This window comes from Streptomyces jumonjinensis (assembly GCF_009600885.1).
Taxonomy (GTDB): Bacteria; Actinomycetota; Actinomycetes; order Streptomycetales; family Streptomycetaceae; genus Streptomyces; species Streptomyces jumonjinensis.
The window spans coordinates 10847-68018 of sequence record NZ_VCLA01000178.1 but is presented as its reverse complement, the minus strand read 5'-3'; the positions used below and the strand labels follow the sequence as shown (position 1 = coordinate 68018).

At 72.3% G+C, this 57172-nt stretch carries 49 protein-coding genes and 1 pseudogene (1 of these 50 only partly in view); 18 read left to right on the top strand and 32 right to left on the bottom strand.

Annotated elements, in window-relative coordinates; genetic code table 11:
• Positions 1–506, bottom strand: partial view of an MMPL family transporter gene (locus FF041_RS27370; RefSeq protein ID WP_323392863.1) — the 5' portion only. It extends 1723 nt beyond the left edge of the window; the window shows 506 of its 2229 coding nt (coding positions 1–506); its start codon is at positions 504–506; the stop codon falls past the left edge of the window.
• A gap of 315 nt (positions 507–821) precedes the next feature.
• Here FF041_RS27370 and FF041_RS27365 point away from each other — a divergent pair, with 315 nt between their 5' ends.
• Both FF041_RS27365 and FF041_RS27360 read left to right on the top strand, forming a co-directional pair.
• The gene (locus FF041_RS27365) at positions 822–2066 is read left to right on the top strand and encodes a sensor histidine kinase (protein WP_153525316.1); all 1245 of its coding nucleotides are present in this window, start codon (positions 822–824) and stop codon (positions 2064–2066) included.
• A complete protein-coding gene (locus FF041_RS27360) occupies positions 2063–2785 on the top strand; it encodes a response regulator (protein WP_153483191.1) in 723 nt (240 codons plus the stop codon). The genes FF041_RS27365 and FF041_RS27360 overlap by 4 nt, the downstream gene beginning before the upstream one ends.
• 173 nt (positions 2786–2958) lie before the next feature.
• Here FF041_RS27360 and FF041_RS27355 read toward each other — a convergent pair whose 3' ends face one another.
• From FF041_RS27355 to FF041_RS27335, 5 genes are all read right to left on the bottom strand, one after another.
• The gene (locus FF041_RS27355) at positions 2959–3384 is read right to left on the bottom strand and encodes an ester cyclase (protein ID WP_153525315.1); all 426 of its coding nucleotides are present in this window, start codon (positions 3382–3384) and stop codon (positions 2959–2961) included.
• A 23-nt stretch (positions 3385–3407) separates the two neighbouring features.
• Positions 3408–4259: a hypothetical protein gene (locus FF041_RS27350; RefSeq protein ID WP_153525314.1), complete on the bottom strand. Its 852-nt coding sequence runs from the start codon at positions 4257–4259 to the stop codon at positions 3408–3410.
• Positions 4256–4990 (bottom strand): MerR family transcriptional regulator, encoded by a 735-nt coding sequence (locus tag FF041_RS27345; protein ID WP_153525313.1) that lies wholly within the window; start codon positions 4988–4990, stop codon positions 4256–4258. The genes FF041_RS27350 and FF041_RS27345 overlap by 4 nt, the downstream gene beginning before the upstream one ends.
• Before the next feature lie 240 nt (positions 4991–5230).
• Complete coding sequence (locus FF041_RS27340; RefSeq protein ID WP_153525312.1) at positions 5231–6079, bottom strand: alpha/beta fold hydrolase; 849 nt, start codon at positions 6077–6079, stop codon at positions 5231–5233.
• A gap of 140 nt (positions 6080–6219) precedes the next feature.
• On the bottom strand, positions 6220–6651 hold the full coding sequence (locus tag FF041_RS27335; RefSeq protein WP_153525311.1) for a nuclear transport factor 2 family protein: 432 nt from the start codon (positions 6649–6651) through the stop codon (positions 6220–6222).
• Positions 6652–6747: 96 nt separating this feature from the next.
• Between FF041_RS27335 and FF041_RS27330 the strand changes: the two genes are divergently transcribed.
• The gene (locus tag FF041_RS27330; RefSeq protein ID WP_153483198.1) at positions 6748–7317 is read left to right on the top strand and encodes a PadR family transcriptional regulator; all 570 of its coding nucleotides are present in this window, start codon (positions 6748–6750) and stop codon (positions 7315–7317) included.
• Positions 7318–7511: 194 nt separating this feature from the next.
• On the opposite strand, the gene FF041_RS27325 is transcribed toward FF041_RS27330, so the two are convergent.
• Both FF041_RS27325 and FF041_RS27320 read right to left on the bottom strand, forming a co-directional pair.
• The gene (locus tag FF041_RS27325; protein WP_323392860.1) at positions 7512–8957 is read right to left on the bottom strand and encodes a glyceraldehyde-3-phosphate dehydrogenase; all 1446 of its coding nucleotides are present in this window, start codon (positions 8955–8957) and stop codon (positions 7512–7514) included.
• An 869-nt stretch (positions 8958–9826) separates the two neighbouring features.
• Positions 9827–10585, bottom strand: a complete 759-nt coding sequence (locus FF041_RS27320; RefSeq protein WP_323392858.1) for a TioE family transcriptional regulator — start codon at positions 10583–10585, stop codon at positions 9827–9829.
• A gap of 58 nt (positions 10586–10643) precedes the next feature.
• On the opposite strand from FF041_RS27320, the gene FF041_RS27315 reads away from it, so the two are divergent.
• A complete protein-coding gene (locus FF041_RS27315; protein ID WP_153525309.1) occupies positions 10644–11846 on the top strand; it encodes an erythromycin esterase family protein in 1203 nt (400 codons plus the stop codon).
• A 90-nt stretch (positions 11847–11936) separates the two neighbouring features.
• Here the strand turns inward: FF041_RS27315 and FF041_RS27310 are convergent, their stop codons facing one another.
• From FF041_RS27310 to FF041_RS27260, 11 genes are all read right to left on the bottom strand, one after another.
• Complete coding sequence (locus FF041_RS27310; RefSeq protein WP_153525308.1) at positions 11937–13382, bottom strand: aldehyde dehydrogenase; 1446 nt, start codon at positions 13380–13382, stop codon at positions 11937–11939.
• Positions 13382–14281: an alpha/beta fold hydrolase gene (locus FF041_RS27305; protein ID WP_153525307.1), complete on the bottom strand. Its 900-nt coding sequence runs from the start codon at positions 14279–14281 to the stop codon at positions 13382–13384. The genes FF041_RS27310 and FF041_RS27305 overlap by 1 nt, the downstream gene beginning before the upstream one ends.
• Positions 14282–14460: 179 nt before the next feature.
• Positions 14461–16188, bottom strand: coding sequence for a sigma-54-dependent Fis family transcriptional regulator (locus tag FF041_RS27300; protein WP_323392855.1), 1728 nt, complete (start codon positions 16186–16188; stop codon positions 14461–14463).
• A gap of 21 nt (positions 16189–16209) precedes the next feature.
• Positions 16210–17010 (bottom strand): alpha/beta fold hydrolase, encoded by an 801-nt coding sequence (locus FF041_RS27295; protein ID WP_323392853.1) that lies wholly within the window; start codon positions 17008–17010, stop codon positions 16210–16212.
• A 72-nt stretch (positions 17011–17082) separates the two neighbouring features.
• Positions 17083–18270 (bottom strand): thiolase family protein, encoded by a 1188-nt coding sequence (locus tag FF041_RS27290; RefSeq protein WP_323392851.1) that lies wholly within the window; start codon positions 18268–18270, stop codon positions 17083–17085.
• Complete coding sequence (locus FF041_RS27285; RefSeq protein WP_153525306.1) at positions 18267–18926, bottom strand: CoA transferase subunit B; 660 nt, start codon at positions 18924–18926, stop codon at positions 18267–18269. Before FF041_RS27285 ends, FF041_RS27290 begins: the two co-directional genes overlap by 4 nt.
• Positions 18923–19681 carry a CoA transferase subunit A gene (locus FF041_RS27280; protein WP_153525305.1) on the bottom strand — a complete coding sequence of 253 codons (759 nt, stop codon included), beginning with the start codon at positions 19679–19681 and terminating at the stop codon, positions 18923–18925. Before FF041_RS27280 ends, FF041_RS27285 begins: the two co-directional genes overlap by 4 nt.
• Before the next feature lie 5 nt (positions 19682–19686).
• Positions 19687–19971, bottom strand: a complete 285-nt coding sequence (gene catC, locus FF041_RS27275; protein ID WP_153525304.1) for a muconolactone Delta-isomerase — start codon at positions 19969–19971, stop codon at positions 19687–19689.
• A gap of 75 nt (positions 19972–20046) precedes the next feature.
• Positions 20047–20958, bottom strand: a complete 912-nt coding sequence (gene catA, locus FF041_RS27270) for a catechol 1,2-dioxygenase (protein ID WP_153525303.1) — start codon at positions 20956–20958, stop codon at positions 20047–20049.
• A 51-nt stretch (positions 20959–21009) separates the two neighbouring features.
• The gene (locus tag FF041_RS27265) at positions 21010–22113 is read right to left on the bottom strand and encodes a mandelate racemase/muconate lactonizing enzyme family protein (protein WP_153525302.1); all 1104 of its coding nucleotides are present in this window, start codon (positions 22111–22113) and stop codon (positions 21010–21012) included.
• Positions 22094–23077: a LysR substrate-binding domain-containing protein gene (locus FF041_RS27260; protein WP_153525301.1), complete on the bottom strand. Its 984-nt coding sequence runs from the start codon at positions 23075–23077 to the stop codon at positions 22094–22096. The genes FF041_RS27265 and FF041_RS27260 overlap by 20 nt, the downstream gene beginning before the upstream one ends.
• 192 nt (positions 23078–23269) lie before the next feature.
• Between FF041_RS27260 and benA the strand changes: the two genes are divergently transcribed.
• The 6 genes from benA (at position 23270) to FF041_RS27230 (ending at position 30935) form a co-directional block, all read left to right on the top strand.
• Positions 23270–24610: a benzoate 1,2-dioxygenase large subunit gene (gene benA, locus FF041_RS27255; protein WP_153525300.1), complete on the top strand. Its 1341-nt coding sequence runs from the start codon at positions 23270–23272 to the stop codon at positions 24608–24610.
• Positions 24611–24734: 124 nt separating this feature from the next.
• Positions 24735–25322, top strand: a complete 588-nt coding sequence (benB, locus tag FF041_RS27250; RefSeq protein WP_323392849.1) for a benzoate 1,2-dioxygenase small subunit — start codon at positions 24735–24737, stop codon at positions 25320–25322.
• A 97-nt stretch (positions 25323–25419) separates the two neighbouring features.
• A complete protein-coding gene (gene benC, locus FF041_RS27245) occupies positions 25420–26472 on the top strand; it encodes a benzoate 1,2-dioxygenase electron transfer component BenC (protein WP_153525299.1) in 1053 nt (350 codons plus the stop codon).
• Positions 26469–27278 carry a 1,6-dihydroxycyclohexa-2,4-diene-1-carboxylate dehydrogenase gene (locus FF041_RS27240; RefSeq protein ID WP_153525298.1) on the top strand — a complete coding sequence of 270 codons (810 nt, stop codon included), beginning with the start codon at positions 26469–26471 and terminating at the stop codon, positions 27276–27278. The genes benC and FF041_RS27240 overlap by 4 nt, the downstream gene beginning before the upstream one ends.
• A gap of 194 nt (positions 27279–27472) precedes the next feature.
• Positions 27473–30265: a helix-turn-helix transcriptional regulator gene (locus FF041_RS27235; protein ID WP_153525297.1), complete on the top strand. Its 2793-nt coding sequence runs from the start codon at positions 27473–27475 to the stop codon at positions 30263–30265.
• Between the two features lie 115 nt (positions 30266–30380).
• Positions 30381–30935 carry a GNAT family N-acetyltransferase gene (locus tag FF041_RS27230; RefSeq protein ID WP_153486213.1) on the top strand — a complete coding sequence of 185 codons (555 nt, stop codon included), beginning with the start codon at positions 30381–30383 and terminating at the stop codon, positions 30933–30935.
• A gap of 113 nt (positions 30936–31048) precedes the next feature.
• Here the strand turns inward: FF041_RS27230 and FF041_RS27225 are convergent, their stop codons facing one another.
• Complete coding sequence (locus FF041_RS27225) at positions 31049–31714, bottom strand: hypothetical protein (RefSeq protein ID WP_153525296.1); 666 nt, start codon at positions 31712–31714, stop codon at positions 31049–31051.
• Positions 31711–32799, bottom strand: a complete 1089-nt coding sequence (locus tag FF041_RS27220) for a MerR family transcriptional regulator (protein WP_153525295.1) — start codon at positions 32797–32799, stop codon at positions 31711–31713. Before FF041_RS27220 ends, FF041_RS27225 begins: the two co-directional genes overlap by 4 nt.
• A gap of 226 nt (positions 32800–33025) precedes the next feature.
• Between FF041_RS27220 and FF041_RS27215 the strand changes: the two genes are divergently transcribed.
• Complete coding sequence (locus tag FF041_RS27215; RefSeq protein ID WP_153525294.1) at positions 33026–33931, top strand: universal stress protein; 906 nt, start codon at positions 33026–33028, stop codon at positions 33929–33931.
• Positions 33932–33941: 10 nt separating this feature from the next.
• Here FF041_RS27215 and ppk2 read toward each other — a convergent pair whose 3' ends face one another.
• Both ppk2 and FF041_RS27205 read right to left on the bottom strand, forming a co-directional pair.
• Positions 33942–34760, bottom strand: coding sequence for a polyphosphate kinase 2 (ppk2, locus tag FF041_RS27210; RefSeq protein ID WP_153525293.1), 819 nt, complete (start codon positions 34758–34760; stop codon positions 33942–33944).
• A 106-nt stretch (positions 34761–34866) separates the two neighbouring features.
• Entirely contained in the window at positions 34867–35544 is a 678-nt protein-coding gene (locus FF041_RS27205; protein ID WP_323392845.1) for a response regulator transcription factor, read from the bottom strand.
• Positions 35545–35789: 245 nt separating this feature from the next.
• Between FF041_RS27205 and FF041_RS27200 the strand changes: the two genes are divergently transcribed.
• The gene (locus FF041_RS27200; protein WP_153525292.1) at positions 35790–37538 is read left to right on the top strand and encodes a sensor histidine kinase; all 1749 of its coding nucleotides are present in this window, start codon (positions 35790–35792) and stop codon (positions 37536–37538) included.
• Between the two features lie 273 nt (positions 37539–37811).
• Here FF041_RS27200 and FF041_RS27195 read toward each other — a convergent pair whose 3' ends face one another.
• Both FF041_RS27195 and FF041_RS27190 read right to left on the bottom strand, forming a co-directional pair.
• Positions 37812–39866: a phosphocholine-specific phospholipase C gene (locus FF041_RS27195; RefSeq protein ID WP_153525291.1), complete on the bottom strand. Its 2055-nt coding sequence runs from the start codon at positions 39864–39866 to the stop codon at positions 37812–37814.
• A gap of 297 nt (positions 39867–40163) precedes the next feature.
• On the bottom strand, positions 40164–41213 hold the full coding sequence (locus FF041_RS27190; RefSeq protein WP_153525290.1) for a PHP domain-containing protein: 1050 nt from the start codon (positions 41211–41213) through the stop codon (positions 40164–40166).
• A gap of 304 nt (positions 41214–41517) precedes the next feature.
• Here FF041_RS27190 and FF041_RS27185 point away from each other — a divergent pair, with 304 nt between their 5' ends.
• The gene (locus tag FF041_RS27185) at positions 41518–42753 is read left to right on the top strand and encodes an FUSC family protein (RefSeq protein ID WP_153525289.1); all 1236 of its coding nucleotides are present in this window, start codon (positions 41518–41520) and stop codon (positions 42751–42753) included.
• Between the two features lie 93 nt (positions 42754–42846).
• Here FF041_RS27185 and FF041_RS27180 read toward each other — a convergent pair whose 3' ends face one another.
• Positions 42847–43440 carry a hypothetical protein gene (locus FF041_RS27180; RefSeq protein WP_153525288.1) on the bottom strand — a complete coding sequence of 198 codons (594 nt, stop codon included), beginning with the start codon at positions 43438–43440 and terminating at the stop codon, positions 42847–42849.
• A 384-nt stretch (positions 43441–43824) separates the two neighbouring features.
• Positions 43825–44394: an NUDIX domain-containing protein gene (locus FF041_RS27175; protein ID WP_153525287.1), complete on the bottom strand. Its 570-nt coding sequence runs from the start codon at positions 44392–44394 to the stop codon at positions 43825–43827.
• Between the two features lie 210 nt (positions 44395–44604).
• Here FF041_RS27175 and FF041_RS27170 point away from each other — a divergent pair, with 210 nt between their 5' ends.
• Positions 44605–45318, top strand: a complete 714-nt coding sequence (locus FF041_RS27170) for a TylF/MycF/NovP-related O-methyltransferase (RefSeq protein WP_153525286.1) — start codon at positions 44605–44607, stop codon at positions 45316–45318.
• A gap of 73 nt (positions 45319–45391) precedes the next feature.
• On the opposite strand, the gene FF041_RS27165 is transcribed toward FF041_RS27170, so the two are convergent.
• From FF041_RS27165 to FF041_RS27155, 3 genes are all read right to left on the bottom strand, one after another.
• Entirely contained in the window at positions 45392–46189 is a 798-nt protein-coding gene (locus FF041_RS27165; RefSeq protein WP_153525285.1) for an SDR family NAD(P)-dependent oxidoreductase, read from the bottom strand.
• A 177-nt stretch (positions 46190–46366) separates the two neighbouring features.
• Entirely contained in the window at positions 46367–47281 is a 915-nt protein-coding gene (locus FF041_RS27160) for a SigB/SigF/SigG family RNA polymerase sigma factor (RefSeq protein ID WP_153525284.1), read from the bottom strand.
• A 347-nt stretch (positions 47282–47628) separates the two neighbouring features.
• Positions 47629–48435 carry a VOC family protein gene (locus tag FF041_RS27155; protein ID WP_153525337.1) on the bottom strand — a complete coding sequence of 269 codons (807 nt, stop codon included), beginning with the start codon at positions 48433–48435 and terminating at the stop codon, positions 47629–47631.
• Positions 48436–48780: 345 nt separating this feature from the next.
• Between FF041_RS27155 and FF041_RS27150 the strand changes: the two genes are divergently transcribed.
• Positions 48781–49044, top strand: a complete 264-nt coding sequence (locus tag FF041_RS27150) for a DUF6158 family protein (RefSeq protein ID WP_153486199.1) — start codon at positions 48781–48783, stop codon at positions 49042–49044.
• Positions 49045–49254: 210 nt separating this feature from the next.
• Here FF041_RS27150 and FF041_RS27145 read toward each other — a convergent pair whose 3' ends face one another.
• On the bottom strand, positions 49255–49773 hold the full coding sequence (locus FF041_RS27145) for a GNAT family N-acetyltransferase (RefSeq protein WP_153525283.1): 519 nt from the start codon (positions 49771–49773) through the stop codon (positions 49255–49257).
• Positions 49774–50096: 323 nt separating this feature from the next.
• Between FF041_RS27145 and FF041_RS27140 the strand changes: the two genes are divergently transcribed.
• Both FF041_RS27140 and FF041_RS27135 read left to right on the top strand, forming a co-directional pair.
• The gene (locus FF041_RS27140; RefSeq protein ID WP_407698201.1) at positions 50097–53684 is read left to right on the top strand and encodes a phosphodiester glycosidase family protein; all 3588 of its coding nucleotides are present in this window, start codon (positions 50097–50099) and stop codon (positions 53682–53684) included.
• 568 nt (positions 53685–54252) lie between these two features.
• Positions 54253–56397, top strand: a complete 2145-nt coding sequence (locus FF041_RS27135; protein WP_323392874.1) for a SpoIIE family protein phosphatase — start codon at positions 54253–54255, stop codon at positions 56395–56397.
• Positions 56398–56482: 85 nt separating this feature from the next.
• Here FF041_RS27135 and tnpA read toward each other — a convergent pair.
• Positions 56483–56834 (bottom strand): annotated as a pseudogene (gene tnpA / locus FF041_RS27130) (IS200/IS605 family transposase); the annotation flags it as partial.
• Between the two features lie 26 nt (positions 56835–56860).
• Between tnpA and FF041_RS39440 the strand changes: the two are divergent.
• The coding region (locus FF041_RS39440; RefSeq protein ID WP_323392872.1) for a transposase at positions 56861–57172 on the top strand (312 nt) is incomplete at its 3' end.

Sequence of the window (57172 nt, the reverse complement as noted above, 5' to 3'; positions counted from 1 at the left end):
AACTGCGTCCGGGCGGCGTCCCGGAAGGCCCGGTAGACGCCCTGGACCCCCTTGTCCGCGGGATTCCCGATCAGCTGGACGGAGAGCAGTTCGAAACTCCGGTCGGGCGCCGTCATCGACGGGGCGATCCGGGGCGTCTGGGAGCGGTCCGGGACCATGAACTCCGGGAGGTCGTCCTCCCTGGGCATGATCACCCGGCGCTTGGCCAGCTTCGCCGCCTCGGCCTCGACCCGCTTCCGGTCGGCGGCGCCGAGGGCCTTGCCGTCGGCGCGGGCGACCAGCACCGTCACCGTGGTGGCGTCGGGGTTCTCCCCGAAGTGCTCCTGGGCGATGTGCAGCGCGGCGGCCGAGTCGTAGCTGCGGGGCAGGAAGTCCCCGGTCTGGTGCTGGGTGACGCGGGCGATCAGCGTCGGGGCCAGGGCGCTCAGTGCGACACCCAGCAGTACCCAGAGGGCGATGACCTTCCACGGGTGTCTGGTGGAGTATCCGGTCAGGGCGCGGATCACGATGTCCTCCGGCGGACGGACTTGAATGCGGCGTCTTGCCGGGGGCTCCCGGCCGGTCTCCAGACCATCACTCCGAGGGGCCGGCGAGCGTCATGGCAGCGGATGATCCGGACCGGGGACCTGGGTCCTTCCCCCGGCCCGTGACCAGGACCCTGGTCCTGGTCCTGGTCACGGGCCCGGTCCCGACGCAGGACCCTGTCCCGGTCACGGTCCGCGCCCCGGACAGGGGCTGCGAACTGCCGCCGGTGCTGCCGCTGTAGCCGCTGTGCAACCCTGTCCCGGAGGGCCGGGAGGCCGGACACAGGGAGAACAGACATGCCCAGGAGCCGACACATCGGGCCCGGCGATGCCCAGGAGCCGCCGCACATCGACGGCGCCGAGCCGCCGTGGTCCCGTAACGACGCACTCGTGACCGGCGGGGCCTGCGCGCTGAACCTGCTCAGCTACGTGTTCTTCAACGACCCCGACGGCCGGCACGACGTGAGCGTGGCCGGATTCCTCCTTGTCGCACTGGCAGCCGTGCCGCTGCTCGCCCGGCGCAGCCACCCGGCAGCGGCGCTCGCCGCCGTACTGGCACTCGATGCGACGGCCGCCCTGACCGTACCGCTGCCCAGCCACTTCGGGGCCGTCCTGGTGGTCGCCCTGTACTCGGTCGCCAGGGCCTGCCCCGGCCGGGTGACGGCGGTCGCTGCCGTCGCGACGGTGTCGCTGACACTGCTGAGCCAGAGCAACGGCCGGATTCCGCCCTGGGAGCAAGCCGTCTCCTCGCCCCTCTCCACCCTCATCGTCGTCGGCGCCGCCATGGCAGTGAACCGCTGGCAGCAGGAGGTGACGGCCAACCGCAGACTCCTCGCCGACCGCGCGGTGGCTGACGAACGCCGCCGCATCGCACGGGAGTTGCACGACATCGTGGCCCACCACATCACCACCATGCAGCTGATGGCCGGTGGAGCCCGGGCCAACATCGCCGAGCCGGAGGTGGTCCGGGACGCCCTGGTCACCCTGGAGTCCTCCGGGAGGCTCGCGCTGCGCGAGATGCGCCAGCTCCTCGACGTGCTGCGGGCCGGCGACGAACCGGAGGCCGCGCCGTCGCTGCCCCAGCCCGGCGTCGACGACCTCGACCGCTTGGTGGCCGAGTCCCGCCGTGCCGGACTGCCGACCGAGTTCACCGTCCACGGGCCGCGGCGTCCGCTGCCGCCGACCGTCGGTCTCACGGTGTTCAGGATCGCCCAGGAGGCCCTCACCAACGCCCGTAAATACGCGGGGCCCGCCCGCGCGTCCGTACAGCTGACGTACCGCCAGGAGGGGGTCACCGTCGAGGTGCGGGACGACGGCGGGGGCACACCGCCGCAGGAGGGGGCGCCGGCGGTGGGTTCGGGCGGTTACGGCCTCATCGGCATGCGCGAGCGCGTCGCCCTGCACGGCGGCGCCCTCACCGTCGGCCCGCAGGCCGATGGGGGGTTCGCCGTGGTGGCCGACCTGCCGCATCCCGGAGACGACGCGGCCGACGCGGCCGACGCGACCGAGGCGGCCGTCCAGCACGCGGGGGCACGCCGATGACCGGGACCGGGACGACACCCGCGCCGAGGATCAGGGTGCTGATCGTGGACGACCAGCCGCTGGTCCGGCGCGGCCTGTCGCTGATCCTCTCCCCCGACCCGTCCTTCGAGGTGGTGGGCGAGGCCGAGAACGGCGCGCAGGCCGTCGCCCTCGCCCGCCGACTGCTCCCCGACGTCGTGGTGATGGACATCCGGATGCCTGTCCTCGACGGGGTCGGTGCGACCGGGGAACTCGCCGCCGCCGTGCCCGGCTGCCGGGTCCTGGCCCTCAGCACCTTCGACGTGGACGAGTACGTCGTGGGCGCCCTGCGCGCCGGAGCCTACGGGTTCCTGCCCAAGGACAGCTCCCCGGAGGACCTGAGCGCGGCGATCCGCACCGTCCACGCCGGCGAGGCCGTCGTCGCGCCCCGCCTGCTCACCCGGCTGATCTCCACCTATGTACGGGCGCCGGGCGGTGCGCGGCCGGCCCCCACCGGGCTGGGCGAACTCACCCCCCGCGAGGTCGAGGTGTGGCATCTGATGGCCACCGGCCTCGACAACACCGCGATCTCCCGCGCCCTGGACATCAGCCTCTCCACGGTCAAGAACTACATCACCAGCATCTTCGACAAGCTCGCCGTCCGCGACCGCGCCCAAGCGGTCATCGCGGCCTATGAATCGGGCCTGGTCACCGCCCGCACGACAGCCGGGGACCCGCCCGGCGACAGGCAGACCGGATAGCGGGGGCCGGTGCGCTCACCTCCCCGCCGCGAAGGCGGTGCTCCGCGGTCGGCCCGGGGCGGGCCGGTCGGTGACGAAGTAGGTCGCTCCGGCCGCGAAGGGCCTGCGGGAGGGTCTGCGGGAGGGCCTGCGGAAGGGCGGAAGGGACGGCGGAAGGGACGGCGGTCACCCGGTCAGGGGCCGGGCGGCGGCGAGATCTGCCGCATGAGGGTGATCATGTCCGGGGCCACCCATTCTTCCGCGATCTTTTCGCCTTCGAGGCGGTAGAGCTCGACGCTGCGGAAGCTGACCGGCCGGTGCGTCGCGGCCACGCCCTGGAAAGTGCCCTGGTGCGTACCGCGGAAGTGGACGCGTACCGCCACCTTGTCGCCGGCGCCGAACATGTCCTCGACGGTGATCTGGAGGTCGGGGAAGCCTTCGAGCATGGCCTGAGTGCCCAGCTTCCAGATCTCCCGCCCGTGCAGTGGGCCGGGCGCCCCGGGGAGGTTGGCGATGAAGTTCTCCGTCAGCAGCTCGACGCACGCGTCGAGGTCGCGGTTCCGCAGATTCTGGTAGGCGGTGCGCAGCAGGGCCATGCTCTTCTCGGCGGCGGTGTTCATCAGGTGTCCTTTCTTCGGGGGATTCAGGTGAGCGCGGGCGGGCGGAGGGCTCCGACCAGCGCGCGCGGGTCGTCGGCGTGGAAGCGGATGGTCTGGGCCTCTTCTGTGCGGCCGAGGGGGCGGGTGAAGACGAGGGGGCGGGTCAGTTCCAGGCGTACTGTGGTCTGACCGGCCACGATGAGATCGAGCACGCCCTCATCGGAGAGCGTCATGAGCCTGCCGTGCGGGTAGCGGCGGTCGACCCGGACGGAGGCGACCGCGTCCGCCGGGACGGCGAGGTCGAAGAGGGCTCCGTAGCGGATCCGCAGGGAGCCGTCGGGGCGCACCACATGCGGCCGGGTGACGCAGGCGGCGTGCGTGCCCAGCACCATCAGGACCCCGTACACATCGAGGACGAGCACGATCCAGTGGACGACGGGCCACGGGATCAGGAATGCCAGGGCGACCGTCTCGATCACCGAGACGAAGGTCAGTCCGTATATGAGCGCTGTCTGGGGACCGGTGTATCCGGCGGCGTGATCCCCCGGGCGCACGCCGTGCTTCCGACGCGCGGCCCACCGGCTGAGGGAGGCGGCGACACGCAGCTCGTGCGCCAAGAGCCGACGTACCCGTACCGGGACGACGGCACGGACAGCGGCCCGTAGGGCGGACAGCGCGCCAAGGCCCTCGGCACGCCGGCTCGCGTACAGCGAGCGCAGCACCCATGCCTCCAGCGCGAGGGCGGCGAGCGCCACGGCCGCGGCGGACGCGGTCGCCCACTCCGGCGGTCGTACCCCTGCCGTCAGGCACACCGCCCACGCCAGCTCCCCCGGGATGACGGCACCGGCCACGATCCGCGCCGCCCGCACCCCGCGAACGTCCCCGGCCCCGCTCATCCCCGGCTCCTCCGCATGAACGCCTCCATGACCCTGCGTACGACCTCCGCCTGCGCGGGGGCGTACTCCGCGAGCAGCGCCTCCTGGAATCCGGCGATGACCCGCCCCTCGGCCGGGACCGCCGCGAACACCTCGTCGGGGACGGCTGCCACCAGCTCGGCGGCCAGCGCCGGGATCCGCGGATCGTCTGTCGGGGCCTCGGCGAGCGCGTCGAGGCGTTCGTACAGTGCGAGCAGCGCCGGGTCCGCCGCCAGCGGTCCGAGCACGGCGTAGAGTTCCCGGCCGCCGGAGCCCGGGGCGTCGAGCAGCGTCAGATGCTCCCGGTCCTTCATGGCGGCGGGCGAGGCCGTGGGCGGCGCCTTCGCGAGGAGCGCGGCGAGTGCGGGGGACAGCTGTTCGGTCTCCCCCGGACCGGCGGCCCGCAGCACCGCGAGCCGCCGGCGGCGCTCCCCGATCCCGGCCTCCTGCCGCGCGAGGTCGGCGTCCAGCTCCTCCAGTACGTCAGCGAGGTCGCGCCCCGCGTCGTCCGCGAGGACGTCCCGCACCTCGTCGAGGCTGAGCCCCAGCTCGGTCAGCCGGCGCACGCGGGACAACAGGACAGCGTCGCGGACGCTGTAGGCCCGGTAGCCGTTGGGGCGCCGCTCCGGTTCCGGGAGCAGCCCGACCTGGTGGTAGTGCCGGATCGCCCGGGTCGTGACCCCGACGAGCGCGGCGATCTCTCCGATCCGCATGGCCTCAGTAGAAACCCTGCCGTCGCGGCAAGGTCAAGCGCCGGATGTGTGGTGGGCCGGCCAGGTAAGCGCAGCCTCACAAGCGCGGCGCGCGCTCACGATCAGCCCCCTGCCGGCGATGTTCCGGACGGCGGATGCGGACCAGTCGGCTCCGCATCCGCCGTACCGCCTTCACCAAGAAGACCGGGCCGAGGCCGACCGAACGCGGTGAGCTCCCGCGGCAACCCCTTGTGTCAGGTGTCAGGGCCTGTCGAGGAAGTCCAGCAGCGCCTTGTTGAGCGCGGCGGCCCGGGTGAACGGCAGGCCGTGGTGCGAGACGCCGGGGAGTACGGCGGTCTCGGCATGGGGCAGGCACCGCCGCGCCGCCGCTTCGACGCGCCGGACGTCATGCGCCCTGCTCTCCCCGGCGAGCAGCACCAGAGCCGGGGTGGCCGAGTCCCGCAGCCGCCGGGGCCCGGGTCGGCTGCCCGTGACGATCTTCGTACGGGGGAACTCGGCGGCGAGCCCGTAAAGGTCCAGCCACGCGGGGTCGGTCTCCGCGCCCCGGGTCTCCCAGGCGAGGAGCGCACGGGCCCGCCGGGCGGTGGGCCGGATGAGCACCGGAAGGGCGCGCAGCAGATATCCGGGGCTGAACCCGGCGAAGCACTGGGTGGGATCGAGGAGAGCGAGCCTGCGGACCCGCCGCGGCGTGCGCAGGGCGAAGGAGAGGGCGATCCATCCGCCGTAGGAGTGCCCGCACAGGTCGGCGCGGTCCAGGCCCAGTCCGTCGAGCACCCCGTCCAGCCAGTCGAGAAGGTCGTCGGCGGTGCGGATGGGGCGGTCCCCGCACCGGCTGCGGCCCGCCTCGCCGATCCGGTCGACGGCGTAGACGCGCCGGGTGCGGCTCAGCTCCGCCGCGTTGGCGAACCACACCGCCGAGGTGGCGCCGCCGCCGTGCAGCAGCACCAGCGGTTCCCCGTCCGAGGGGCCGCACGCAGTGACCCGGGTCGTGCCGTACGCCGAGGTCAGCTCCAGCCGGTCGACGGTGACGGGCCAGCGGTCCAGGACGGCGTCGTACGCCGCCAGAAAGCGAGTCAGGTCCTCTGCCATGGGTCGCCCCCGGGAGATGGGTTGCTGAGCGAGTATCTGATTCAATGAGCTGAACGTGCGCGAGGCCGTCCCCGCACAGCGCGATTCAGCGGCCCCCGGTGATCCGCCGGTGATCCGCCGGCGGCCCGGCAGGGCCCCGGCTACCGGTCGGCCGACGCGGGCAGCAGCCCGTCCGCGACCAAGCCGGAGCGTACGGCTTCGCCGAGGGCCTGGACGGCGGACTGGGGCCGGACCATCACCGTGAACTCCTTGATGCGCCCGTCGTCGTCGAAGTGCAGCAGATCGATGCCGTGGATGTCCCGCCCGCCGGCCCGGGCGCGGAACAGCAGCACCGCCGAAGGGGCGGACGCGCCGTCGCCGCTGGTCTGCGCGGCGCCGGTGTACTCCCCGATGTAGCGGAAGTCCTCGAACGTACGCAGGAGGACGCCGAAGAGGCCCAGCACCAGCGGCTTGCCCTCGAACGGGGCGAACTTCACCGGGCTGTAGAAGCGGATGTCGTCGGTGAACAGATCGTCCAGAGCCGCGAGGTCGCGGTTGTCGACGGCGGCGCGGAAGCGGTCTGCGGTGGCCATGGCCCACCCCTTCGCACAGTCAGGAATATGACTAATCATTTTCATGACTATCATGCGGGATGCGTACGGCGACAGAGGGCTGAAGGAGTCGATCCCATGGCACTACGGCATGCCGTGCTGGCGGCGCTGCTCGACGAAGAGCTCAGCGGCTACCAACTGGCCAAAGCGTTCGACCTCGGCGTGGCGAACTTCTGGCACGCCCAGCCGCAGCAGCTCTACGCCGAGCTGACCCGGCTGGAGAGGGAGAGCCTCATCGCGGGCCGGGAGGTCAGACAGGAGAACCGTCCCGCCAAACGCCTGTTCCGTGTCACCGATGCCGGACTCGCGGAGCTGGCGCGCTTCACATCCGCCTCCGCGAAGCCTTCCTTCATCCGCGACGACCTGCTCGTCAAGGTCCAGGCCGCCGACCATGTCGACACCGGGACCCTGATCGAGCAGCTCACCGAGCGAGCCGCCTTCGCCCACGCCAAGGTCGAACTCTTCGGCGAGCTGCTGCGCACCATGCGAGGCGACCGTACGGAGGAGGAGTTCCTGCGCCACAGCGACCGTATCGGCCCGTATCTGACCTGCGCCCGCGGCCTGGCCTTCGAGAAGGGCAACGGGGACTGGTGCGAGCGCGCGATCACGGTCCTGCGGGAGAGGGGCGAGACCCGTGCCCGGCGCTGACACGGGGTACGCGCGCTGTGTCGCCCTGGGTGAAACGCCCCCGCCTCCGGCCCGTGCCGTGCCGCGCCGCGACATCTGAGCGGGCGGGTCCCGGAGAAGCCGCGCCCGGGACGGCGGCCGGGAGCGGGAGAGCGGCCGGCAGCCGTTCGGCTGCCGGCCGCTCTCCCGTCATCTGCCCGCCCGCCGGGCCGCGGTCAGACCGCCGGGGCCGGGTACGTCGGGTACTCCACCCCGGAGACGTACTGGACCACGCGGACGACCTGGCAGGAGTAGCCGAACTCGTTGTCGTACCAGAGGTAGAGGATCGCGTTGTCGCCCTCGACCTTGGTGGCTCCGGCGTCCACGATCGCGGCGTGGCGCGAGCCGATGAAGTCGCTGGAGACCGCGTCGGGGGCGCTGATGAAGTCGATCTGGCGCTTGAGCGGCGAGGTCAGCGACACCTCGCGGAGGTGGTCGAGGACCTCCTCGCGGGTGGCCTCGCGTCCGAGCTGGAGGCTGAGGATCGCGATCGAGACATCCGGCACCGGGACGCGGATCGAGCTGCCGGTGATACGCGCGTTGAGATCCGGCAGCGCCTTGGCGACGGCGGAGGCGGCGCCGGTCTCGGTGATGACCATGTTGAGCGGCGCGGAGCGGCCACGGCGGTCGGAGCTGTGGTAGTTGTCCAGCAGATTCTGGTCGTTGGTGAACGAGTGGACGGTCTCCACATGCCCGCGCAGGACGCCGTACTCGTCCGCCATCGCCTTCAGCGGCGGGACGATCGCGTTGGTGGTGCAGGACGCGCAGGACAGGATCTGCTCGTCCGGCTTGATCGAGTCGTGGTTGACGCCATGGACGATGTTGGGGACGTCGCCCTTGCCCGGCGCGGTCAGGACGACCTTGTCGATGCCGGGGCGGAGGTGCTTCGACAGACCCTCGCGGTCGCGCCACTTGCCGGTGTTGTCGATGAGGATGGCGTCCTTGATGCCGTACGCCGTGTAGTCCACCGACGTCGGGTCGTCGGAGTAGATCACCGTGATCTCGTGGCCGTTGGCGATGATCCTGCTGTTCGCCTCGTCGACGGTGATCGTCCCGTTGAACTGGCCGTGGATGGAGTCCCGGCGCAGCAGCGAGGCGCGCTTGACGATGTCCTGGCCTGCGCCCTTGCGGACGACGATGGCGCGCAGCCGCAGCCCGTTGCCGGATCCGGCCTTCTCGATGAGCAGGCGGGCGAGGAGGCGGCCGATGCGGCCGAAGCCGTAGAGGACCACATCGCGCGGCTCGCGGCGCTCGATCTTGTTGGCGCCCGTGGCCCCGGCGACGGCCTCGGCGGTGAACTCGTGCACCGAGAGACCGCGGTCGTCGGTCCTGTACGTCGTGGCGAGCATGCCGATGTCGATCTGGGAGGGGCCGAGATCGAGCGTGGTGAGCGCCTGGAGGAAGGGCAGCGTCTCGGTGACCGAGAGCTCTCCGCCGGCGAACTGCCGGGCGAATCGGTGGGTCTTGAGGATGCTGACCACCGACTTGTTCACCAGGGAGCGGCTGTGCAGCAGGACGGTGACGTCCTGCTCCCGGTGCAGCTTCCCGATGATCGGGATCATCGATTCCGCGATCTCCTCGCGGTTCTTCCAGTTGGTGAACGAGTCCTCGTTGACAGTCACAGATTTCTCTTTCGAGCTAGACGGCGCTCATATGCTAACCCGCTACTTTGATCATGCAAGGGGCACACCTGAGCGGGATGCCGTGATTCGGACCTCATGGCCACGGCGAGAAGACGCGAGGCCGCCGCGTGTGCCGCGCCTGCTCGGCCGCTCCCGGACCCTGCTCGACTCCGCCCCGGTGGGGGTGGAAGGGGGTGAACCCAGAGGTACGAGCGCCGTGGGGCGAGCGTTCCGCTGGGGTCGGGTCACGACGGTGTGACCCGGCCGCCCGGCGGGCGGCTTCACCGTCGATCCTGCCGGATGCCGCTCTTCGCGGGGTCTCTTCCTTTGATCGGATCGCTGGTGTGAAGGGGGGGTTCTTGGTGCCCGATGGAGTTTTCATTCTCATCGGGACGGGTACTGGAGAACGCTCCCCGCTGCCATAAGCCCAGAGCCGGTTTCCGCCGACCGAATCGCCTCCGTCGAAACAGAAGTGATCGAGGTGGTTCCTCTGGGTGCCCGGCCCAGCGGCGCACAGGTCGTGAGCGGGCCGGAGCGCCGAAGCGCCGTGCCGACGCGGAGACTTGACCGTGCCGGAGCCCGGCTGACGGTCCACGCCGGCCTGGCCGCAGGAGGCGGTGCCGGTCATGGCGCGGGCGGCGGCGAATCAGACGGCTTCCCTGAATTCCCATCTGCATCGAGCGAAAGCGTTGTCTGCTGTATGCGCTTTCCCTCGCCTCTCCGGGCGTATGTATCGGGGGCGGCCTTATCGGCGTCGAGTGCCATGAACAAGCGATTTCCCTCCGCGACGCAGAATCGCCCTCAATGCGATTTCAGCGAAATTCATCTCGCGGACTCCGCGCGACGCGCTGTACCGCGCGGCCGAAGCCTCATCCGCGTTCGCGGAGGTACGCCTCCAGTTCGGCGGCCCCGGTCAGCATCGCCCGCCCGCGGGCGGACAGCCGGCCGTGCCAGTCGCCGAGCGCGGCCTCCAGCGGCTCCAGCCCGCCGGCCGCCCGCACCTGGGCGATCAGCGGAGCGATCTGCTCCAGCAGATAGCCGCCCCGTCTGAGCTGGTGGGCCAGCCGGGCGTCCCGTACATCGGCCTCGTCGTAGACGCGGTACCCGGTCGACGGGTCGCGGCGCGGGCGCACCAGTCCGGCGCGCTCCCATGCGCGCAGCGTCGCGGGCCGGATTCCGAGCGCCCCTGCCAGCGGCCCGATGAACGTGCCGCCGGGCCCGGACACGGCCGCGCCCACAGCCGAGACCACCGCCGCGTCGGACGCGGACGCCGTGAGGGGCGTCAGATCGCGGAGGGCGCTCTCCACGGCCTGGAGCGTCCGCCGGTCGTCGAGCAGCTGGGCGTGGCTCTCGTCGATGAGGCGGAACGCCTCATCGACCGCGCCCTGGTTCACGGCCCGCATGATCGACGACGCCGTCCGGTGACCGTGGCCGGGCACCAGGGCGAGGAACGCCCCCAGGGCCCGCGCGTGCAGCGGGGTATAGGCGCGGTAACCGTGGGGTGTGCGACCGGCGGCCGGAAGGATGCCGGCCTCCTCGTAGTTCCTGACGGCCTGTGTGGACAGACCGTGCCAGCGCGCCAGGTCGATCGGCCTGAGCTGCCTGCTGGTTTGAAGGTTTCGTCCCACAAGCCCGACGATATCGGGGAAAAGTCTCAACCGAAACTTCAACGATACCGTTGAACGCATGGTTACCGACATCAAGGACACCGCCCACGCCGTCGATGCCGCCGCCGTCATGAGGCTGCTGCCGACCCGGCCGCGGCTGCTCGCCCTGGGCGAGCCCACCCACGGCGAGGACGCTCTGCTCGATCTGCGCGACGGGGTCTTCCGGCCGCTCGTCGAGCAGGAGGGCTACCGGACGATCGCGATCGAGAGCGACTGCATGATGGGCCTGGTCGTGGACGACTACGTCACCTCGGGCACGGGCACCCTCGACGAGGTCATGGAGCGCGGTTTCAGCCATGGGTTCGGCGCGTCCGCCGCCAACCGTGAACTCGTGCGCTGGATGCGCGCCTACAACGACGGGCGGCCCGCGTCCGAGCGGCTCCGCTTCGCCGGTTTCGACGGCCCCCTGGAGATCACCGGCGCGGCGAGCCCCCGGCAGGCCCTCACCGCCCTCCACGGCTGCCTCGCGGCCCGGGTGGACGCGGACCTGCTCCCCTGCACCGCGGAGACGCTCGACCGACTGCTCGGCGCCGACGACCGGTGGACCGATCCCGCCGCGATGACGGACCCCTCCCGGTCCGTGGGGCGATCGGCCGAGGCCGGTCGGCTGCGGCTGCTCGCCGATGATCTGGTGGCGCTGCTCGACGCGCAGACCCCGCATCCGATCACGGCGACCTCGCGAGACGAGTGGGACCGGGCCCGGCTGTACGGGCGTACCGCCACCGGCCTGCTGCGCTACCACCACGGGATGGCCGACACCTCACCGAGCCGCATGGCGCGGCTGATCGGCCTGCGGGGCCGGATGATGGCCGACAACCTCCTCGCCCTCGCCGAACGGGGCCCGGCGCTGGTCCACGCCCACAACCTCCATCTCCAGCGGGACAGGAGCACGGTACGGATGGGCGGCCGGCCGCTGGAGTGGCGGAGCGCCGGCGCGATCGTGAGCGCGCATCTCGGCGAGGAGTACGCCTTCCTGGCCACGGCCCTCGGCACGATCCGGCACCGGGGGGTGGACACCCCGCCGCCGGACACCGTCGAAGGGCTCCTGTACGCGCTCCCGGAGGACCGCTGCCTCATCGGCGTCCCCCGGCTGGCCGCAGCCCTCGGCGACGCACGGCCCGCGCCCCGGGTGTCCGCCTACCACGGCTACATCCCCTTCGACCCGGACCACCTGGCCGGAAGCGACGGGATCGTGTTCATCAAGGACATCCCGCAGAGCTAGTACGTGCCCGGGCGCCGCGGAGGCCGGGAGGCGTTCCGGTCTCCACGGCGTTCCGGTCTCCACGGCGTTCCGGTCTCCGCGGCGAGCAGGCTACCGATAGAGTGTCCTGGTCTGCTGATAGGCCGTCAGCCCCTCCGGCCCCAGCTCACGGCCGAGACCGCTCGCCTTGATCCCGCCGAACGGCGCCACAGGGTCGGGTATATAGCGATTAACCCCGATCGTCCCTGTCTGTATCCGGCGGGCGACCGCGGCCCCGCGCTCCGGGTCCTCGGTCCATACGGTGCCGCCGAGACCGAAGTCGGAGTCGTTGGCGATCCTGACCGCGTCGTCGACATCGTCGTAGGGGATCACCGTCAGCACCGGCCCGAAGATCTCCTCCCGGGCGATCACGGAGCTGTTGTCGACATCGGCGAAGACGGTCGGCTCGACGAACCAGCCCCGGTCCAGGCCCTTCGGCCGTCCGCCGCCCGTGGTCAGCCGCGCCCCGGCCGCGCGGCCCGCCGCGATGTACGACTCGACCCGCTCCCGCTGACGCGCGGTGGCCAGCGGCCCGACGCGGGTCTCCGGATCGAGCGCGGGACCGATCGTCAGCGAACCGGCCAGTGCCGTGAAGGCGTCCACCACTTCCGTGTACCGTCCGCGCGGGGCGAGGACCCGGGTGCCGAGGAAGCAGGTCTGGCCGTTGTTGAGCAGAGTGGAGCCGAACAGCCCCTGCCCGATCCGTGCCAGATCCAGCTCGGCGTCGTCCAGCACGATCGCGGCCGACTTCCCGCCCAGCTCCAGCGTCACCGGGCGCAGCAGCCGCCCGCAGACCTCCGCGATGGCGCGGCCCGCCGGGGTCGAGCCGGTGAAGGCGACCTTGTCCACCGAGGGATGGGCGACGAGAGACGCGCCTGCCTCGCGTCCCGCCGGAACGATATTGATCACCCCCGCCGGCACACCGGCCTCCGCCACCGCCTCGGCCAGCAGATACGCGTCGAGCACCGTCTCCGGCGACGGCTTGACGACGAGGGTGCAGCCCGCGGCCAGCGCTGGAGCGATCTTGAACATGGCGAGGGCCTGCGGGAAGTTCCACGGCACGATGGCCGCCACGACCCCGATGGGCGCTCTGCGGACCTCGACCGAGCCGCCGAAGAGCCCTGGTCTGACGTCCGTGAAGGCGGTCTCCCGCGCCAGTCTCGCGTAATACCGCAGTACGGCGCTCGGATAGCCGGTCTCCAACTGCCGTGCCACCGCCGCCGGCATGCCGTTCTGGGAGCTGACCCGGGTGACGAACTCATCCGCGCGCCGGTCGATCGCCCCGGCGAGCCGCTCCATCACCTCCGCGCGCCGTACCGGTTCCCACTCCGCCCAGCCCCCTGGGGTGTCGAAGGCCCTGCGCGCCGCGCCCGCCGCGGCGTCGACATCGGCCTCCACGCCCTCCGGAACACGGCCGAGAGGCCGTTCGGTGCTGGCGTCGATCGGGATGATCACCCGGTCCGAGCTGGGGCGGACCCAGCCTCCGTCGATGTAGAAGGTGTCGTAGGTCAGTTCCATCAGGTCGCCTTCCGCTGCTGGTCTGTGGTGTCGGTCGGGTCGGATGAGGGGGCGGCGTCTTCCCGTACGGCTTCTCCGCGTACGGCGGGTCCGGGTGCGGCGGGTCCGGGTGCGGCTGCTCTTCGCACGGCGGCCACGAAGGCGTCCGGCGCGTCGATATGGACGAGATGAGTCGCACCGGGGATGACCTCGGAGCGCATCGACGGCAGGGCGCGCATCAGCTCTCTGTGCACCGTGTGGAAGAAAGGGTTGCTCTTCTCGCCGATCAGAAAGGTGACGGGGACCTGGATGCTCCGCACCCGGCTGAGCGGCAGATGCTCGAACATCACGCCGTAGGGGTGCGGATCCAGCTCCGCCAGGACATTGCGCGCGTGCGCGAGCAGCCGCTCACGCTCGTCGTGCGGCGCGGCGTCGAAGGCGTCCCCCGCCGCCCAGCGGAAGAAGAACGCCGCGGCCTCCCGCCGCCGCCCGCGCAGCTGCGCCCATTTGGCGCGCGCCAGTGTGCCGAGCATCGACGGCGTCGCATGCCGCAGACCGTGCAGCGGCGGTTCCACGACGATCAGACGGCGGACCAGATCGGGGCGCTCGGCCGTCAGCGCGAGGGCGATATTGGCGCCCGCGCTCCAGCCGGCCACGGTGGCCGGGGCCTTGGCCACCCTTTCGAGTACGGCGACGGCGTCCCGGACATGGCGGCGGTGGTCGCGTACCGGCGGATGCGCCGAATCGCCGTAACCGCGCCGGTCGTAGCCGATCACCCGGTGGCCGGCCGCCGCCAGCCCACCGGTGACGCCGTCCCAGGTCGCCGCCTGGGCACCGCTGCCGTGGATCAGCAGCAGCGGTTCGCCGGAGCCGTGCTCCCGATAGGCCAGCCGCACCCCTTGGCACGGAAGAAAGGGCATCGCTTCCCGCCCCTCAGCCGGGGAGGCCAGGGAGGCCGGGGAGGCCGAGGAGGCGAGGGGTGGTGGGGAACGCCGGATGAACGCGCACGGTACGGCTCCTTCGCCGAGGGGGACACTCCTGGCACGTTAGGGCCGCGCGATCACCGTCGACTGTTCAACTTCTGGACAGTACGGGCCGCTCAGAGCGTGATCCCGAGCGTCCGCATCCGGCTGTAGAGAGTGGTGCGGCTGATGCCCAGCCGCTGGGCGGTACGGAGCTTGTTGCCGCCGTACGCCCGCAGCGCCGCCGTGATCGTGTCGTGCTCGGCACGCTCCAGCGGGGTCATTCCGCGCAGCCGTGGACTGACCCGGTAGCCCTCCGGCAGATCGCGCGGCGTGATGTCCCCCGTCGTGCGCCGCCCCAGCGCCGTACGCACGACCGTGTGCAGCTCATGGAGATCACCGGGCCAGGGGTGACCGGCCAGCGAGGCGAGGGCGGCCGGGCTGAACCGCAGCCGGTCGTCGGCGCCCAGACCGATGAGCATGGTCCGCACCAGGCCCGGGAGTTCCTCGGCGCGGTCGCGCAGCCGGGGCAGCTCCCACCGTGTGGGACAGCGTGCGGCCAGCACCGCCGGATAGCCGGACAACTCGGCCAGGGGCGGCCCGGTCAGCACGATGGACGGACCGCTGTCCGCCACCGGCTCGGCCAGGAGCCGCAGTAGCCGGACCGCGCAGCCGTCCGGCAGCAGCTGGACGTCCTCGACCAGCAGCAGCGCGGGGGCGCCGGCCGCGGCGGAGCCGAGCGCGTCCTGCCACTCCGCCGCACCGGCCCCGGCCGCCCGCACGCAGTCGAGCACGATGGTCCGGACCCCCGCGTCCCCGGCGAGCGACCGCGCGGCAGTGGTGCGCCCGGTGCCGGGGGCCCCGCCGATGTACACGGGCGCGGCGGGCGCCTTCCGTACCCCCGAAGCCGCGCCGGAACCGGTGCCCGAAGCCGAAGCCGCACCAGAGCACACAACTGAGCCCGAGCCCGCGACCGAGCCCGAGCCCTGCCGGGGTGCCGTACGGGCCCCGGCAGGGCCGGTCTCGTCGAACTCGAACAGCACCCCGCCCGCCCCCGCTTCGACGGCCCGGAACCGTACGGCCACGGTCCGCCCCGACGACAGCTCGACCGTTGCCTCCGACCGCCGCCGCTCGCCCGGGAGTCCGGTCGCGAGCGTCCGCAGCCGGATGTGATCGACCGGGTCGAGCAGCTCGACGGCGGCGGGGTTCGCCAGCACCACGTCTTCGCCGAGCACCAGCACCGGCCGTCCGCGCCGCCCGGCGGCGGCCGTCCGGAACGCGGTCAGCATCCCCCGCTCGGCGGCCCGCGCACCGCGCAGCAGCCGCTCCTCGACATCCCGCGCCGCCCGCGCCAGAAACGGCCCCAGCAGCGGGGAGTCGTCCCGGGTGAGACAGGTGATGTCGAGTACGCCCTCCAGTCTGCGGGTCACCGGGTGCGTGATCGGATGCCCATAGCAGCTGAACCGTCTGAACGGCTCCAGATAGTGCTCTTCGCCGCGGACCGCGAGGCCCCGGCGCACCTCGTACACCGTGGCGATCGAGTTGGTGCCGGTCGTCTCCTCCAGGAAGACCCCGCCCGACACCACACCGAGCCTCTCCAGCCGGGCGCGCAGCCCCCGGGCCCCGACCGTCGGGGCCACGATCCGTGACCCGCGGTCGGCGAGCACCACGCAGTACGCGGCGTCGCCGAGCTGCTCGGCGAGTTCCGCGAGCACCGGCCGCGCGGCGGCGGCGAGCCGTGAGCCCCGGTCGACCGCGTCGGCGTCGACCTGGATCCGCGGCGCGCGGGGGGTGAGCCCGCTCATCCGGGAGCGCCGCCAGGAGAGGGCGATCTCGGGGCGTGGGGCGGTGGGGTCGATACGCACGGCGGCCTCCGGCGTCGGTGGTCAGCGCCCGGGGCGTTCGACCTGGGCGATATGCGCGCCGAGCAGTGCTTCGACCGCCCGGGGCTCCTCCACCGCGAGATGCCCGGTGCCGAGGATCTTCATGGTGGCACGGGGGATGCCGGCCGCGAGCTCACGGGCGTGGTGCGGTGGGGTCGCCACATCGTGGGAGCCGCCGATGACCAGGGCGGGCGCGCTGATCCGGGGCAGCGCGGACCGCAGATCGTAGTCGGCGAGGGCGTCGCAGCAGGCGGCGTATCCGGCGGGGTCGGCGTCGGCGAGATTCCTGAGCAGCATCTCGCCGAGGGGCGTCGCGGCGGTGGTCTCCGGGTCGGCGAACCACCGGCCGGGGGCGGTGGCGAGCAGCGGCCCGGTTCCTTCGCGGCGTACGAGCGCGGCGCGCTCCCGCCAGGGTTCCGGGGGACCGAAGTGGGCGGAGGAGCAGACCAGGGCCAGCGAGCCGACGCGCCCGGGGTGGCCGAGGGCCAGCTGTGCCCCGATGGCTCCGCCGAGGGAGACGCCCGCGTAGTGGAACCGGTGGCGGCCCACGGTGTCGATGAGCCCGAGGACCAGCTCCGCGAGTTCTGTCACCGTCGTGCCGCCGGGCTGGGGCGACGACAGCAGCCCGGTCGCCGATCCGCCGTGCCCCGGCAGATCGAACCGCAGCACCCGGAAATCCCGTGCCAGGGCGGGAAGTTGCTGCTCCCATACGGCCATCGAGGTGCCGAGCGACGGCCCGAGCACCAGCAGCGGCGCGTCGGCGGGACCGGAGAGACGGTGGTGGAGTGTCGGGGACGGGGGCACTGCGGCTCCTCAGTGGGGGGGCGGGGGTCTGGCTCAGCAGCTGTGACCTGTGTTCTCAAGGGCAGACGGGACTCAGGGCGCCTCCAGGACGACGGCGAGTCCCTGGCCGACGCCGATGCAGAGCGCGGCGACGCCGATCCCGGTCGCGGTGGCGGCGAGCTGGTGCGCGACGCCGCCGGTGATCCGCGCGCCGGACGCGCCCAGGGGGTGCCCGATGGCGATCGCCCCGCCCCGCGGATTGACCACCTCCGGATCCAGCCCCGGCCACTGCCCCAGACACCCCAGCGCCTGCGCCGCGAATGCCTCGTTCAACTCGAACACCCCCACCTCGCCCAGCGAGCGCCCCGCCCGCTCCAGTGCGCGCCGTACCGCTTCGACCGGACCGAGACCGAAGTACTGCGGCTCGACACCCGTCACCGCGCTCGCCGTGATGCGCGCCAGCGGCTCCCGCCCGATCTCCCGCAGCCCCTCCGCGTCCGCCAGCAGCACCGCGGCGGCGCCGTCGCTGAGCGGGGAGGCGTTTCCCGCCGTGACCGTGCCCCCGGTCCGGAAGGCCGGCTTCAGCCCGGCCAGCGCCTCGGCCGACGTGGTCTCGCGGATCGACTCGTCACGCACCACGCCCGTACCCTCGACCGGGACCACCTCCCCGTCGTACCGGCCCTCCGCCCACGCCCGCGCGGCCCTGCGATGGCTCTCCAGCGCGTACGCGTCCTGCTCGGCACGGCCGATGCCGTACTTCTCCGCCACCAGCTCCGCGCCCTCGCCCAGCGACACCGTCCACCGCGGATCCATCCGCGGGTTGACCATCCGCCAGCCCAGCGTGGTCGAGTACATCTCCTGATGGCCGGCCGGGAAGGCCCGCTCCGGCTTCGGCAGCACCCACGGGGCCCGGCTCATCGACTCCACCCCGCCCGCCACCGCCACCGACAGATCCCCCACGGCGACCGCCCGCGCCGCCTGGATCACCGCCTCCATCCCCGATCCGCACAGCCGGTTCACGCTCACCCCCGGCACCGTCACCGGCAGACCGGCCAGCAGCACCGCCATCCGCGCCACATCCCGGTTCTCCTCTCCGGCGCCGTTCGCGTTCCCCAGGAACACATCCCCCACCCGGCCCGGATCCAGACCCGGTGAGCGCTTCAGCAACGCCGCGACCGCACCCGCCGCGAGATCGTCCGGCCGTACCCCGCTCAGCCCGCCCCCGTACCGGCCCACCGGTGTGCGCACGGCGTCCACCACATACACATCACGGCGGTTCACCGGGAACTCCTTCCGGCCGCGGGGGCGATCGTCACGGGTGCGGCGGTCCTGGCCCGTACCTCGGCGGCGCTGACCCCGGGCGCGGTCTCCACCAGCGTCAGGCCGCCGTCCGCCGAGACGTCGAGTACGCCGAGGTCGGTGATGATCCGGTCCACACAGGACCTTCCGGTCAGCGGCAGCGAGCACTCCTCGACGATCTTCGGAGTGCCGTCCTTCGCGGTATGGCTCATCGTCACCACGACCCTGCGGGCTCCGTGCACCAGATCCATCGCGCCCCCGATGCCGGTGACCAGTTTCCCGGGCACCGCCCAGTTGGCCAGATCACCGCGTGCGGAGACCTGCATCGCGCCGAGTACGGCGGTGTCGATATGACCGCCCCGGATCATTCCGAAAGAGAGCGCGGAGTCGAAGAACGAAGCCCCGGGCAGCACGGTCACCGTCTCCTTCCCCGCGTTGATCAGATCGGGGTCGACCTCCTCCTCCAGCGGATAGGGCCCGGTGCCGAGAATGCCGTTCTCCGATTCGAGGACGACCGTGACGCCGTCCGGCAGCAGCCCCGGGATCAGGGTCGGCAGTCCGATGCCCAGATTGACGTACTCCCCGTCGCGCAGCTCGCGTGCCGCGCGGGCGGCGATCTCCTCCCGTGTCCAGGTCATCGGCTCCGTACCGTCCTTCGTTCGATCTTCTTGTCGGCGGCCTGTCCGGGGGTGAGGGCGACGACCCGCTGCACGAAGACGCCCGGCACATGGATCTGGTCCGGGTCGAGTTCGCCCGGCTCGACCAGCTCTTCCACCTCGGCGACGGTGATCCGGCCGGCCATCGCGGCCAGGGGGTTGAAATTCCGGGCGGATCTGCCGAAGACCAGATTGCCGTGGCGGTCTCCCCGGGCCGCGCGGACCAGCGCGAAATCGGTGCGGATACCGCGCTCCAGGACGTATTCGACGCCGTCGAACGCGCGGACCTCCTTGGGCGGCGACGCCAGCGCGACCCCGCCCTCGCCGTCGTAACGCCAGGGCAGACCGCCGTCGGCCACCTGGGTGCCGACCCCGGCGGGGGTGTAGAAGGCGGGGATCCCGCAGCCGCCGGCGCGCAGCCGCTCGGCGAGCGTGCCCTGGGGGATCAGCTCGACCTCCAGCTCACCGGCGAGATACTGGCGGGCGAACTCCTTGTTCGCGCCGATGTAGGAGCCGGTGACCCGCGCTATCCGGCCGGCCGAGAGCAGGGTCGCCAGCCCCGAGTCCATCGCCCCGCAGTTGTTGGAGACCACGCTCAGCGCGGTGACACCGCGCCGGTGAACGGCCTCGATCAGTACGTTCGGCACACCGCTCAGCCCGAATCCGCCCACGGCGAGACAGGCTCCGTCGCCGATGTCCGCCACGGCCGCCGAGGCGGTCTCCATCACCTTGTCCATCGTGCTCAGCGCGCCGTCAGCGCGGAGGGGTGGGCGGCCAGCGGGGTGACGGAGACCGTCATATAGGGGAAGAGCGGCAGATTCCACAGCACGCGGTGGAGTTCGTCGTTGTCCGGCACGTCGAAGACGCTGAGGTTGGCGTACTGGCCCGCGCACCGCCAGATGTGCGGCCAGACACCGGACTTCTGGAGCTCCTGACAGTAGCTCCGCTCACGGCTGATCAGTTCCTCGCGGACCCCGGGGTCGAGATCGTGCGGGATCGCCACATCCATGGTCACTGCGAACAGCATGGTCTTCCTTCGCCGTTGAGATGGGGGAGGGGATGGGAGGAGAGGGGAGGGGAGGGGAGGCAGGCGCGGGGGCGCTCAGGCCCGGTCGAGGACGAAGTCGTACGTGACCTCGTTCCCGTGGCCGCCCGCCGCGGGGGAGGGGGCCAGCATCAGTTCGGGCTTGACGGCCGACGCGATGTCGTCCTCGACATGGCTGGAGCCCTGGAAGTACAGCTGGGTGGTGATCAGCCGGTGGCCGGGAGCGGAGACCTTGAGATGCAGATGGGCGGGGCGCCAGGCATGCCAGCCGGCCGCCGCGATCAGCCTGCCGCAGGAGCCGTCGGTGGGGATCTGGTACGGGGCGGGTTCCACCGTATGGATCCGGAAGCCGCCCTTCTCGTCGGCGACGACGGCGCCGCGCAGATTCCACTCGGGCAGCCCGGGGGCGTACTGGGAGTAGAAGCCCGCCGCGTCGGCGTGCCACATCTCGACGCGCGCACCGGGCAGCGGGGCGCCGTCCACGGTGGTCACCGTGCCCTGGAACAGCAGCGGGACACCGGGTTCGCCGTCGCGCATCGGCAGGGTGGCCGTACCGTCGAAGGAGGGCGAGCCGGGGACGTAGTACGGGCCCTCGATGGTGCCCTTGCTGCCCTGGCGGTCCTCGTTCGCGACCTCCTCGACGACATGCTCGACCCATACGTCCAGGAACAGCGGCCACTCGCCGTCCAGACCCACCTGGATCAGCCAGGACTTGAGGGCGTCGTACTCGGCGTAGGTGACCTTGTGGCGGCGTATGACATCGTGCACGGCGGCCAGCGTCTCGGAGACGAGGGCGTCGACGCGCGCGGTGTCGGCGGGGGAGTGCGCCGCGCGCTGCTTGTCCCGGAACCGCTCGGTGGCGGCGGCGCCGGAGGCGGCGGCGGACGCGACAGTCGCAGGGGCCTCGGTTCCGGCCTCGGTTCCGGGGGATCCGGTCTCGGTCTCGGGGAGGGTGGTCTCGGTCGTCATCTCGCTCTGTCTCTTCCTTGAGTGGTACGGATACGGTCCCGGCGGGGTGTGTCAGCCGTCCTGGCGGTAGCGCGCCAGCTTCTCGGGGTCGACGGCGATCCCCAGCCCCGCGCCCTCGCGCACCCGCAGGGCGCCGTCCTCGATGATCAGCGGCTCGGCGAGAAGGTCGTCGGCCATGTCGAGGAAGTTCGAGAGCTCCCCGGCCCGCCGGGCGGCCGACCGGTGCGCCGCGCCGAAGGCGACCGAGCAGAGGGTGCCTATCTGTCCGTCGATCTGATTGCCCATCACCACCTCGACGCCCAGCCCCTCGCACAGATGCAGCACCCGCTGCGAGGCCGTGAAGCCGGTGCGGGCCGTCTTGACGCTGATGGCGGTCGCGGATCCGCCGAGCAGCTCGCGGGTGACCTCGGCGGCCCGGGTCGCGCTCTCGTCGGCGATGAAGGGAATGGTGCTCTGGCTCACCAGCCGGCGCCGCCCCAGCACATCGTCGGCCGGGCACAGCTCCTCGGCGAAGGTCAGACCGAGATCCTCCATCTCCCGCAGGGCGCGCGCCGACTCGGCCGCGCTCCAGCCGCGGTTGCCGTCGATGTACAGCTCCGCCTCCGGGCCCAGCGCCTCGCGCAGCGCACGGCAGGCCGCCACATCGTCGGTGTAGGGCCGCCGCCCGACCTTGACCTTGAAGGTGGTGATCCCATGGGTGTCCCGGACCCGCTCGGCCTCGGCGACCATCCGCGCGGCGGGCGCGAAGCCCACCATGTGGCACACCCGCATCCGGTCGGTGTATCCGCCGAGCAGCCCGGAGACCGGCAGCCCGGCCGCCTGGCCCAGAATGTCCCACAGGGCCATGTCCAGCGCGGCCTTCGCGGTCGGATTGCCCACGGTCCGGTCCAGCAGCCCATGGACCGCCTCGCGCTCCAGCGCCGACCGGCCGAGGAGCTGCGGCGCGAAGATCTTGTCGATCACGGCCACGATGGACTCCTGGGTCTCACCGTAGGTATAGGGCCTGGGCGGCGCCTCGGCGGTACCCGTCAGACCCTCGTCGGTGTGCACCCGCACCAGCACATGCTCGGCCGTGTGCACCTCGCCGCTGGCGAACCTGAGCGGTTTCCGATAAGGAATAGCAAAAGGGATCGTGTCAATTCCGGTAATCTTCATGCCATCCCCCCGGAATATCGCTCGCATGATCAGCGGGACCCGCGCTTCCACTGCCGGCGGCGTCCTCCGCTTCGTCCGCGAGAAACATTCCGTTCTTGTCTAGGTTTTCCAGCAGATTCTTGAGAAGGGGCGATTCGTCGTCCGCCCGCCAGGCCAGGACCAGGCGTACGCGAAGGGCGTCGGCGACGGTCTTGCACACCACGCCCTCGCGGGGCGCGGAACGGATGGAATCCGGCAGCAGGGCGATGCCGAGACCGGCGGCGACCAGCGCGAGCGCGGTGGAGGTCTCGGTGACCTCATGGGCGCAGCGCGGCTGGAATCCCGCCGCCAGACAGCCGCGTACCACCGTGTCGTTGACGACGGAGCCGAGCGCGGACCCGTACATGATGAAGCTCTCGTGCCGCAGCTGATCCATCCGTACCGTGGCCGCCTCGCTGAGCCAGTGCTCCTGTGGCACGGCTAGCACCAGCGGCTCATCGGCCAGGGCCCGGTGGGCGATGCCCTCGTGCCGGACCGGCGGGCGCAGTACGCCCACGTCCAGCCGTCCCTCGGCCAGCCCGGACTCCTGGGCGGGGGTGAGCATCTCGGTGTGCACCTCCATCGCGACTCCGGGCATCTCGCGTTTCACCAGCCGCGCCAGGGCGGGCAGCTGCCGGTACGAGGCCGATCCCGTCAGACCGATCCGCAGCACCCCCTCGACGCCCGACGCGAAGCGGCCCACCCGGGCCGCCGCCTCGTCGACGGCGGTGAGAATGCGCCGTACATCGGCCTGGAACACCTCCCCGGCCCGGGTCAGGGCGACCTGCCGGGTGGTGCGGCTGAACAGGACCGCACCCAATTCCGCCTCCAGCCGGCGAATCGCCTGGGAGAGCGGAGGCTGCGCCATGTGCAGACGCTCCGCGGCCCTGCCGAAATGGCTGGTCTCGGCGACGGCAGCGAAATATCTGAGGTGTCTGAGTTCCATTGGAATCTCCCTCGATTGCGCCTCATCGTAGGGAGCTGATCCCATACGCAACAAATACTTGATCGCAGCGTATTGAGACGCGGAAGATATCAATACCCCCCTGGGTCAACCCTGGGAAAACGCCTGGGGCCCGATTCTTCACCTCGGTGTCATGGTGCTGAAAAGCAGCCGTAACGAACGGAGGGACGGACCATGGCCGAGGGCTTGAGCCGTGCGCGGGCCATCCTGGAGGACGCTCTCGTTGAGGACTCCGAGCAGGGCGTGTACCGCGTCCGCCGGAGCGTCTTCACCGATGCGGAGCTCTTCGAGCTGGAGATGAAGCACATCTTCGAGGGCAACTGGGTCTATCTCGCCCATGAGAGCCAGATCCCTGAGGTCGGGGACTACTTCACCACCTGGATCGGCCGTCAGCCCATCGTCGTCTCGCGTGACAAGCAGGGCGAGCTGCACGCCCTGATCAACGCGTGCAGCCACCGGGGCGCGATGCTCTGCCGTCGCAAGACCGACAACCGCACCACCTTCACCTGCCCGTTCCACGGCTGGACGTTCAACAACACGGGCAAGCTGCTGAAGGTCAAGGACCCCCGGAACGCGGGCTACCCCGAGCAGTTCAACACCGACGGCTCGCACGATCTCACCAAGGTGGCCCGCTTCGAGAGCTACCGGGGCTTCCTCTTCGGCAGCCTCAACGCCGATGTGCTGCCGCTGCGCGAGCATCTCGGAGACGCGGCCACCGTCATCGACATGATCGTGGACCAGTCGCCCGAGGGCCTTGAGGTGCTCCGGGGCTCCTCGACCTACACCTACGACGGCAACTGGAAGCTCCAGACGGAGAACGGCGCCGACGGCTACCACGTCTCCGCCACCCACTGGAACTACGCGGCCACCCAGGCCCGCCGCACCGCGGGCGAGTCCGCCAACGAGACCAGGACCATGGACGCGGGCGGCTGGTCGAAGCAGCGCGGCGGCTTCTACTCCTTCGACCACGGCCATCTGCTGCTCTGGACCAAATGGCTCGACCCCGCCAACCGGCCGCTCGCCGCCCGGCGGGACGAGCTGGTCGCCGGGTTCGGCGAGGTGAAGGCCGACTGGATGATCGGCGTCTCCAGAAACCTCTGCCTCTACCCCAATGTCTATCTGATGGACCAGTTCAGCTCCCAGATCAGGCACTTCCGGCCCGTCTCCGTCGACCGGACGGAGGTGACGATCTACTGCATCGCCCCCAAGGGCGAGAGCGCCGAGGCCCGGGAGCGGCGCATCCGGCAGTACGAGGACTTCTTCAACGCCACCGGCATGGCCACGCCCGACGATCTGGAGGAGTTCCGCTCCTGCCAGAAGACCTACCAGGCCGAGGCCGCCCCCTGGAACGACCTCAGCCGTGGCGCGGTGCACCAGATCGACGGTCCCGACGACGACGCCAAGGCGCTCGGCATCAACCCGCTCGCCAGCGGGGTGCGCACCGAGGACGAGGGGCTCTACCCCATTCAGCACGGCTACTGGGCGCGGACCCTGCGCCGGGCGCTCGACGCGTGACCGCGCGACAGCGCCGCCTGACGACCGCGCCGGGAGGCCGGCCGCGCCACGAGCGCCGACGCATCACGACATGGCCGTGCCCTGCCTGCCGGCCCCACCACGACGAAGCTGAGGAGCAGAGACCATGACCACGGCGACCGACGCCAACGGACCCGGGACGGAGCCGGGTATGGAGTCCGGGGCGGAGCCGGAGCCGGGGACGGAGTCCGGGACGGAGCCGGAGACCGTCACGCCCGAGGCCGTACGCCGGTTCCTCTACCGCGAGGCGCGGTACCTGGACGACCGCGAGTTCGAGAAGTGGCTGGAGTGCTACCACCCGGACGCCGAGTTCTGGATGCCCGCCTGGGCGGACGACGGCGAGCTCACCCGCGACCCGGGCACCGAGATCTCCCTGATCTACTACGCCAATCGCGGCGGGCTGGAGGACCGGGTGTTCCGCATCCGCACCGATCGCTCCAGCGCCACCAGCCTGCCCGAGCCCCGCACCGGCCACAACATCGCCAATGTGGAGATCACCGGCCGGGCCGGCGCCGTCGTGGACGTGCGCTTCAACTGGTTCACGCTCTACTACCGCTATCAGGCCACCGACACCTACTTCGGCACCTCCTTCTATCGCATCGACTTCTCCGCCGAGGCCCCGCTGATCACCAGCAAGAAGGTCGTGCTCAAGAACGACTGTGTCCACCACGTGGTCGACGTCTACCACGTCTGATCCGGCGTCCACGACGACCGCCCGCCCCGCCCGCCGCGACGGCCCTGCCCGCCGCGACAGCCCCGGCGGTCCCGCTAGTTGCGAAAAGAGCACCCCCATGGCATTCCAGGTCGCCCTGAGCTTCGAGGACGGCGTCACCCGGTTCATCGACTGCCGGCCGGACGAGACCGTCGCCGACGCCTCCTACCGGGCACGTATCAACATTCCGCTCGACTGCCGTGACGGAGCCTGCGGTACCTGTAAGTCGTACTGCGAGTCCGGGAGTTACGACGGCGGCGACTACATCGAGGAGGCGCTCACCGACGACGAGGCCGGACTCGGCTACTGTCTGCCCTGCCAGATGACGCCGCAGAGCGATCTCGTCCTGCGCGTGCCCGCGACCTCGGCCGCGGCCAGGACCGCCGCGGTCACCCGCACCGCGACCGTCACCGCCGTCGAGCGCCACTCCGCGAGCACCGTCGGCTTCACCCTCGACGCCGACGACCGGGCGGCGCTGGACTTTCTGCCCGGCCAGTACGTCAACATCACGGTTCCCGGCACGGATCAGCGCCGCTCCTACTCCTTCAGCTCCGGACCGGGACAGCGGCGGGCGTCGTTCCTCGTCCGGGTCACCGAGGGCGGCGCGATGTCCGGGTATCTCACCGACCGGGCCGCGACCGGTGACCGCGTCGAGTTCACCGGCCCGCTGGGCAGCTTCTATCTGAGGCCGCTCATCCGGCCCGCCCTGCTCCTGGCGGGCGGCACCGGACTCGCCCCGCTGCTGTCGATGCTGGAGCGACTGGCCCAGGACGGCGCCCCCCACCCCGTCCATCTGCTCTACGGCGTCACCCACGACCGGGACCTGGTCCATCTGGAGACCCTCGCGGAGTACGCGGCCCTCATCCCGGGCTTCACCTTCGACCACTGTGTCGCCGACCCGTCGAGCACCGCGCGGAACACGGGGTACGTCACCGGTCTGATCGACGCCGGGACCCTCCACCACGGGGACGCGGACGTCTATCTGTGCGGCCCGCCCGCCATGGTGGAGGCGGTACGCGGCCATATCGCCGCGCTCGGCGTCACCCCGGCGGGCTTCCACTACGAGAAGTTCACCACGGCGGCGGGGGCCACGGCCCCCCGGACGCCGGCGGTCACCGGAGCCGCCCGATGAGCCCGCGCCCCGGCCCGGGGTCCGCGCCCCGGCCGGCGGTCCACCCGGGCCGGTTCGCCGGGAAGACCGCGGTGGTCACCGGAGCCGCCCAGGGCATCGGCCTCGCCGTCGCCCGCCGTCTCGCCGCCGAATCCGCCGACGTCGTCCTCGTCGACCGCTCGGAGACCGTCCACGAGATCGCCGCTGAGCTCGGCGGTCTCGCCGTCGTCGCCGATCTGGAGCGGTACGAAGGCGCCGAGGCCGCCGTCGCCGCCGCCCACGCCCGCCACGGCCGCATCGACTGCCTCGTCAACAACGTCGGCGGCACCATCTGGGCCAAGCCCTATGAGCACTACACGCCCGACCAGATCCACGCCGAGATCCAGCGCTCCCTCTTCCCGACGCTGTGGACCTGCCGCGCCGCACTGCCCCTGCTCATCGCCCAGCGGTCCGGCGTCATCGTCAACGTCTCCTCGGTGGCCACCAGGGGCGTCAACCGGATCCCCTACGCGGCGGCCAAGGGCGGGGTCAACGCCATCACCGCCTCGCTGGCCCTGGAAGCGGCCCCGTACGGGATCCGCGTCGTGGCCACCGCGCCCGGCGGCACCGACGCCCCCGCCCGGACGATCGCCCGGGGCCCGGCGGCCGGGACCGACCAGGAGCGCGCCTGGTACCGGCGGATCGTCGACCAGACCGTCGACTCGTCCCTGATGAAACGGTACGGCTCACTGGACGAGCAGACCGCCGCGATCGTCTTTCTCGCCTCCGACGAGGCTTCGTACATCACCGGCACGGTGCTCCCCGTCGCCGGAGGGGACCTCGGGTGATGCAGCGCGCACCGGCGAGGGGCCTCGGGGGGCGCGGTCTGGTACCCGGGGACGCTTCGAGGGGGGACGCGGCCCGTCCCCGGGTCACGAACCCCGGCTCATGCGGCGGCCCGTCCCCGGCGACGGACCCCGGCCGGAGCGGACACCGCACGGAGGGGCACCGCCTCCGATGGGCAGTGCTAGCGTGCCGGAGCATGGACGATCGCCCTGACCAGCAGCGAAGCCTGATAGGACAGGCAGGCCCCAGCGCCGAGCTGAACCGCCGGCTCGACGCCGTCCGCGCGGGCAGGCCCGCGATGGCCCTGGTCGAGGGTCCGGCGGGCAGCGGTAAGACCGCGCTGGCCGAGCAGGTCCTCACCGCCCCCACCGGCGCCCGGACGGTCCGCGTGAGCGGAGTGCCCTGGGAATCCGGGCTCGCCCTGGGCGTGGCCCAGCAGCTGGCCCGGGCGTCCGGGGCGGACCCCGGGCTCCGGCTCGCCGCCCCGGCGGCCACACCGCACGACATCCTCGACGCCGCCGAGCGCCTCCACCGGCTCTGGGCCGCCCTCGAACACCAGGAACCGCTCGCCGTCGTGGTCGACGACGCCCACTGGGCCGATCCGGAGAGCCTGCGGGCGATCGCCTCCGCCACCCGCGCCATGACCACGGAACGCGTACTGGTCCTGCTCATCGCCCGGGACGACGCGGAAGGACCGGCGGAAGTACCGGCGGAAGGACCGCACGACAGCGCGCCCGGCCAGACCCTGGAGTTCCTCGACGGCCTGCACCGCCAGACCGTACGCCCCGATCCGCTCGGCCCCGGCGACACCGTGGCCCTCGCCCGGCGGAGCCACGGCATCGCCCTCTCCCTCCCCACCGCACGCCACCTCTGCCGGCACACCCTCGGCAACCCCCGGCACATCATCCGGCTGCTGTCCGAACTGCCCCGGGAGACCTGGCAGGAGTGGCAGCCCGCGCTGCCCGCGCCCGCGCGCTACGCCTCGGCCGTACGCGGGCGGCTAGCCCGCTGCGGCGACGCCGCCCGCGCCCTGGCCGAGGCATGCGCCGTACTGGACGACGGCGCCCCCGTCGCCGAGGCCGCCGCCCTCGCGGGCATCGCCGACCCGCTGCCCGCCGTCGACGAGGCCGTCGCGGCGGGACTGCTGAGAGCGGCCGTCGAACCCGGACGGACCCTGCTCTCCTTTCCGCACCCGCTGGTGCGGGCCGCCGTCCTCACCGGCATCGGACTGACCGGGCGGCGCGCACTGCATCTGCGCGCCGCGGACATCACCGACGACCCCGGCCGGCGGCTCGCCCACCGGGTCGCGGTCACCACGGCGGACGCCTCACTCGCCGATGAACTCGACCGGTACGCCGCCGAGCGGGCGTCGGCGGGGGAGTGGGCGGCGGTCGCCGACACCCTCGTCACGGCCAGCCGGCTGACCCCCGCCCGCGCCGCCCGCCAGGACCGGCTGCTGCGCGCCGTGGACGCGATGATCGGCGCGGGCGACATCCCACGGGCGGTGCTCTTCGCCGCCGAGCTGGAGAGCTTCCCCGCGAGCACCCTCCGCGACGTCGTCCTCGGCTATCTGGCCATCATGCGCGGCCGGTCGGCGGAGGCCGACACCCTGCTCACCCAGGCATGGGAGCGCTGCGACCCCGAGCGGAGGCCCGATCTCCGGGCGAAGATCTGCCAGCGGCGGGTGCTGCACGCCCTCGGCCGCTGGGACACCCCCGAACTCGTCGTCTGGGCCCGCCGGGCCCTGGATCTCGCGGACCCCGCCGACCCCTCGGCCATCGAGTCCGAGGCCGTGCTCGGCCTCGGACTCGCAGCCATGGGACGGTCCGCCGAGGCGGTCGCCGCCTATGAGTCGGCGGTGGCCAAGGACTCCGGCGGGGCCCAGTCCCAGCGCTTTCTGCTCGGCCGCGGCTGGGTGAACCTCGCCCTCGACGCCCCTGAGGCCGCCCGCCGCCAGCTGGAGGAGGCCGTGCCCACCGGATACCGGATGGGCTCCACCCGTATCTCGCTCTGGGCCCAGGCATGGCTGGCCCGCACTCAGTTCGCGCTGGGCTCCTGGCAGGAAGCCCTGGAGACCGCCGAACGGGCCGCCGCCCGCCTCGCCGAGGCCGGAATCGAATTCGTCCGCCCCATGGCGCACTGGACCGGGGCCCAGATCCACGCCCTGCGCGGCGACTGGGAGAGCGCCGACCACCATCTGCGGCAGTCCGCCGTGGGACTGCACCACTACGAGGTGATGGCCGTGCCCGCCGCCCTGGCCCGCGCCCAGGTCGCCGAGGCGCGCGGGGAGTACGCCCGGGCCGTCGAAGCGCTCGCCCCCGTGGTCCGGCTGCCGCACCGGGCGGGCATCGACGAACCGGGCTTCTGGCCCTGGCCGGATGTGTACGCCAACGCCCTGGTGATGACCCATCGCGTCGAGGAGGCCGACGCGTTCCTCACCCCGTACGAGAAGCTCGCCGAGGCCCGCGGCCACCGCTCCACCCTGGCGCGACTGGGTCTGGTACGCGGCCGGATCACCGCCGCGCGGGGCGATGTCACCGCCGCCCGGGAGCGGTTCGAGACGGCCCTCGCCCACCTCGCCGGCCTCCCGCTGCCCTACGACCGGGCCCGGGTGAACTTCGCGTACGGCCAGACGCTGCGCCGCGCGGGCAAGCGCCGCGACGCCGACACCGTCCTCAAGAACGCCCGGGACGCCTACAGCACCCTCGGGGCCCGCACCTATGTCGAGCGCTGTGACCGCGAACTCCAGGCGGGCGGAGTGAACTCCAGCCGGGGCGTCCCCGCGCTCTCCCGGCTCACCGCCCAGGAACGGGCCGTCGCCCGGCTCGTCGCCGCCGGGGCGAGCAATCAGCGGGCGGCGTCGGAGCTGTTCATCTCCGTCAAGACCGTCCAGTACCACCTGACCCGGATCTACGCGAAGCTCGGCATCCGCTCCCGGGGCGAACTGGCCGCCCGCTTCCGGGAGGACGCCGACGGCACCGGGCGGTGAGGACCCTGCCGGGCCCGGCGGGGAGGCCACGGCCGCCCTGCGGCGACTTGCCGGATCCGGGCCCGGAACCGGCCGCCCCCCTTCACGGCGCCCGGTGCCGTCCTACGCTCTCCCTATGACCGAGACAGAACCATTCGAGGGCCAACTGCTCACCGCACGGCTGTCGTTGAGACGGCCCGCCAAGGGCGACATCCACGCGATCCTCGCGATACACAGCGATCCCGCGACCTGTCTCCACAACCCCTCCGACGTCGTCCTCCGGCGCGCGGACGCCGAACAGCTCTACCAGCGCTGGGACGACCAGTGGGAGCGTTATGGATACGGCTACTGGGTCGTCCGCAGACATGACTCGGCCCGGCAGCTGGGGTTCTGCGGGATCAAGCCCATGGAGCTCAAAGGGATCGACATCCTCAATCTCTTCTACCGCTTCGACCGCTCGGCGTGGGGCCAGGGCCTGGCGAGCGAGGCTGCGACCGCGGTCACCCGGTGGGCGGCCCGCTCGGTCCCCGGCCTTCCGCTGGTGGCCAGGATCAGGCCGGCGAACGTCGCCTCGCAGCGGGTCGCCGTACACGCCGGGCTCTCCAGGGCGGCGCATCTCGACGGACCCGGCTTCGACGGCTTCGACTGGGTCTTCGCCGTCGAGCCGCACCCCTGCCCCCTGCCGGGGTGACACCGCTTCCCTGCCCTCTGCCGGGGTGATACCGCTTCCCCGCCTCCTGCCGGGGTGACACCGCACCCCTGCCCCCAGGCGCCCCCTGCCGGGGTGACACCCCGCTCCGGGGGTCAGCCGGCGGCGGCGGTCCGCGCGGCGATCGCCCGGCCGAGCGCCGTCTGCTCCGGTCCGGGCAGCCGCCGTTCCGCGTGGAGCATCCGCAGCGCCGTGGTGAGCCGCTCCGCGTCCTCCGGCCCGCCCAGATCGCCCAGATAGGCGGGCAGCAGCAGGCCCAGCGAGTCCAGGTCCACCCGGGCGCAGAGCCGCTCCATCAGCGCGGGCAGCGGATCCCCCGCCGCCGCGCCCGGATCCGCCGTACCGGTGGCGCGCAGCCCGCGCGCGACGCACAGCCGCAGCCACTGTGCGTACTGGCCCGGCGGCAGATCCGCCAGCCGCCCGGCCGCCGCCTCGAAATGGCCACGGGCCCGGCCGGGTTCGCCGAGCTCCAGCAGGGCGCCGCCGATGGAGCCGTGCAGGGAGGCGTAGAACGGGCGGACGCGTTCATCGCCCACCCGGTCGGCGCGGGCCAGACATTCCAGGTTCCAGTGGAGGGCGTCCTCGGGGGTGGACTGGCACCGGGCCAGATAGTGCGCGGCCACGCATGCCTCGTAGTCGTCGCCCGCGCTCTCCCACGCCCGGGTGAACAGACTCCTCGCCTCGGCGTCGCGCCCCTCGCCCTCCGCCCGCATCCCTTGTGCGCAGAGCTGTACCACGGTGTTCTCCGGGTCCGGACTCATGACAGGGCGCCTTCCTTGGGACCGAGGGCCACGGGCATGACGAGAGTGGTGAATCCGCCCTGGTCGGCGGAGCGCACCACGACCGGTTCGGCGGGCGTCGCGATCTCCAGCAGCACATCGGGTCCGACGCTCGACTCCAGCGCCGACAGCAGCACGGCGGGATCGAAGCCGACCCTCGCCGAACCGGCGTCCTGGCGTACGGCGGTCAGCACGACGGCACGGGAGAGACCGTCCACCGGCGAGACCGAGAGCCGGTCGCCCGCCAGGGCGAGGACCACGGCCCGGGCGGGACCGCACCGCTCCACGGCCCCCGCCAGCTCCGCCCGGTCCACGACCGCCCGGTGCGCGGGCGGTGTGAGCGCCGACAGCATCTCCCGGTACCCGGGGAACCGCTCCCGTGACACCGGCAGTTCCCGGACCTCCCCGAGCCCGTGGGCACGGGCGGCGTCCGGATGCACCTCCAAGGTCACCTCGGCGGCGCGCGCGGCCCAGCCGCCCAGCCCGGCGAGGACCTCCGCGGCCAGCAGCAGCCGGCCCGGCGGGCCCTTGACCGCCAGCGGCCTCAGGGTCCGCAGCGACAGCCGGTAGCGGTCGGTGGCGACGAAACGGATCTCGCCGTCCTCGATCTCGATGAGCACACAGCCCACCGCCGGATACCGCTCGTCGGCGCCCGCGGCGGGCACGACCTGCCGCGCGGCGCTCGCCAGTTCCACCCCGCCGAGGGTGACCTCGGCCGGTGCCCTGGCCCCGTCCAGGGACCGGAGCACCGACTCGATGGCGGCGTCCGCCGCCCGGGTCCGCTCCCGGACCCTCTCGCGGTGGCGTTCCAGGACGGTACGGGCCTCGCTCCCAGGGCCGTCGAGCACCACGGCGACCTCGGCCAGCGGCACTCCCGCCGCCCGCAGACCGCGCAGCAGCGCGGCCCGTTCCTCCTGGTCGGGGGTGTAATAGCGGTAACCGGTCGTTCCGTCCACGGACGCGGGCGGAAGGACGCGGCAGTCGTCGTAGAAGCGCAGAGCGCTCGGCGTCAGGCCGACGCGCCGCGCGAAGGCGCTGATGCTCAGCAGTTCGGCAGTGCTGTCCATGGCCGTGATTCTCGGCCTTCAGGCAGCCTGAAGGTCAAACACCGGGGCCGCCCGCCGCCCGCCGAGGGCGACGCCCCGGGGCCTTCTGCCTGGGTCTGTCGGCCCCGGCGGCAGGACCTGGGACCACCCGCGGAGGACCTGTGGCCTCTGGCACGCCCGAATGAAGGCGATCATGTTGGACAGGGGACCGATCGACGGACCCCGCCCGCTCCAGGAGGTGTGCACCATGTCCCGCACCGTCACAGTCGGCCTCGACGGCTCCCGAGAGAGCCTGGCCGCCGCCGAATGGGCGGCCCGCGAAGCGAAGCTGCGCGGTCTGCCACTGAGGCTGGTCAACGTCTGGGAGCCGCTGCCGCTGCTCCAGGCCCCGTTCATGGGCGCCGAGACCGAGCAGGACTGGACCCGGCAGATCCCCCGGGAGGCCGCCGAAGAGCTCGGCCGCCGCCACCCCGGACTCGACGTCACCTGGGAACAGCTCACCGGCCGCCCCGCCGAAGTGCTCGCCGAAGCGGCCGAGACCGCCGATCTGCTGGTGCTGGGCTCCGAGGGGCTCAGCACCATCGGCGGCTTCCTCGTCGGCTCGGTGGGGCAGGCGGTCGTCGCCCGCGCCGAGCGGCCCGTGGTCGTCGTCCGGGCGCTCGCCCAGGACGACGCCGACGCCGGCGCCGACATCGCGGAGTCCGGCGGCGAGCAGCCCGCCCCGGACGGCCCCGTCGTCCTCGGACTCGACGCCAACGCCCCGGACGACGCCCTGATCGCGTTCGCCTTCGAAGCAGCCGCACGCCGGGAGACGGAGCTGAGGGTCGTCCACAGCTGGAGCCTGCCGCCCTACTTCGCCTACGGGCTGCCCCCGGACCCGCAGCTCGACGCCCAGCTCGCCGAAACGGAGGCCGCCGCACTCACCGAGGCGCTGCGCCCCTGGCGGCAGAAGCACCCGTCCGTGGCGGTGGTCGAGGACTCCCGGCCCGGCAAGACCGTCGACCAGCTGGTGGCGGCGTCCCACGGCGCGGCCCTGCTGGTCGTCGGCCGCCGCATCCGGCACGCCACACCGTTCGGCGGCCGGATCGGATCCGTCGCGCACGCCGTGCTGCACCACGCCACCGCGCCCGTCGCGGTGATCCCCCACCAGTAACGCACGGCCGTTACGGGATGAGGCCCGCCGCGTGATCGGGGACGTACGTCTGGAGATCGCGCGGCGGGCGCGTATAGCCGGTCGACGGCGGCCGGCGCGGAATCTCGATCGCCGGCGGGGGCACCTCGCGGTAGGGGACGGTGGAGAGCAGATGGGCGATCATATTGAGGCGCGCGCCCCGCTTCTCATCGCTCTCCACCACATACCAGGGCGCTTCCGGGATGTCCGTGTGCACCAGCATCTCGTCCTTGGCCCGGGAGTACGCCTCCCAGCGGGTGATCGACTCCAGATCCATCGGGGACAGCTTCCACTGCCGGGTCGGATCCTCCAGCCGCCGCCGGAACCGTTCCTCCTGTACGGCGTCGCTCACCGAGAACCAGTACTTGCGCAGCAGGATCCCGTCCTCCACCAGCATCCGCTCGAAGATGGGGCACTGGTGCAGAAAGCGCCGGTGCTCATCCGGGGTGCAGAAGCCCATCACCTGCTCGACCCCGGCGCGGTTGTACCAGCTCCGGTCGAACAGCACGATCTCCCCGGCGGCCGGGAGATGCTCCACATAGCGCTGGAAGTACCACTGGGTGCGTTCCCGTTCCGTGGGCTTGGGCAGCGCCGTGACACGGGCGACGCGCGGATTGAGGTGCTCCGCGAACCGTTTGATGACACCGCCCTTGCCCGCCGCGTCCCGGCCCTCGAACACCACCACGAGCCGGGCGCCCTCGGCGCGTACCCACTCCTGGACTTTCACCAGCTCCGTCTGGAGCCTCAGCAGCTCCCGCTCGTAGACGGAACGCGGCAGCCTCGCCGCCGGTGCCGACTTCTTGCCCGTCATGCCTCTCCCGGATCGATCGCGTTTCGCCGTACGGGACGACCTTAGGGGCGCTCGGGCCGCTCCGCTCGATGTGGTACGGCGCCGCTGCCGTTCACCCCGCGCGGCGTCACCTCGGCAGATCGAACTGGGTGGCGAGCACCGCCGCCTGGACCCGGCGCTCGACCCCCAGTTTGGCCAGCAGCCGGGAGATATGGTTCTTGACGGTCTTCTCCGCCAGATAGAGCCGCTCACCGATCTGCCGGTTGGTCAGCCCCTCGCCGATCAGCGCCAGGATCTGCCGCTCCCGGGCGGTGAGCTCGTCGAGCTGGGACCGGGTGTCGTCCGGTTCGGCGGGCGTCCGCAGATTGTGCATCAGCCGGGCGGTGGTGGCCGCGTCGAGCATCGACTGCCCCGCCGCCACCGTGCGCACCGCCTGGACCAGGTCCGAGCCCTTGATCTGCTTCAGCACATAGCCCGCCGCGCCCGCCATGATCGCGTCCAGCAGGGCGTCGTCGTCATCGAACGAGGTCAGCATCAGACAGGCGACGCCCGGCATCCGCGACCGCAGCTCCCGGCAGACCGTGATGCCGTCGCCGTCCGGCAGCCGGATGTCGAGCACCGCGACATCCGGGCGCAGCGCCGGGCCCCGGACCAGGGCCTGTTCACCCGAACCCGCCTCGCCGACCACCGCGATGTCCGGCTCCGAGTCCAGCAGATCGTGCACGCCCCGCCGTACCACCTCGTGGTCGTCGAGCAGGAACACCCGTATCGGGCGCTGTGGAGAGAAGGCGGGTGTCGCGGTCACGTGTGTCGCTCCCTGGATCTTGACTGTTCCCTCCGAGAGTGCCCGGCCCCGGCCCGGGAGCGACAGGGGCCGAACGGCCCCTCTCTCCCCGGGCGGTACGCGCCGGTCCGGTCGCACGCCCGTGCCGGCGTACCCTGCCCGCCGGGCCCTGAGCGGCGAAGTGTCCGCGCCGGACGGTACGGTGAACGCGCTCCTGGCACTCCGGGTCGGGTGCCGGAGGCCGGGTGCCGAGTGTCGGAGGGCTCATGGGTGGGGACGACGGTGGCGCGGGCAGGATTCCCCGCCTGCGGCTCGATGAGCTGCTCGATGAGCTCCAGTCCCGGATCGACGAGGCGCGCGGCAGCCGAGACCGGCTCAACGGGCTGCTGGAGGCCGTCCTGTCGGTCGGCCGGGAACTCGATCTGCCCCAGGTGCTGCACGGCATCGTGGAGGCCGCTGTCGTCCTGGTGGACGCCGGGTACGGCGCTCTCGGAGTCATCGGGGACGGGCAGCGGCTCGACCGCTTTCTGACCGTCGGCGTCGACGGCGCCGCCCGGACCCGGATCGGCGACCCGCCCTGCGGACACGGTCTGCTCGGCGAGCTGATCCGGCATCCCGAACCGCTGCGGCTGGCCGAACTCTCCGCGCACCCCTCGTCGTCCGGTCTCCCGCCGCACCATCCGCCGATGAGCTCCTTCCTCGGGGTGCCGATCCGGGTGCGCGACGAAGTGTTCGGCAATCTGTATATGACGGAGAAACGGGGCGCGGCCGAGTTCGACGCCGAGGACGAGGCGGTGCTGTCCACCCTGGCCGTCGCGGCCGGGATCGCCATCGACAACGCCCGGCTCTTCGAGACGGTACGCCTCAGGGAACGCTGGCTGACGGCCAGCGCCGACTTCACCAGCGCGCTGCTCTCCGGGGCCTCCGAGATCCAGGTCCTGGAGATGATGACGGACCGGGCCCGCCGGATCACCTCCACCGAACTGGGCGTGGTCTATCTGGCCGGGCGGGACGGCGAGCTGCGCGAGGCTCTGGCGCTCGGGGAGGGTTCCGAGGCGCACCAGGGCGCGGCGCCGCTCGCCGCGGGCGCCCTCGCGGCAGCCGCGCTGGCGGAGGGCGGCCTGGTCACCTCGCCGGATGTGGCAGGCGATGAGCGGGTGACCTCCGGTGCGGCCCGCTGGCGGGGCTTCGGGCCCGCCGTCGCGGTGCCGGTCGGTCAGAAGGGCCGGGTTCGCGGGGTGCTGATGCTCGCCCGCCGCTCCGGACGGCCCCCGTTCACCGACGCGGAGACCGCCCCGCTCTCCGGTTTCGCCGGGCAGGCCGCGCTCGCTCTGGAGCTGGAGGACCGGCGGCGGGACGCCGAGCAGATGGCGCTGCTGGCGGACCGGGACCGGATCGCCCGCGATCTGCACGATCTGGCGATCCAGCGGCTGTTCGCGACCGGGATGACGCTGCAGAGCGCACGGCGGTTCGTCGAACACCCGGAGGCCACCGAGCGGCTGGTACGGGCGATCGACGACCTCGACGACACCATCAAGATCATCCGGTCGACCGTCTTCGGCCTCCGGGAACGCGAGACCTCCGCGTCCGCGCCCGGCCTCCGGGTCCGTACCGTCCGCGCCCTGGAGGAGGCGGCCCGCACCCTCGGCTTCGCCCCCGGGCTGCGGATGGAGGGGCTGATCGACACCGATGTGCCCCGCCCGATCGCCGAGGAGGTCGTCGCGGTGCTGGGGGAGGCCCTCAGCAATGTGGCCCGCCACGCGGAGGCGTCGAAGGCGGAGGTGTCGCTGGCGGTGCGCGCGGGGGCGCTGACGGTCGCGGTCGCCGACGACGGGGTGGGCATCGACGAGAGCGCGGGCGGCAGACGGAGCGGACTGCGGAATCTCGCGGAACGGGCCGAGCGGCTCGGCGGGACGATGACGGTGACGACGAGGCGGACGACGAAGCGGACGACGGGCGGCGGAACCCGCCTGGAGTGGCGGGTTCCGCTGACGGCTCCGGCTGCGCACGGCTGATGGGTGACGGGCTTCTGAGCGCGGCTGACGGCTGACCGCTCCTGAGCGCGGCTGACGGCTGACCGCTCCTGAGCGCGGCTGACGGCTGACCGCTCCTGAGCCCGGCTGATGGGTGACCGCTCCTGAGCCCGGCTGACGGGTGACCGCACCTGAGCCCGGCTGACGGGTGACCGGCCTCGGAACCCAGCGACGGCGGGTGTCGCCCGCGCCGCGGCTCACGGCGTACACCGTGCGCCGCCGCCACGCTCGGCGCATGCCGCCCGGCGGCGGGCGTCAGCCGGTGAGGATCGCCGGGTCGCTCACCCCCGGCCTGCCGTTCTCCACATGCCCGGCGAAGCGCCGCAGGAATCTGCTGTCGGCGCTGGAGACCACCGTCAGGTCGTACCAGCGCCGGCGCCCCGTGAGCTCCACGGTGTGCCGCACCTGCGCCCCCGGACGGACGGGGAACGTCCGCTTCTTGCCGCCGTAGGCGTTGGCGAGGGTCAGCCGGCAGACCGAGTCGCCGTCGTTCGTCATGGTCAGCTCGACGCCCCTGCGGGCGATATGGCGGGCCGTCACCTCGGCCCCCGGCGAGGTGTTCTGCCCCCGGAAGCTTCTCAGGAACCCGTTGGGGCCGTAGACGGTGAGGTCGTAGACGCCCTGGGAGTGCACCGAGTTCCAGCTGTCGGAGATCCGGTTCCCGGCGGCCGTGGTGTAGGTCCACGGCCCGTCGGTCCGGTTGGCCGAGGTGACCAGGAAGCAGGCGCCGGCCTGCGCGCCGCCGCTGAAGGTCAGGGCGAAGTGCCCGGTGTCCGGGGAGGAGACCCCGTCGACCAGCGGCGCGTACGGCAGCGGCCGGGCCGGCCGGGAGCCCTTCTCCTGCCGGGGCATCGCGGGGTTCACGGGCGGCTTCGGCACATAGCTGGGGTGACGCTTGTCGTCCGGCGGCTCATAGGCGTCGGTACCGGGCAGCCCGGCCGGCCGGTTCTTCCGCAGCTCGAAGTCGAACGCCGAGGTCAGATCGCCGCAGACCGCGCGCCGCCAGGGCGAGATACCGGGCTCCACGACCCCGAAGCGGGCCTCCATGAAGCGGATGAGCGAGGTGTGGTCGAAGGTCTCGGAGCAGACATAGCCGCCCGTGCTCCAGGGCGAGACGACGAGCATGGGCACCCGCTGGCCCAGACCGTAGGGGCCGGCCGAGTACTTTCCGTTGCCCTTGAAGTGATCGAGCGAGCTGTCCACGCCCGAGAGCCCCTGCGCCGGGGAGGCCGGGGGATAGGGCGGGGGGACATGGTCGAAGTAGCCGTCGTTCTCGTCGTAGGTGATGAACAGCGCGGTCCTGGCCCAGACCTCGGGGTTGGAGGTGAGCGCGTCCAGCACCCGCGAGATGTACCAGGCTCCGTAGTTGGTCGGCCAGTTCGGGTGCTCGGAGAACGCCTCGGGCGCGGTGATCCAGGAGATCTGGGGCAGGCTGTCCGCCGTGACGTCGGCCCTGAGACGGTCGAAGTAGCCGTCGCCGTTCTTCACGTCGGTGCCGGTGCGGGCCTTGTCGTACAGCGGGTCGCCGGGCCTGGCGTTGCGGTACCGGTTGAAGTAGAGCAGCGAGTTGTCGCCGTAGTTGCCGCGGTAGGCGTCCTGGATCCAGCCCCAGCGGCCCGCGGCGTCCAGTCCGTCGCCGACGTCCTGGTAGATCCTCCAGGAGATCCCGGCCCGCTCCAGCCGCTCGGGGTAGGTCGTCCAGTCGTAACCGACCTCCTCGTTGCCGAGCACCGGCCCGCCGCCCTGACCGTCGTTGCCGGTGTGGCCCGTCCACATGTAGTAGCGGTTGGGGTCGGTGGCGCCGATGAAGGAGCAGTGGTACGCGTCGCACACCGTGAAGGCGTCGGCGAGCGCGTAGTGGAAGGGGATGTCCGTACGCGTCAGATACGCCATCGTCCCCGCCGACTTGGCCGGGATCCACCGGTCGTATCTGCCGTTGTTCCACGCCTGGTGACCGTCGTGCCAGTAGTGGTCGAGCCCGGCGATGAACTGCATGCCGAGATTCCCGGCGTCCGGGTGGAAGGGCAGTACGTCCTTCCCGCCGTCCGGCTGGTGCCATACCGGCCGCCCTGAGCCGAGGACGAACGGTCGGGGGTCGCCGAAGCCGCGTACGCCCTTCAGCGCGCCGAAGTAGTGATCGAAGGAACGGTTCTCCTGCATCAGGACGACGATGTGCTCCACGTCCTTGAAGGTGCCGTGGCGGCGCTTGGCCGGGATGGCGGCGGCACGGTCGATGCTGCCGGAGAGCGCCGTGAAACCCGCGGTCGCGCCGGCGATCCGGAGAAACCGGCGGCGGTTGAGTTCAGACATGAAGAGGGGACCTCGTGGAGTGAGACACGCAAGCGGAGGCGGACGCTGATGGAGTGTCCATGAGGAGCGAAAGGCCCGGAAGGGGCCGCGTGGTGTCGGCCCCGTGAAAGGGCGCGATACGTACGGCGAACAGCCGTGTGCGGCCGTCGGGCACAGGCGCGCTTCCCAGGCTCCTCGTGACCCGCCGCGCTTCCCGGGCTCCTCCGCACGCCAGGGCCGGGCGGACGGGTTACGGCCGGTCAGCCCGGCCCGCCCGGCTCCCACGCCGGCCAGCCCGCCCGCCCGGCTCCCAGGCCGTCAGCCCGGCCCGGCCCCCGTCCAGTCGAGCAGCCGCTCCGCGCTCCAGGTGTTGATCACGCGCTCGGGCGGCACCCCGGCGCGCTCCGCGCGGTCGCAGCCGGTGATCTGCCAGTCGAGCTGCCCCGGCGCATGCGCGTCGGTGTCGACCGCGAAGTACGTTCCGGCGCCGACCGCGAGCGCCAGCAGCCGCATCGGCGGATCCAGCCGCTCCGGTCTGCTGTTGATCTCCACGGCGGTGCCGTGCGCCGCGCAGGCGCCGAAGACCTCCGCCGCGTCGAACCGCGACTCCGGGCGGGTGCCGCCCGTCCCCGGCCGCCCCCGCGACCGCTCCCGGCCGATGAGCAGCCGGCCCGTGCAGTGACCCAGCACATCCACCAGGGGATTGCGCACGGCCGTGATCAGCCGACGGGTCATCTTCGCGGACTCCATCCGCAGCTCGGAGTGGACCGACGCGACCACGACGTCCAGCCGGTCCAGCAGCTCCGGCTCCTGGTCGAGCGACCCGTCCGGCAGGATGTCGCACTCGATGCCCGTCAGCATCCGGAACGGAGCCCACCGCTCATTGAGCTCCGCCACTGCCGCCAACTGCTCGCGCAGCCGCTCGGCCGTCAGGCCGTTCGCGACCGTCAGCCGGGGCGAGTGATCGGTGAGCACGGCCCACTCATGCCCCAGCCCGATCGCGGCCCGGCCCATCGCCTCGATCGGACTGCCCCCGTCCGACCAGTCCGAATGCAGATGACAGTCGCCGCGCAGCAGCGCCCGCAGCCCGTCGCCGCCCTCGGCCAGGGGCACCGCCGCAGCCTCCTCCAGCCGCCGCAGATAGCCCGGCACCTCCCCGGCCAGCGCCTCCCGCACCACCGCGGCGGTCTTCGGGCCGATGCCCCTGACCCGCTCCAACGAACCGGCGGCAGCGCGCTCGGCGACCTCCTCGCCCGGCATCGCCGCCAGCGTCGCCGACGCGGTACGGAACGCGCGTACCCGATAGGTCTCCGCGCGTGAGCGCTCCAGCAGAAACGCCACCCGGTCCAGCGCCTCCACGGGGTCCATGACGGCTCCTTCGCCCGCTACGGCCTCCGGACCGCGGGTCCGGAGCCTTCCCGCCCACTCTCCCGCGCGGCCTGGGCGACGGCACCCGGGAACCGCGCCGCCGCCGGGCGTTCCGCCGGGAAGCGACCGCAGGAGATCGGCCTTACCCTGATGCTGCTGGAGGACCGGACCCGAGCCTGGAGGACCGGACCCGAGTCCTCGTGAACGAGTCAGGACCGGAGCCGGGCGAACCCGCGCGGCGCCCCGGGGCCGCCCGGTCCGCTGCTCCCGAGGCCCTGACCCTGGAAGCACACGGGTGACGGCATTGCCCGAGACGCGAAAGCCCGCCCGGGCGACGGTGCCCGAGCTCATCAGGCGCGGCCGGCGCGAACCCGCCGTCGTCCAGACCCTGCGCGCCACGGCCGCGGCGACCATCGCCTATGCCGTCGCCCTCTGGCTGAGCAGCGAACCCGCCCCGCTCACCGCGCCCCTGACGGCGCTGCTCGTGGTCCAGGTGACCCTGTACTCCACCCTCACCACCGGCATCCGCCGGGTGAACTCCGTGGTCGCGGGCGTCCTCATCGCCAGCGCGTTCAGCGTTCTGGTCGGACTGTCCTGGTGGAGCCTCGGGCTGATCATCCTGGCCTCGCTGATGGTGGGGTACGCGGTACGGGTCGGCGAGTTCGTCCCCGAGGTGGCCATCAGCGCCATGCTCGTCCTCGGCGTCACCCGGGTGGCGGACACCGCGTGGGACAGAGTGCTGGAGACGCTCATCGGCGCGGTGGTGGGCCTGCTCTTCAATGTGCTGCTGCCGCCCGTATGGGTGGGCAGCGCGGGGGAGTCCATCGGGGATCTGTCACGGCGGATGCGGCTGCTGCTGCTCAGCATGGGCGAGGAGCTGACCGGCCCCACCCCGGTCGAGACCGCGGCGGCCCGGCTGCACGAGGCCCGCCGCCTCGACAATGACATCGCCGAGGTCGACGCCGCCCTCCGGCAGGCCGAGGACAGTCTCAGGCTCAACCCGAGGGTGAGAGAAGGGCTGCTGAACCGGGTGGTGCTCCGTACCGGACTGGACACCCTGGAGATCTGCGCGGTGGTGCTGCGCGTGATGGCCCGCACCATGACCGATCTGGCCAAGGACCGAGGTGACCAGGAGCTCTTCCCGAGCGAGGCGGGGCGAGCGCTCGAAGAGCTGCTCTCCCATGTCGCCGACGCTCTGGTCAGCTTCTCCGTGCTGGTGACCAGCCAGGTCAGCGCCAGCGCCCAGGCGGCGGAGCAGCGGCTCGCCGAGGGCCTCCGGTCCGCCCTCGCCTGCCGTGAGCGGTCGGCGGGGCTGCTCCTCGACGCCGTACGGCGAAACCCGCGGAACTGGCAGCTGCACGGCGCGCTGCTCGCGGAGGTCGACCGGATCCTCGACGAGCTCGACCCGGAGCACCGGTCCCGGCGGCTGATGGAGGAGCTGGACCGCAGCGCCCGCGAACAGCGCGAGAGGCATCCGAGGCTGGCCGCACTCCGCCAGTGGGCCGGCGGCGGAAGAAACGGCGGCACCGGGGCGCGCTGACCGTCACCGACCTGCCTGAACAGCACATTCAGCTCGTGTCGCGCTGCTGCGGGGGCGCCGCGGCTCCCGTAGCCGCCCCGGCTCGCTCGCGGGTCAGACCTGCTGGGGCGAGCCGGTCAGCTCCCAGGTGATGGGGCCCTGGGTGTCGCCTTCGAGGTCGTAGACGACCGTCGAGTCGGTGGACCACCACAGGATGGTGTCCACCGGGTTGTCCACCGGTATGGCGTGGCAGTTCAGGCTGGTGCTGTGGGCCCAGTCCGCGTTGAGGTTGGCGGTGAAGTCACAGGTTCTGGTGGACTGCACGGTGTCCGCGCCGGTGGCGCTGGGGCGGCTCTCCAGACGGGTGGTCACCTTGAAGGAGGTGAAGCGCTTGCTCCGGTCGATGACCTGGTCCACCAGGATCTGCCAGTTGACGGCGCTCCGGCCGGAGACCCAGGCCGGGGCTTGCGCCAGGTCGTGCAACTTTACGCAGGTGTCGACGTGCACCCATGTGTCGGGCTTGTCTCCGGGCAGGTCCATCACACGGTCGTTCTGGGTGCACTGCTCCGGCCCCGCAGCGGCCTTGGCAGGTGCGGCAGCCGCCGGAGCCGCCGAGGACGGAGCCGCGAAGGCGATTCCACCACTCAGAAGAGCCAGCGTGGCGGCGGCTGCGGAGAGCTTTCGGGGACTGGTATTCGAAAAGCGCATGGAATCTCCTGAGAAAAGTGGTGAATCGCCGGATGATCTTCTTCCGGCGAGCGACCGGCATTCCGGGGCAGCCCCCTGATCGCTCCTTGAATGATCACGAGTAGACACTCCGGACCGTCTCCACATCAAGGGCGTGGCCAGGAGATACGCGTAATCACCGCGTCCGGCCGGGGCGTGCCTCTCTCGCGCGATGATCACTCCGCGATAACGCGCGAGGGATCTCGATGAGTTGACTCTCACCGAAATCAAAACCGCCGATCTATCCGCTTTTCCCTTTTTCTTCGGGGGTGATCCGGTCAAATTCAGAAGAGTGGGCGGTATTTCGCGCCAGACATGTTTGGCGCACCGCGCCATGGCTTCCCTATGGCACCACCCGACAGAGCGCTACTGGGCCGCCCGCTCGTGCAGCAGCAGGAGCAGATAGGCGGCCAGGGTGGAGTCGTCGCGGATGGCGCCCTCGCGGACCATCCGTTCGAACTCCGCGCGCGGGAACCAGCGGTGGCGCATGTCCTGCTCCTCGTGCTCGCGCCGGGGTACGCCCGTCCGCAGGTCGGTGGCGAGGAAGACGGTCGCCTCCTGCCCGCTGGCGCCGTGCCAGGCGCTGAGCGTGCCGAGCGCGGTCCACGACCGGGCGCTCAGCCCCGTCTCCTCGGACAGCTCGGCGCGGCCCAGTTCCTCGGCGGTGCCGGTGCGGCCCTGGGGGAAGCAGCCCTGCGGGAACTCCCAGCGGCGCGCGCCGATCGGGTACCGGTACTGGTCGACCAGGTGGAATCCGTCGCGCTCGGCGGCGATCACCACGGCGTAGTCGGGCCGGTCGACCACCGAGTAGATGCCCCGGGTGCCGTCCGGGCGCTCCACCACGTCCTCGCGCAACGACAGCCACGGGTTGCGGTACACCTCGCGGGAGGAGACCGTCCGGATGGTCCCGGGCTGGGGCTTCGCGGGCTCTGCCATCGCCGTACCACCGTTCCTCGCTCGCCGGTCGTCGCCGTCCACGGTATGGGCGCCGCGAACGGTCACCCACTCCTCCCGTGCTCTCTTCCCAACTGCGGCAAGGGAGAAGATGCCGTGCGCGGGCGCGGTGAGGACGATCGGCGTGGCCCCCGAACCGACCTGACCGTCCGGTGAGTTCTCCTCCCGGGCAGCGGCCTGAGAGGAACAGTCATGACCGCCTGGCATGAAACGCAGCGCTTCCAGCGCAAACTCCGCCGGTTCGCCGCCGAGGCCGATCCCGCGCACCACGCCGCCCACAGCGAGCTGTTCCGCCGCTACGCGGAGTACACGCTGATCCCCGAGGAGATCTTCTGCGACAACCTCGCTCTGATGCGGCAGCGGCTGCGAGACCTGGACGGCACGGTGGTGGAGTGCGGCACCTGGAAGGGCGGCATGGCCGCGGCGATGCTTCAGGTCGGCGGTCCGGAGCGCAGCTACCACTTCTACGACTCGTTCGCGGGCCTTCCCCAGGCCACGCCCACGGACGGCGAGGACGCGATGTCCTGGCAGGCGGATACCGAGCACCCTTGGTACTACGACAATCTGCGGACCGATGCCGACAGCTTCCGCAAGCTGATCGCCTCGTTCCCGGGTGACCGCGTGCACATTCACGAAGGCTGGTTCTCCGACACCGTGCCGCATTACGACGGCGGGCCGATCGCGGTGCTGCGGCTCGACGGCGACTGGTACGACTCGACGATGGTCTGCCTGGAGCATCTGTACCGGCATGTGCAGGCCGACGGGATCATCATCCTGGACGACTACGACGCGTGGGACGGCTGCAGCCGCGCCGTCCACGACTTCCTGTCCCGGACCGGGTCGACGGCCCGCATCCGCCGTTTCGGCCCGACCGGTGTCGCGCTGATCCACAAGGTGGACGACTGACTCTCCCGGCCGTGGGCCGGCCCCGCCCCGGCACGACGGACTCCGCCGTACCGGGGCAGTGGTGCGTCCGGGCTCAGTCGGGCACCGATCCGCAGGTCATATTGGTGATCGTGCCGGTCATCGCCGCGGCCCGGTCCGAGGCGAGAAAGGCCATGACGGCCGTCATCTCGTCCAGGGTGGGCGTCCGGCGCAGCATGGTCTTGTCCGCCAGCATCTGGGCGTGGCCACCGGGGTCGAGGCCCTCGGTGGCCTCCAGTGGCGAGTCGAAGACGTTGGTGTGCCAGTCCTCCGCCCAGGACTCGGGGAGTCCTTCGGAGCGCAGGCCGACGACCCGCACCCCATGGGACCCGATCTCGGCGGCCAGGCTGCGGGTGAGGGTCTCGATGCCCGCCTCCGCGACCGTGGTGCCGCCCATCAGCGGCCCGACCATCTTGGCGGGGGGCGAGGTGAAGGTCAGGATGACGCCGGACTCCTGCTTGACCATGTGCCGGGCCGCCGCCCGCATGGTGTGGAAGTTGGCCGTCATCGCTATCTGGATGGGGCGGGAGAACTCCGCGGCCTCGATCTCCAGGAGGGGGACGCCGTGCACATCCCCGTGGTCGATGAGGTTGACGGAGACGTCGACGCTGCCGGCCCGGGAGACGACGTCCTGGAGATGCTCGTCCACCGCCTGTTCGTCGAGTACGTCGACCAGGGCCGTCTCGGCGGACCCGCCGGACTCCCGGATGCCGCCCGCCACCGCGGCGAGCGTCTCCTGGGTACGACCGGCGAGATGAACGTGCGCGCCCTCCCGGGCGAAGGCGCGGGCCACCGCCCGGCCGATCGCACCGCCCCCTCCGTAAACGACCGCGTTCTTGTTCTGAAGCAACATATGTACCTCCAACACCCGCGTCGGCAAGGTCATCACGACGCTAGCGGGGCCCTGGAGATCGAGAAATACGGAATACCGTCAACCTTTTCATGCATTCGGCCCGGTCGAGAAGGAAATCCGCCTCGACCGGCGATGGCGCGGCCGTGGTTTCCGGCTTTCCCACAGGGCCGGAGGCGTCTAAGCCGCCCCCTCCTGGAGCAGTCCGGCGCGCAGCCTGTCCAGGATGCGGGTCAGCAGCCGCGACACCTGCATCTGGGAGACGCCCATCCGGGCTCCGATCTCCGCCTGGGTCAGCTCGGCCCCGAAGCGCAGGGAGAGGACGAGCCGGTCCCGTTCGTCCAGTTCCGAGATGAGCGGTCCGAGCGACGCCAGACACTCCACCAGCTCGTATGCCTCCTCCTCGGCCCCGAGGCGGTGGGTGAGCGTGCCCGGACCGTCCTCGTCGGCGGCGGGAGCGTCCAGCGACCGGGCCGTGTAGCCGCTCGCCGCCCGCTCGCCCTCGGCCGCGTCCTTCTCGCTGATCCCGAGCCGCTCCGCCAGTTCCGCCGTGGAGGGGTGACGACCGAGCTCCTGCTCCAGCGCGTCGGTCGCCCTGGCCAGCGCGATTCTCAGCTCCTGGAGTCGGCGGGGGACCCGGACGGCCCAGCCGGTGTCCCGGAAGAAGCGTTTCATCTCGCCCGCGATCGTCGGCATGGCGAAGGACGCGAAATCCACCCCCCGGGCCGGGTCGAAGCGGTTGATGGCCTTGATCAGACCGATCGTCCCGACCTGGACGACGTCCTCATCGGACTCGGCCCGGCCGCGGAAGCGCCTCGCGGCGAACCGCACCAGGCTGAGATTCAGCTCCACCAGGGTGTTGCGGACGTACGCGTACTCCGCGGTGCCCTCCTCCAGGGCCGCGAGCCGGCGGAAGAGCGAGACCGACAGCTGCCGGGCGTCCACGGTGCTCGCCCGGGAGGGCCCGGCGGCGCCGGCGGGCTCCTCGCCCCCGGGCGCCGCGGGCCGCGCCGTCCGCGCGGAGGGGGTCGGCGGAGCACAGGTCCGCAGGGGCGGTGCGGGGATGAGCGGTGGGACGGGGCCGGTGCTGGACATGTCGCTCCCTCGGCGAAAGAACAGGGCCCGCGCGGCCCGAGAGCCGCAGGCCCGTCGTCCCGGCGTCCTTCCGGAAAGATGCCCGCTTCCCGTGGCATTGACGCATTTTTCACAGGACCGGATCGTGTGACCGGGGCGCGGCCGGCGCCATGACCAGGGGCCGTACGGATCGCCGGAACCGCGGTCCGGTCGGTGACGGCCGCTTCTGAGGGGGTGTCGGCCGAGCGTTGTGTGGAACGGATCGTTCGCTGATCGGTTCGGCGGATTCGCGATCGAATGCACGACGTAAGTCGATCGGTTTCGGCGTGGGCGCTCCGCGCGGCTCTGCGGGAGACGTTCCACACGGCTCAGCGGGCGATGAGGGTGAAGAGCGCGCCGTCCGGGTCGGAGACGGCGACCTCCTCCAGGCCCTGCCGGGTCGTGTGCCGTCCCAGGATCGTGCCGCCGCTGTCCTGCGCCGCCCGCGCCGTCGCGTCCACATCGGCGACCGGGAAGTGCACATCCCAGCGCGGACGGGCCATGGGATCGGGCGCCGCGCCCTGCGCCCCGGAGCTGAGCCGGGCCAGCACATGCCCATTGCTGAGGAGCACGACCTCGTCGTTCTCGTAGCTGACGTCGCAGCATCCGGGCCGCTCGGTCGCCCAGTCCAGGACCTCACCGTAGAAGATCGCCGCGTCGAAGGCGTTGCGGGTGCGCAGCAGCAGCCACGCGGGAGCGTTCTTGTGCCCCGACTGCCAGTCCGGGATCAGCGCGCCCTCCCAGATCCCGAAGACCGCGCCGTCCCGGTCGGCGGCGAGCGCGCCCCGCCCCAGCGAGAAGGCGAGCGGACCCACCGCGACGGTGCCGCTGCGCTCCCGGATCCGCGCCGCCGCCACATCCGCGTCCGCGATGGCGAAATACGGCGTCCAGGCGACGGCCACCTGAAGGGTGCGGGCCAGCGCCCCGATCCCGGCGACCGGCGCGCCGTCCAGCATGGCGACGCTGAATCCGTCGCCGAGTCTTCCCGCGCGGAACTCCCATCCCAGAACAGCGCCGTAGAACTGCTGCGACTCCGTGAGATCGCGGGCCATGAGGCTGACCCAGCACGGAGCGCCCACCATCTCGGCGCTCGATGTCATACCCGGCACCGTGGCCGGTTCGGTCTTCTCGTTCATGGCACTCATGTCCTGAGATGTACGCGGTGTCCACGGCACGCCCGCAGCGGGCCGGGGCGGGCGAAGGGCCGCCGGGCTCCGGTTCCCCATCCTGCCCCCACCCTCGCCTCCCCGCGAGTCGCGGCCCGCCGGGCGTGCCGGGGCACAGCCGCCGGTGCGGGGCACGGCCGAGTTGCACGGGTCCCTCCGAAGGGGCCGGATGGTGCGGAGTCCGTGGGTACCCGCAGGGGCGGAAGCGGCACCGGAGAGACCGGAAGCGAACGGCAGCGGAATCCGGGCCCCGGCGGCCCCCGGCAGCACAGGGGCGGCAGCGCCGGACCACCGGACGGAAGGAGTACGGCAGCCATGACGGAGTCCGAGCACCAGCGCAGGGGCATCGAGCCCGCCAGCCTCGGCGAGCAGGAGCTGATCAAGGAACTGGAGAACATCCACCGCAGCAGGCACGACACCCTGCTGCACGGCTCGCCCGCCGCACTCGCCGCGCACACCACCCGGATGGCGGAGCTGGAGGAGGAGTATTTGCGCCGCCATCCGGACCGTCCCGTCTCGGCGGGCCGGACCCGCGCGGGAGCGCGCGCCCGGCCCCAGCCGAAGCCGCGCGGCCGGTGATCCGGTGATCCGGTGGCCGCGTGGGCGGTCGCCGCGATGGTCTGCTGGTTCGTCCTCTGCTGGTTCGTCCTGCCGGTCCGGATACGTATCCGGCGCACCGGACGGCATGGATCCACCCCCGCCCGGCCGGGGGTCCCTCCGCTGAGCGGCGCGGAGCCGCGGAACGCGACGACGGCGCTCCGTCACGGCCCCGTGCTCACGCCTCCGTGCTCACGCCTCCGCGCCGGAGGAAGGCTCGTCGGCGGGCCGGTCCAGGGCGTAGACCGTCACCGGGCAGCCTTGGAGCAGGTCCTCACGGCTGGGGGAGAACCCGAGCCGTTCGGCGACACGCACCGACGCCACGTTGCCGTGGCGGATCATGGCGGTGACACGGTCCACGTCCAGGGTCGCGAACCCCCAGGCGGCGCAGGCGCGCGCCGCCTCGGTGGCGTAACCGCGTCCCCAGGACCCGGCCTTGAGGGTCCAGCCGAGCTCGACCTCGTCGAACGACTCCCAGTAGTGCAGTCCGCACCGGCCGATGAACTCCCCGCTGGAACGCAGCTCGACCGCGCACAGCCCATGCCCCCGCTCCGCCCACTGCCGCTCGACGGCCAGCAGCCGCTCCCGGGCCCGCCCGGCGGAGTAGGAGCCGACGAAGCGGTTCACCCGTTCGTCCGCGTGGAGCTCGACGAACGCGTCCAGGTCGCCGACCGTCAGGGGTCGTAGCACAAGCCGCTCAGTCTCGATCATCCGTCCGATGCTAGATCAGTCGCCCCGGCTCCTCACCCGCGATCCGCCACCTGACCGGATGATCTCCCGGCCGGCGCGGGCGGACATTCCGCTTCGGGGGGGCACAACCGCCCGCCGCGGGCTCCCGGCCGGTCCATGATCGGACACCCGCTGTCCGTCCCGGTGTCGCCCCGCCCTCTGGTGCGTCCGGGCGGGCGCCGGGATGCTGTCCGCCGACAGCGCTTGCCATCCGCTCAACCGGCCTCGACCCAGGAGACGTTGTGGGCTCAGGAAGACGCTCGGCCAGATCCCCGGGAAGACCAGGCAGAACACGGCGGGCCGTCGTGCTGATCGCGACCGTCTCGGCGCTCACGGCGGGAGCCGCCGTCCCGGCCGCCGCCGACCCCGACGCGGACCCCCGCCCCGCGAACGCCGCCGAGGTGCTGCGCCCCGTCGCACCGCCCCCGGCGAGCGGCGCTCCCGCCGGCGCCTCGTACGACACAGGCTCGTACCGCACAGGCTCGTACCGCACAGGCTCGTACGGCACAGGCTCGTACGACACAGACCCGGACCGGTCCGCGAACGGCTCCCCGTCCACGGCGCTCGGCGTCGTGGACGGCGACGGCATCGAGACCGCGCGCGCCTCCCGCCCCGTCGCCCCCGGCATCCGGCTCACCTCCTACGACCGGCTCGAATCCGATAAATGGCTACGTGTCGACGCACTCTCCGTGGATCTCGACGGCAAGGGGGTGAAGGCCGACTACCTCTCCACCGGCAAGGTCGCCGAACGCGACACCGTCACCGGCCTCGCCGCCCGCCACGACCCCGGACCGGGCCGCCGTACCGTCGCCGCCGTCAACGCGGACTTCTTCGACATCAACCAGACCGGCGCGCCCCAGGGCCCCGGCATCAGAGACGGCGAAGTCACCCACTCGCCCGCGCCGGGCTCCCACCGCGCCGTCGGCATCGGGCCCGAGGGCGCGGGCCGGGTGCTCCAGATCTACTTCGAGGGAACCCTGACCCTGCCGTCCGGCACCCAGCCCCTCGCCGCGTACAACGCGGCCAACGTCCCCGCCGGGAGCATCGGCGCCTACACCTCCGCCTGGGGCGCCGCCGACCGCGCCCTCACCGTCGACGCCGCCGCCCCCGTCGCCGAAGCGCTCGTACGCGACGGACGGATCGTCTCCGTCGCCTCCCGGCCGGGCTCCGGGCCGATCGCCCCCGGCGCCACCGTGCTGGTGGGACGGGAGGCCGGCGCCGAACGGCTGGCCGCGCTGCGGCCCGGGGACCCGGTGACGATGGAGTACCGGCCGCGTACCGACAGCGGACCCGTACCCCGTACGGCGGTCGGCGGACGCGAACTCCTCGTCGTGGACGGAGTGCCGCGCGACCACGACGGAGGGAGCAACAACACCGCGGCCCCCCGCACCGCCGTCGGCTTCTCCCAGGACGGCCGCACCATGCAGATCGTCACCGTCGACGGACGGCAGGCCGACAGCGGCGGCGTCACCCTCACCGAACTCGCGCTGATGATGCGGCGGGCCGGCGCGTACAACGCCCTCAACCTCGACGGCGGCGGCTCCTCCACGCTCATCGCCCGCGAGCCGGGCGCCGACGCCCTCCAGGTGGAGAACAGCCCATCGGACGGCAGCGAGCGCACCGTGCCCAACGGGCTCGCGCTCACCGCGCCGGACGGCAGCGGAGAACTGCGCGGCTACCGGGTCGCCACCCGCACCCCGGCCCGGACCGCCGCCACCGCCGACCCGGTCCAGGGCGGTCACCCCGAGCGCGTCTTCCCCGGACTGACCCGGCCGCTCACCGCCGTCGGATACGACGAGACCTACGGCCCCGCCGACGGCACGCCGCGCTGGCGGTCGCTGCGGCCGGCCACCGGCCGGGTCGACGACCGGGGAGTCTTCCGGGCCCGTCACAGCGGCGCCGCCGCCGTACGCGCCGAACGGGGCCCGGCCCGGGGCTCCATCGCGCTGACCGTCCTCGGCGACCTCGCCCGTATCGAACCCACCACCCGCCGGGTCGGCCTCGCGGACGGGCGGGCCACCGGCTCCTTCGGCGTCATCGGCTTCGACGCCCAGGGCGGCAGCGCACCCGTCGAACCCGCCGATGTACGCCTCGACTACGACCGGGCCCTCTTCGACGTACACGACGACGGGGCCGGCGCCTTCACCGTCGCCTCCCGTACCGGCGGCGGCGCGGGAGTGATCACGGCGACCGTCCAGGGGGTGACGACCTCGCTCGCCGTGAGCGTCGGGCTGACCGAAGCCCGGGTCGCGGACTTCGACGACGCCGCCTCCTGGACGTTCAGCCAGGCGCGCGCGACCGGCGCGGTCGCCGCGACCCCCGCCGGGCAGAGCGGCGCCGGGCTGGAGCTCTCGTACGACTTCACCCGGTCGACCGCCACCCGGGCCGCCTACGCCAACCCGCCGCGCCCCATCCCGGTGGCGGGGCAGCCGCAGTCCGTCGCCCTCTGGATCGACGGCGACGGGAAGGGCGCGTGGCCGACCCTCCATCTCAAGGACGCTGCGGGCTCCGACCAGCTGCTGCGCGGCCCGTACATCACCTGGACCGGCTGGCGGCAGGTGACGTTCACCGTGCCGCAGACAGCCGCCACACCGCTCTCGGTGCACCGCTTCTATCTCGCCGAGACGGCGGCGGCCCGGCAGTACACCGGCCGGATCGTGATCGACGGGCTGACGGCGAAGCTGCCGCCCGCCGTCGATCTGCCCGCCCGGCCGCGTACCGCCGACCCGCTGATCGGCCCGGCGGCGGACGCCGAACGCAGGGACTGGCGGTTCGCGGTGATGTCGGACGCCCAGTTCGTCGCCCGGGAACCCGACAGCGCCATCGTGCGGCAGGCGCGGCGGACCCTGCGCGAGATCAGGGCCGCCCGGCCCGAGTTCCTCATCGTCAACGGCGATCTGGTCGACGAGGGCTCACCGGTGGATCTGGCCTTCGCCCGGCGGGTGCTCACCGAGGAGCTCGGCGACGCGGTGCCCTGGTACTACGTGCCCGGCAACCACGAGGTCATGGGCGGCGGGATCGACGACTTCATCGCCGAATTCGGTCCGGCCCACCGGGTGTTCGACCACCGCGACACGCGCTTCATCACCCTGGACACCTCCCGGCTGACCCTGCGCGGCGGCGGCTACGCCCAGATCAAGGCCCTGCGGGAGCAGCTGGACGCGGCGGCGGAGGATCCCGGCGTCGGCTCGGTGCTGCTGGTCCAGCATGTGCCGCCGCGCGACCCGACCCCGCAGCAGGGCAGCAGGCTCGGCGACCGCAAGGAGGCGGCGCTGATCGAACGGTGGCTCGCGGAGTTCCGCCGTACGACCGGCAAGGGCGCGGCGCTCATCGGCAGCCACGTCGGGGTCTTCCACGCCGAGCGGGTGGACGGGGTGCCGTATCTGATCAACGGCAACTCCGGCAAGGCCCCGGCGGGCCCGGCGGACGAGGGCGGCTTCACCGGCTGGTCGCTGGTCGGAGTGGACCGGGTGGGCCGCGCGGAGCGGCTCGCGGCCCGGCTGCGGCCCTGGGAGGCCCGCCCCGACTGGCTCACGGTCCAGACCCGCGCCCACGTCGACGCGCTCACGCTCCAGGCTCCGGAACAGCTGGAGCCGGGGAGCACCGGGGAGGTCCGGGCGACGGTCGCCCAAGGGACACGGAGGGTTCCGGCCGCCTTCCCCCTCAGCGCCGACTGGACGGGCTCACCCACCCTGCACATCGGCCCGCCGGACCGCGCCCGCCCCCGTCATACGGCGGCCTTCGACCCGGCGACGGGCCGCCTCACGGCGCTGCGCCCGGGACCGGTGACGCTGGCGGTGACGGTGAACGGGGTGACGGAACGCGCCGTGATCCTCGTTCCGGCGCTCGCGCGAGCGACCCTGGGGTCCCCCGGTCCGGCCCGAGCGGCTTGAGGGCCCCTGCCTCCGCCGGGACCGCGCCCCGCCGTGCGAGAAGCGGCGTCACCCGGCAGCCTTGGTCGTGAACGGCGCGGAGGAGGTGGTCAGCTTGACCGGGCCGCGTGCCTCCCGGCCGCCGGAGCCGGCCCCCGGCACCGGCGGCGAGGGCCCACGGCCGCCCGCCGGCCCGCCGCCGGGTGAAGCGGGCCCCGGGGCTTCTGGGCCATCGGACGGGGGCTCCCGGGCTCCGGGCGGCCTGGGCGAGGGATTTCGGGCCCCGGACGAATCGGATGCCCGGGTTCCGGGTCTTCCGGTTCATCCAGGCGAGGGTTTTCGGGCCCCGGACAGGGGGGCTGGCCAGGCCCCCGGCGTCCCGGGCGAGAGCTCCCAGGCCCCGGACGCGGCGGATCCCCCGCCTCCCGCGCTCCGGGGCCAGGCCCCCCGGACCCGGGGCGGGGACGGCCTCAGGCGCTCCGGGGGCGGCGGCGTGACCGCCCCGGGCGGGAGCGTCTCCGGAGGGAGCACCTCCGGCGGGAGCGCCCCGGGCGGGAGCATCTCCGGCGGGAGCGCCCCGGGCGGGAGCATCTCCGGCGGGAGCGCCTCCGCTCCCGATGAGCCCCCGCCCCTGCTGTCGCTCGCGCTCGCCGGGCTCATGGACGATCTCGGCGCCCACTCCGGAGCCCTCTATCTGCTCACCCGGGGCGAGGGCGGCGACGTCCTCGACATGGCGGCCAAGGGCGGACTGCCCCGGGACTTCTCCGCGCCCTGGGAGCGCGTCCCCCTCGCCTCGCCCCTCCCCGTCGCCGACGCCGTGCGCGAACAGCGGGTGATCTGGGTCCCCGGCGAGGAGGAGATGGCCCGCCGGTACCCGCGTATCGCGGTCGCCCTGCCCTACCCGTACTGCCTCGCCGCCGCACCCATCGCCGCCTCCGGCACCCCCTACGGAGCCGTCTACGTCACCTGGCCCGCCTCCCACCCGCCCGAGCTCACCGACACCGAACGCGGCCTGCTCACCACCGCCTGCGACCGGCTGGCACTCCGGCTCCAGCACGCCGCCGAGCACGGCCGCCCCGTCGTCTCCGAGTACGACCGGCACGGCTCCCCGGCCACCGCCGACGCCGGCGCGATCGAGGCCGTGCGGGCCCTCTCCCGGATCCCGGACGGCATCTGCGGACTCGATGTGAACGGACGCGTCGCCCACGCCAACTCCGCCGCGGGCGAACTGCTCGGCATCTCCGTCGCCCGGCTGACCGGCCGCCCGCTGTGGACCGCCCTGCCCTGGCTCGACGACCCCGTCTACGAGGACCGCTACCGCGCGGCGATGCTGAGCCAGCGCCCGACCTCCTTCACGGCGCTGCGCCCGCCCGGCCAGTGGCTCACCTTCCAGCTGTACCCCGGCCGCACCGGCATCAGCGTCCACATCACCCCGGCCCCCGCGGCCGTGGGCGGCGCCCCGGCGAAAGCGCCGTCCCAGCAGCCGCAGCAGCCGCCTCAGCAGCAACCCCAGCGGCCGTCCCGGCTGGTCACCATCGCCCATATCGCCAATCTGGCCATCGCCCTCACCGAGGCCGTGGGAGTCTCCGATGTGATCGATCTGGTCGCGGACGAGATCATGCCCTCCCTGGGTGGCAGCTCCCTGGTGATACTCGCCTCCGAGAACGGACGGCTTCGGGTGCTGGGGCAGCGCGGCTACCGCGAAGCCCGGATCGTGGAGCGGTTCGACGGCGTACCGCTCACCGCCCAGATCCCCGGCGCGCAGTCCCTGGTCACCGGAGTGCCGTCGTTCTTCGAGTCACGCGATCAGCTGGAGCGCGTCTACCCCGAGCGGCTGGAGACCCCCGACGGCATGGCGGCCTGGGCCTATCTCCCGCTCATCGCCTCCGGACGCCCGGTCGGCACCTGTGTGCTCGGCTTCGCCGAGGAGCACCGGTTCTCCACCGATGAGCGGGCCGTCCTCACCGGGCTCGGCGGGCTGATCGCGCAGGCCCTGGAGCGGGCCAGGCTCTACGACACCAAACACCGTCTCGCCCACGGCCTCCAGTCCGCCCTGCTGCCGCACTCCCTGCCCGTGCTCGACGGGCTGGAGGTCGCCGTGCGCTATCTGCCCGGCACCGAGGGCATGGACATCGGCGGCGACTTCTACGACCTCGTCGTCAGCGGGCGGACCGCGGCGGCCGTCATCGGCGACGTCCAGGGCCACAATGTGACCGCAGCCGCGCTGATGGGCCAGGTCCGTACGGCCGTACGCGCCTACACGGCGGTCGGCCAGCCGCCCGGCCGGGTCCTGGAGTCCACCAACCGGCTGCTGATCGATCTCGACGCCGAGCTGCTGGCCTCCAGCGTCTATCTCCGGCTGGACCTGGACGCCCGGCTGGCCCGGGTGGCCCGCGCCGGGCATCCGCAGCCGCTGCTGCGCGACCCGGACGGCGAGGTCCGCGCCCTTGAGCTGGCGGGCGGGCCGCTGCTCGGCGTGGACCCGGCGGCGGAGTACCCCGTCACGGAGGTGGCGATGGAACCCGGCTCCGTGCTCGCCCTCTACACCGACGGGCTGATCGAGACGCCCGGCACCGACATCGACGACGGGCTCCGCGCCCTGGCCCGACGGTTCGCCACGGCCCCCGAAGGACCGCTGGAAGCCGTCGCGGACGCGCTGGTCACCGGGCCCGGCGACGATATGCCGCCGCGCAGCGACGACACCGCGCTGCTGCTGCTCCGCCCGACCCGGTAGGTGCTACCGGGACTAATCGCGGTGCATCAGGCTTCAGCTTGGTGGTGAAGCGATTCTGAGCACTGCTGTGACCGGCAGGCTGGAGCGGACGGTTCTGCTGCTCGATGTACTGGCGGGCGATCGACAGCGGAGCCCCGCCCGCCGACCAGGCGAAGTATGAGCCGGACCACGGGCGCTGTGCCCGCCGGTAGTGCCGGACCAGTTCCGGGTATTCCTGGCGGAGCCTGCGCGAGCTGACGCTCTTGAGCGGGTTGACCAGCTTGGACAGGGCTGCCTTCGGCGGGAAGTTCACGAGCGGATGAACGTGGTCGTTCCCGCCGTTGAACTCCACCAGCTCGCACTCGACGTCTTCGCACACGGCCTGCGTGATCTCCTCCATGCGTGTGGAGGGTGAAAGCGCAGTGTCGACCCGTACGAATGTCCTGATACCTGGTCATAAACCCACCGTAGTACGGTGATCGGTGTGCAGCTCCGGTACAGCTTCCGCCTGTACCCGAACGGGCCGCAGCGCGGTGCGCTGGCCAGGGCGTTCGGGTGTGCGCGGGTGGTCTACAACGATGCGCTGCGCGCTCGTGAGGCCGCCCGCAGTGCGGGCTTGCCGTTCCCGAAGACCGGGGACCTGTCGAAGCTGCTGATCACCAAGGCGAAGAAGACCGAGGCCCGCGCATGGCTCGGCGAAGTGTCCGCTGTGGTGCTGCAGCAATCCCTGCGGGACCTGGACACCGCGTACCGGAACTTCTTCGACGGTCTCAAGGGCAGGCGCCCGCGCATGGGT

Excerpts from the sequence above, each read along its gene's own strand:
- benA (WP_153525300.1), top strand. The coding sequence starts at position 23,270 with ATGGCCGAGGGCTTGAGCCGTGCGCGGGCCATCCTGGAGGACGCTCTC.
- FF041_RS27175 (WP_153525287.1), bottom strand. The coding sequence starts at position 44,394 with ATGGCAGAGCCCGCGAAGCCCCAGCCCGGGACCATCCGGACGGTCTCC.
- catA (WP_153525303.1), bottom strand. The coding sequence starts at position 20,958 with ATGACGACCGAGACCACCCTCCCCGAGACCGAGACCGGATCCCCCGGA.
- FF041_RS27170 (WP_153525286.1), top strand. The coding sequence starts at position 44,605 with ATGACCGCCTGGCATGAAACGCAGCGCTTCCAGCGCAAACTCCGCCGG.
- FF041_RS27315 (WP_153525309.1), top strand. The coding sequence starts at position 10,644 with ATGGTTACCGACATCAAGGACACCGCCCACGCCGTCGATGCCGCCGCC.
- FF041_RS27340 (WP_153525312.1), bottom strand. The coding sequence starts at position 6,079 with ATGGCAGAGGACCTGACTCGCTTTCTGGCGGCGTACGACGCCGTCCTG.
- FF041_RS27190 (WP_153525290.1), bottom strand. The coding sequence starts at position 41,213 with ATGGACCCCGTGGAGGCGCTGGACCGGGTGGCGTTTCTGCTGGAGCGC.
- FF041_RS27150 (WP_153486199.1), top strand. The coding sequence starts at position 48,781 with ATGACGGAGTCCGAGCACCAGCGCAGGGGCATCGAGCCCGCCAGCCTC.
- FF041_RS27200 (WP_153525292.1), top strand. The coding sequence starts at position 35,790 with ATGGGTGGGGACGACGGTGGCGCGGGCAGGATTCCCCGCCTGCGGCTC.
- FF041_RS27285 (WP_153525306.1), bottom strand. The coding sequence starts at position 18,926 with ATGACCTGGACACGGGAGGAGATCGCCGCCCGCGCGGCACGCGAGCTG.
- FF041_RS27220 (WP_153525295.1), bottom strand. The coding sequence starts at position 32,799 with ATGGACAGCACTGCCGAACTGCTGAGCATCAGCGCCTTCGCGCGGCGC.
- FF041_RS27280 (WP_153525305.1), bottom strand. The coding sequence starts at position 19,681 with ATGGACAAGGTGATGGAGACCGCCTCGGCGGCCGTGGCGGACATCGGC.
- FF041_RS27230 (WP_153486213.1), top strand. The coding sequence starts at position 30,381 with ATGACCGAGACAGAACCATTCGAGGGCCAACTGCTCACCGCACGGCTG.
- FF041_RS27360 (WP_153483191.1), top strand. The coding sequence starts at position 2,063 with ATGACCGGGACCGGGACGACACCCGCGCCGAGGATCAGGGTGCTGATC.
- FF041_RS27215 (WP_153525294.1), top strand. The coding sequence starts at position 33,026 with ATGTCCCGCACCGTCACAGTCGGCCTCGACGGCTCCCGAGAGAGCCTG.
- catC (WP_153525304.1), bottom strand. The coding sequence starts at position 19,971 with ATGCTGTTCGCAGTGACCATGGATGTGGCGATCCCGCACGATCTCGAC.
- FF041_RS27145 (WP_153525283.1), bottom strand. The coding sequence starts at position 49,773 with ATGATCGAGACTGAGCGGCTTGTGCTACGACCCCTGACGGTCGGCGAC.
- FF041_RS27225 (WP_153525296.1), bottom strand. The coding sequence starts at position 31,714 with ATGAGTCCGGACCCGGAGAACACCGTGGTACAGCTCTGCGCACAAGGG.
- FF041_RS27195 (WP_153525291.1), bottom strand. The coding sequence starts at position 39,866 with ATGTCTGAACTCAACCGCCGCCGGTTTCTCCGGATCGCCGGCGCGACC.
- FF041_RS27305 (WP_153525307.1), bottom strand. The coding sequence starts at position 14,281 with ATGCCCTTTCTTCCGTGCCAAGGGGTGCGGCTGGCCTATCGGGAGCAC.
- FF041_RS27160 (WP_153525284.1), bottom strand. The coding sequence starts at position 47,281 with ATGTCCAGCACCGGCCCCGTCCCACCGCTCATCCCCGCACCGCCCCTG.
- FF041_RS27240 (WP_153525298.1), top strand. The coding sequence starts at position 26,469 with ATGAGCCCGCGCCCCGGCCCGGGGTCCGCGCCCCGGCCGGCGGTCCAC.
- FF041_RS27355 (WP_153525315.1), bottom strand. The coding sequence starts at position 3,384 with ATGAACACCGCCGCCGAGAAGAGCATGGCCCTGCTGCGCACCGCCTAC.
- FF041_RS27335 (WP_153525311.1), bottom strand. The coding sequence starts at position 6,651 with ATGGCCACCGCAGACCGCTTCCGCGCCGCCGTCGACAACCGCGACCTC.
- FF041_RS27180 (WP_153525288.1), bottom strand. The coding sequence starts at position 43,440 with ATGCGCTTTTCGAATACCAGTCCCCGAAAGCTCTCCGCAGCCGCCGCC.
- FF041_RS27330 (WP_153483198.1), top strand. The coding sequence starts at position 6,748 with ATGGCACTACGGCATGCCGTGCTGGCGGCGCTGCTCGACGAAGAGCTC.
- benB (WP_323392849.1), top strand. The coding sequence starts at position 24,735 with ATGACCACGGCGACCGACGCCAACGGACCCGGGACGGAGCCGGGTATG.
- FF041_RS27235 (WP_153525297.1), top strand. The coding sequence starts at position 27,473 with ATGGACGATCGCCCTGACCAGCAGCGAAGCCTGATAGGACAGGCAGGC.
- benC (WP_153525299.1), top strand. The coding sequence starts at position 25,420 with ATGGCATTCCAGGTCGCCCTGAGCTTCGAGGACGGCGTCACCCGGTTC.
- FF041_RS27265 (WP_153525302.1), bottom strand. The coding sequence starts at position 22,113 with ATGAAGATTACCGGAATTGACACGATCCCTTTTGCTATTCCTTATCGG.
- FF041_RS27365 (WP_153525316.1), top strand. The coding sequence starts at position 822 with ATGCCCAGGAGCCGACACATCGGGCCCGGCGATGCCCAGGAGCCGCCG.
- ppk2 (WP_153525293.1), bottom strand. The coding sequence starts at position 34,760 with ATGACGGGCAAGAAGTCGGCACCGGCGGCGAGGCTGCCGCGTTCCGTC.
- FF041_RS27260 (WP_153525301.1), bottom strand. The coding sequence starts at position 23,077 with ATGGAACTCAGACACCTCAGATATTTCGCTGCCGTCGCCGAGACCAGC.
- FF041_RS27350 (WP_153525314.1), bottom strand. The coding sequence starts at position 4,259 with ATGAGCGGGGCCGGGGACGTTCGCGGGGTGCGGGCGGCGCGGATCGTG.
- FF041_RS27165 (WP_153525285.1), bottom strand. The coding sequence starts at position 46,189 with ATGTTGCTTCAGAACAAGAACGCGGTCGTTTACGGAGGGGGCGGTGCG.
- FF041_RS27310 (WP_153525308.1), bottom strand. The coding sequence starts at position 13,382 with ATGGAACTGACCTACGACACCTTCTACATCGACGGAGGCTGGGTCCGC.
- FF041_RS27345 (WP_153525313.1), bottom strand. The coding sequence starts at position 4,990 with ATGCGGATCGGAGAGATCGCCGCGCTCGTCGGGGTCACGACCCGGGCG.
- FF041_RS27155 (WP_153525337.1), bottom strand. The coding sequence starts at position 48,435 with ATGAACGAGAAGACCGAACCGGCCACGGTGCCGGGTATGACATCGAGC.